Source organism: Campylobacter concisus (assembly GCF_003048445.1).
GTDB classification, from domain to species: Bacteria; Campylobacterota; Campylobacteria; order Campylobacterales; family Campylobacteraceae; genus Campylobacter_A; species Campylobacter_A concisus_BF.
Window position 1 is genome coordinate 1 of sequence record NZ_PIQW01000015.1, and the last position, 55,402, is coordinate 55,402.

Annotated in this window: 53 protein-coding genes, 1 other RNA gene and 1 pseudogene; 13 read left to right on the forward strand and 42 right to left on the reverse strand. The window is 40.4% G+C overall.

All coding sequences use genetic code 11. From position 1 onward, the window contains the following. The 7 genes and pseudogenes from CVT14_RS09225 to CVT14_RS09250 all read right to left on the reverse strand — a co-directional run. On the reverse strand, positions 1 to 992 hold a 992-nt coding region (locus CVT14_RS09225), incomplete at its 3' end, for a cache domain-containing protein (protein ID WP_159071752.1). A gap of 148 nt (positions 993 to 1,140) precedes the next feature. Continuing rightward, positions 1,141 to 1,959, reverse strand: a complete 819-nt coding sequence (locus CVT14_RS09230; RefSeq protein WP_107850179.1) for a pyridoxamine kinase — start codon at positions 1,957 to 1,959, stop codon at positions 1,141 to 1,143. 3 nt (positions 1,960 to 1,962) lie between these two features. Further along, positions 1,963 to 2,877, reverse strand: coding sequence for a radical SAM protein (locus CVT14_RS09235; protein WP_107850180.1), 915 nt, complete (start codon positions 2,875 to 2,877; stop codon positions 1,963 to 1,965). Next, positions 2,867 to 3,889 carry a uroporphyrinogen decarboxylase gene (gene hemE, locus CVT14_RS09240; protein WP_107850181.1) on the reverse strand — a complete coding sequence of 341 codons (1,023 nt, stop codon included), beginning with the start codon at positions 3,887 to 3,889 and terminating at the stop codon, positions 2,867 to 2,869. The genes CVT14_RS09235 and hemE overlap by 11 nt, the downstream gene beginning before the upstream one ends. A 93-nt stretch (positions 3,890 to 3,982) precedes the next feature. Beyond that, positions 3,983 to 4,489: a YqhA family protein gene (locus CVT14_RS09245; RefSeq protein WP_021087398.1), complete on the reverse strand. Its 507-nt coding sequence runs from the start codon at positions 4,487 to 4,489 to the stop codon at positions 3,983 to 3,985. 92 nt (positions 4,490 to 4,581) lie between these two features. Beyond that, positions 4,582 to 4,668, reverse strand: a pseudogene (locus CVT14_RS10870) (hypothetical protein); the annotation flags it as partial. A gap of 206 nt (positions 4,669 to 4,874) precedes the next feature. Further along, positions 4,875 to 5,804, reverse strand: coding sequence for a ribose-phosphate pyrophosphokinase (locus tag CVT14_RS09250; RefSeq protein ID WP_004317514.1), 930 nt, complete (start codon positions 5,802 to 5,804; stop codon positions 4,875 to 4,877). Positions 5,805 to 5,977: 173 nt separating this feature from the next. On the opposite strand from CVT14_RS09250, the gene CVT14_RS09255 reads away from it, so the two are divergent. Beyond that, complete coding sequence (locus CVT14_RS09255; RefSeq protein WP_021093570.1) at positions 5,978 to 6,340, forward strand: DUF488 domain-containing protein; 363 nt, start codon at positions 5,978 to 5,980, stop codon at positions 6,338 to 6,340. On the opposite strand, the gene mnmA is transcribed toward CVT14_RS09255, so the two are convergent. From mnmA to aroQ, 11 genes are read right to left on the reverse strand one after another with little or no spacing between them, the layout of a single operon-like run. Further along, the gene (mnmA, locus tag CVT14_RS09260) at positions 6,327 to 7,379 is read right to left on the reverse strand and encodes a tRNA 2-thiouridine(34) synthase MnmA (protein ID WP_265094443.1); all 1,053 of its coding nucleotides are present in this window, start codon (positions 7,377 to 7,379) and stop codon (positions 6,327 to 6,329) included. The two genes, CVT14_RS09255 and mnmA, sit on opposite strands and share 14 nt — an antisense overlap. Positions 7,380 to 7,395: 16 nt before the next feature. Further along, positions 7,396 to 7,986, reverse strand: coding sequence for a TIGR00730 family Rossman fold protein (locus CVT14_RS09265; protein WP_021090074.1), 591 nt, complete (start codon positions 7,984 to 7,986; stop codon positions 7,396 to 7,398). Then, the gene (gene fliY / locus CVT14_RS09270) at positions 7,986 to 8,840 is read right to left on the reverse strand and encodes a flagellar motor switch protein FliY (protein WP_021090090.1); all 855 of its coding nucleotides are present in this window, start codon (positions 8,838 to 8,840) and stop codon (positions 7,986 to 7,988) included. Before fliY ends, CVT14_RS09265 begins: the two co-directional genes overlap by 1 nt. Further along, positions 8,830 to 9,933, reverse strand: coding sequence for a flagellar motor switch protein FliM (gene fliM, locus CVT14_RS09275; protein ID WP_012140115.1), 1,104 nt, complete (start codon positions 9,931 to 9,933; stop codon positions 8,830 to 8,832). The genes fliY and fliM overlap by 11 nt, the downstream gene beginning before the upstream one ends. Then, a complete protein-coding gene (locus CVT14_RS09280; RefSeq protein WP_103596859.1) occupies positions 9,933 to 10,637 on the reverse strand; it encodes an RNA polymerase sigma factor FliA in 705 nt (234 codons plus the stop codon). Before CVT14_RS09280 ends, fliM begins: the two co-directional genes overlap by 1 nt. Next, positions 10,609 to 10,953, reverse strand: a complete 345-nt coding sequence (locus CVT14_RS09285) for a hypothetical protein (protein WP_012140116.1) — start codon at positions 10,951 to 10,953, stop codon at positions 10,609 to 10,611. The genes CVT14_RS09280 and CVT14_RS09285 overlap by 29 nt, the downstream gene beginning before the upstream one ends. Positions 10,954 to 10,966: 13 nt before the next feature. Continuing rightward, on the reverse strand, positions 10,967 to 11,833 hold the full coding sequence (locus tag CVT14_RS09290; protein WP_103599060.1) for a P-loop NTPase: 867 nt from the start codon (positions 11,831 to 11,833) through the stop codon (positions 10,967 to 10,969). Continuing rightward, the gene (gene flhF, locus CVT14_RS09295) at positions 11,826 to 13,184 is read right to left on the reverse strand and encodes a flagellar biosynthesis protein FlhF (protein ID WP_107850183.1); all 1,359 of its coding nucleotides are present in this window, start codon (positions 13,182 to 13,184) and stop codon (positions 11,826 to 11,828) included. The genes CVT14_RS09290 and flhF overlap by 8 nt, the downstream gene beginning before the upstream one ends. 10 nt (positions 13,185 to 13,194) lie before the next feature. Next, positions 13,195 to 13,671 (reverse strand): 2-amino-4-hydroxy-6-hydroxymethyldihydropteridine diphosphokinase, encoded by a 477-nt coding sequence (gene folK / locus CVT14_RS09300; RefSeq protein WP_021087347.1) that lies wholly within the window; start codon positions 13,669 to 13,671, stop codon positions 13,195 to 13,197. Further along, positions 13,668 to 14,693 (reverse strand): M24 family metallopeptidase, encoded by a 1,026-nt coding sequence (locus CVT14_RS09305; RefSeq protein ID WP_107850184.1) that lies wholly within the window; start codon positions 14,691 to 14,693, stop codon positions 13,668 to 13,670. The genes folK and CVT14_RS09305 overlap by 4 nt, the downstream gene beginning before the upstream one ends. Further along, positions 14,690 to 15,169, reverse strand: coding sequence for a type II 3-dehydroquinate dehydratase (gene aroQ / locus CVT14_RS09310; RefSeq protein WP_004317604.1), 480 nt, complete (start codon positions 15,167 to 15,169; stop codon positions 14,690 to 14,692). The genes CVT14_RS09305 and aroQ overlap by 4 nt, the downstream gene beginning before the upstream one ends. An 84-nt stretch (positions 15,170 to 15,253) precedes the next feature. Between aroQ and CVT14_RS09315 the strand changes: the two genes are divergently transcribed. Further along, positions 15,254 to 16,471, forward strand: a complete 1,218-nt coding sequence (locus CVT14_RS09315; protein ID WP_107850185.1) for a metal-dependent hydrolase — start codon at positions 15,254 to 15,256, stop codon at positions 16,469 to 16,471. After that, positions 16,459 to 17,322, forward strand: a complete 864-nt coding sequence (gene sppA, locus CVT14_RS09320; RefSeq protein WP_107850186.1) for a signal peptide peptidase SppA — start codon at positions 16,459 to 16,461, stop codon at positions 17,320 to 17,322. Before CVT14_RS09315 ends, sppA begins: the two co-directional genes overlap by 13 nt. 345 nt (positions 17,323 to 17,667) lie before the next feature. Here sppA and ssrA read toward each other — a convergent pair. Together ssrA and CVT14_RS09335 are read right to left on the reverse strand one after the other, a co-directional pair. Then, positions 17,668 to 18,026: a transfer-messenger RNA gene (gene ssrA / locus CVT14_RS09330) on the reverse strand. 30 nt (positions 18,027 to 18,056) lie between these two features. Then, on the reverse strand, positions 18,057 to 18,461 hold the full coding sequence (locus CVT14_RS09335; RefSeq protein ID WP_004317574.1) for a hypothetical protein: 405 nt from the start codon (positions 18,459 to 18,461) through the stop codon (positions 18,057 to 18,059). Positions 18,462 to 18,546: 85 nt separating this feature from the next. On the opposite strand from CVT14_RS09335, the gene panB reads away from it, so the two are divergent. Then, a complete protein-coding gene (gene panB, locus CVT14_RS09340; protein WP_107850187.1) occupies positions 18,547 to 19,362 on the forward strand; it encodes a 3-methyl-2-oxobutanoate hydroxymethyltransferase in 816 nt (271 codons plus the stop codon). Positions 19,363 to 19,448: 86 nt separating this feature from the next. On the opposite strand, the gene CVT14_RS09345 is transcribed toward panB, so the two are convergent. From CVT14_RS09345 to CVT14_RS09430, 18 genes are all read right to left on the reverse strand, one after another. Then, positions 19,449 to 20,336, reverse strand: coding sequence for a cache domain-containing protein (locus CVT14_RS09345; RefSeq protein ID WP_021093479.1), 888 nt, complete (start codon positions 20,334 to 20,336; stop codon positions 19,449 to 19,451). After that, positions 20,329 to 20,700: an HIT family protein gene (locus CVT14_RS09350; RefSeq protein WP_103578136.1), complete on the reverse strand. Its 372-nt coding sequence runs from the start codon at positions 20,698 to 20,700 to the stop codon at positions 20,329 to 20,331. Before CVT14_RS09350 ends, CVT14_RS09345 begins: the two co-directional genes overlap by 8 nt. A 14-nt stretch (positions 20,701 to 20,714) precedes the next feature. Then, positions 20,715 to 21,755: an AI-2E family transporter gene (locus CVT14_RS09355; protein WP_107850188.1), complete on the reverse strand. Its 1,041-nt coding sequence runs from the start codon at positions 21,753 to 21,755 to the stop codon at positions 20,715 to 20,717. A 201-nt stretch (positions 21,756 to 21,956) separates the two neighbouring features. Further along, positions 21,957 to 23,036, reverse strand: coding sequence for a cytochrome C (locus tag CVT14_RS09360; RefSeq protein ID WP_107850189.1), 1,080 nt, complete (start codon positions 23,034 to 23,036; stop codon positions 21,957 to 21,959). A 23-nt stretch (positions 23,037 to 23,059) separates the two neighbouring features. Beyond that, positions 23,060 to 24,070, reverse strand: coding sequence for a Holliday junction branch migration DNA helicase RuvB (gene ruvB / locus CVT14_RS09365; RefSeq protein ID WP_021086590.1), 1,011 nt, complete (start codon positions 24,068 to 24,070; stop codon positions 23,060 to 23,062). A gap of 49 nt (positions 24,071 to 24,119) precedes the next feature. Next, the gene (locus tag CVT14_RS09370) at positions 24,120 to 25,226 is read right to left on the reverse strand and encodes a sensor histidine kinase (protein WP_107850190.1); all 1,107 of its coding nucleotides are present in this window, start codon (positions 25,224 to 25,226) and stop codon (positions 24,120 to 24,122) included. After that, on the reverse strand, positions 25,210 to 25,878 hold the full coding sequence (locus CVT14_RS09375) for a response regulator transcription factor (protein ID WP_021087309.1): 669 nt from the start codon (positions 25,876 to 25,878) through the stop codon (positions 25,210 to 25,212). The genes CVT14_RS09370 and CVT14_RS09375 overlap by 17 nt, the downstream gene beginning before the upstream one ends. Positions 25,879 to 25,968: 90 nt before the next feature. After that, the gene (gene nrfD / locus CVT14_RS09380; RefSeq protein ID WP_107850191.1) at positions 25,969 to 26,904 is read right to left on the reverse strand and encodes an NrfD/PsrC family molybdoenzyme membrane anchor subunit; all 936 of its coding nucleotides are present in this window, start codon (positions 26,902 to 26,904) and stop codon (positions 25,969 to 25,971) included. Further along, positions 26,897 to 27,469, reverse strand: a complete 573-nt coding sequence (locus CVT14_RS09385; protein WP_107850192.1) for a 4Fe-4S dicluster domain-containing protein — start codon at positions 27,467 to 27,469, stop codon at positions 26,897 to 26,899. Before CVT14_RS09385 ends, nrfD begins: the two co-directional genes overlap by 8 nt. Before the next feature lie 9 nt (positions 27,470 to 27,478). Beyond that, positions 27,479 to 29,752 carry a thiosulfate reductase PhsA gene (gene phsA / locus CVT14_RS09390; RefSeq protein ID WP_107850193.1) on the reverse strand — a complete coding sequence of 758 codons (2,274 nt, stop codon included), beginning with the start codon at positions 29,750 to 29,752 and terminating at the stop codon, positions 27,479 to 27,481. 301 nt (positions 29,753 to 30,053) lie between these two features. After that, positions 30,054 to 31,397 carry an anaerobic C4-dicarboxylate transporter gene (locus CVT14_RS09395; protein ID WP_087583738.1) on the reverse strand — a complete coding sequence of 448 codons (1,344 nt, stop codon included), beginning with the start codon at positions 31,395 to 31,397 and terminating at the stop codon, positions 30,054 to 30,056. Between the two features lie 91 nt (positions 31,398 to 31,488). Then, the gene (locus tag CVT14_RS09400; RefSeq protein WP_103578073.1) at positions 31,489 to 32,889 is read right to left on the reverse strand and encodes an aspartate ammonia-lyase; all 1,401 of its coding nucleotides are present in this window, start codon (positions 32,887 to 32,889) and stop codon (positions 31,489 to 31,491) included. Between the two features lie 586 nt (positions 32,890 to 33,475). Then, positions 33,476 to 34,237, reverse strand: coding sequence for an energy transducer TonB (locus tag CVT14_RS09405; protein WP_234403124.1), 762 nt, complete (start codon positions 34,235 to 34,237; stop codon positions 33,476 to 33,478). Between the two features lie 43 nt (positions 34,238 to 34,280). After that, the gene (exbD, locus tag CVT14_RS09410; protein ID WP_021090079.1) at positions 34,281 to 34,664 is read right to left on the reverse strand and encodes a TonB system transport protein ExbD; all 384 of its coding nucleotides are present in this window, start codon (positions 34,662 to 34,664) and stop codon (positions 34,281 to 34,283) included. Further along, positions 34,651 to 35,079 carry a TonB-system energizer ExbB gene (gene exbB / locus CVT14_RS09415; RefSeq protein ID WP_002939864.1) on the reverse strand — a complete coding sequence of 143 codons (429 nt, stop codon included), beginning with the start codon at positions 35,077 to 35,079 and terminating at the stop codon, positions 34,651 to 34,653. The genes exbD and exbB overlap by 14 nt, the downstream gene beginning before the upstream one ends. A 219-nt stretch (positions 35,080 to 35,298) precedes the next feature. Next, positions 35,299 to 35,955, reverse strand: a complete 657-nt coding sequence (locus CVT14_RS09420; protein ID WP_021090086.1) for a cysteine hydrolase family protein — start codon at positions 35,953 to 35,955, stop codon at positions 35,299 to 35,301. Next, positions 35,955 to 36,887 carry a sensor histidine kinase gene (locus tag CVT14_RS09425; RefSeq protein WP_234403125.1) on the reverse strand — a complete coding sequence of 311 codons (933 nt, stop codon included), beginning with the start codon at positions 36,885 to 36,887 and terminating at the stop codon, positions 35,955 to 35,957. The genes CVT14_RS09420 and CVT14_RS09425 overlap by 1 nt, the downstream gene beginning before the upstream one ends. 50 nt (positions 36,888 to 36,937) lie before the next feature. Further along, on the reverse strand, positions 36,938 to 37,771 hold the full coding sequence (locus CVT14_RS09430; protein WP_103611592.1) for a DUF234 domain-containing protein: 834 nt from the start codon (positions 37,769 to 37,771) through the stop codon (positions 36,938 to 36,940). 110 nt (positions 37,772 to 37,881) lie between these two features. On the opposite strand from CVT14_RS09430, the gene CVT14_RS09435 reads away from it, so the two are divergent. The 6 genes from CVT14_RS09435 to CVT14_RS09460 all read left to right on the forward strand — a co-directional run bounded on the left by CVT14_RS09435 (position 37,882) and on the right by CVT14_RS09460 (position 45,703). Then, positions 37,882 to 39,210 (forward strand): aminotransferase class V-fold PLP-dependent enzyme, encoded by a 1,329-nt coding sequence (locus CVT14_RS09435; protein ID WP_107850201.1) that lies wholly within the window; start codon positions 37,882 to 37,884, stop codon positions 39,208 to 39,210. Then, positions 39,203 to 39,955 (forward strand): bifunctional hydroxymethylpyrimidine kinase/phosphomethylpyrimidine kinase, encoded by a 753-nt coding sequence (thiD, locus tag CVT14_RS09440; protein WP_413784381.1) that lies wholly within the window; start codon positions 39,203 to 39,205, stop codon positions 39,953 to 39,955. Before CVT14_RS09435 ends, thiD begins: the two co-directional genes overlap by 8 nt. Beyond that, complete coding sequence (gene thiE, locus CVT14_RS09445) at positions 39,948 to 40,562, forward strand: thiamine phosphate synthase (RefSeq protein ID WP_107850195.1); 615 nt, start codon at positions 39,948 to 39,950, stop codon at positions 40,560 to 40,562. The genes thiD and thiE overlap by 8 nt, the downstream gene beginning before the upstream one ends. A 222-nt stretch (positions 40,563 to 40,784) precedes the next feature. Beyond that, the gene (locus CVT14_RS09450; RefSeq protein WP_035170297.1) at positions 40,785 to 41,528 is read left to right on the forward strand and encodes a hypothetical protein; all 744 of its coding nucleotides are present in this window, start codon (positions 40,785 to 40,787) and stop codon (positions 41,526 to 41,528) included. Positions 41,529 to 41,796: 268 nt separating this feature from the next. Next, positions 41,797 to 43,878, forward strand: a complete 2,082-nt coding sequence (locus CVT14_RS09455) for a dynamin family protein (RefSeq protein ID WP_021090087.1) — start codon at positions 41,797 to 41,799, stop codon at positions 43,876 to 43,878. Continuing rightward, positions 43,871 to 45,703 (forward strand): dynamin family protein, encoded by a 1,833-nt coding sequence (locus CVT14_RS09460; protein WP_107850196.1) that lies wholly within the window; start codon positions 43,871 to 43,873, stop codon positions 45,701 to 45,703. Before CVT14_RS09455 ends, CVT14_RS09460 begins: the two co-directional genes overlap by 8 nt. Positions 45,704 to 46,021: 318 nt before the next feature. Here CVT14_RS09460 and CVT14_RS09465 read toward each other — a convergent pair whose 3' ends face one another. Next, positions 46,022 to 47,128, reverse strand: coding sequence for a D-TA family PLP-dependent enzyme (locus CVT14_RS09465; RefSeq protein ID WP_021090084.1), 1,107 nt, complete (start codon positions 47,126 to 47,128; stop codon positions 46,022 to 46,024). A gap of 88 nt (positions 47,129 to 47,216) precedes the next feature. After that, on the reverse strand, positions 47,217 to 49,670 hold the full coding sequence (locus CVT14_RS09470) for a molybdopterin-dependent oxidoreductase (RefSeq protein WP_107850197.1): 2,454 nt from the start codon (positions 49,668 to 49,670) through the stop codon (positions 47,217 to 47,219). Positions 49,671 to 49,831: 161 nt separating this feature from the next. On the opposite strand from CVT14_RS09470, the gene CVT14_RS09475 reads away from it, so the two are divergent. The 3 genes from CVT14_RS09475 to CVT14_RS09485 are packed head-to-tail and all read left to right on the forward strand — an operon-like array spanning position 49,832 to position 51,333. Then, positions 49,832 to 50,125 (forward strand): putative quinol monooxygenase, encoded by a 294-nt coding sequence (locus CVT14_RS09475; RefSeq protein ID WP_021084216.1) that lies wholly within the window; start codon positions 49,832 to 49,834, stop codon positions 50,123 to 50,125. 32 nt (positions 50,126 to 50,157) lie between these two features. Beyond that, the gene (locus tag CVT14_RS09480) at positions 50,158 to 50,379 is read left to right on the forward strand and encodes a nicotinate phosphoribosyltransferase (RefSeq protein WP_087581498.1); all 222 of its coding nucleotides are present in this window, start codon (positions 50,158 to 50,160) and stop codon (positions 50,377 to 50,379) included. Positions 50,380 to 50,430: 51 nt separating this feature from the next. Further along, positions 50,431 to 51,333, forward strand: a complete 903-nt coding sequence (locus tag CVT14_RS09485; RefSeq protein WP_107850198.1) for a hypothetical protein — start codon at positions 50,431 to 50,433, stop codon at positions 51,331 to 51,333. A gap of 129 nt (positions 51,334 to 51,462) precedes the next feature. On the opposite strand, the gene CVT14_RS09490 is transcribed toward CVT14_RS09485, so the two are convergent. Both CVT14_RS09490 and CVT14_RS09495 read right to left on the reverse strand, forming a co-directional pair. Further along, positions 51,463 to 54,201, reverse strand: a complete 2,739-nt coding sequence (locus CVT14_RS09490; protein WP_107850199.1) for a M16 family metallopeptidase — start codon at positions 54,199 to 54,201, stop codon at positions 51,463 to 51,465. A 100-nt stretch (positions 54,202 to 54,301) separates the two neighbouring features. Then, on the reverse strand, positions 54,302 to 55,018 hold the full coding sequence (locus CVT14_RS09495) for a basic amino acid ABC transporter substrate-binding protein (protein WP_021090100.1): 717 nt from the start codon (positions 55,016 to 55,018) through the stop codon (positions 54,302 to 54,304). Positions 55,019 to 55,402: the final 384 nt, after the last annotated feature.

The following is a 55,402-nucleotide window of genomic DNA, read 5'->3' on the forward strand; positions in this document are numbered from 1 at the left end:
GTCTTGTGATTTAGTAGATCAAAGAAAGATAGTAGGCCTGTTTTTAGTTTGAGGATGATTTTTAGGAGGTAAGACGACATTAGAAGTGAAACTATCACAGAGATGATGATCGCTGCTAAGATAACGCCGATAGCTGAGTAAAATAGCGTATGCAAATCTTTTAAAAGCACATCCTCGTCCATCTCACCAAATAGGTACCAATCAAGGCTTGGGATATATTTTGAGCCAATTATCAAATTTCTCGTGCCGTTAAAGTGACGGATGACGCCGCCATTTTTATTCATCAAGACATCAAATTTCTCTTTGCCAAGGATATCTTTTACATTTACTTTGCCGACCCTGTCGCTCTTTTCTATCTTTACGATACCGCTTGAATCAACCATTAGGAATTTACTGCCCTCGCCCATGGTTTTTGAAGTGACTAAATTTACGATGTCATCAAGGTTCATACCTATCGCGCTGACGCCATAAAATTTGCCGTCTTTTTCAACCTTGCTATTTACATAAAGTGTTAGCGAGCCAGTAGCTTCTGAGACTTGGATGTTTAGAGAATTTATCTCTTTGCCATTTTTAACGTCAAAGTACCAGCTATCACGTGGATTGTCCTTGCTAAGCTGTTTTAAAATTTTGTCGTTTGTGTAGTAGTTTAGAGTTCTATCAGAGACAAACATCGCCGTTGAGAGGTTAAACGCCTTCATAAGGTCGGTGTTGTAGTTAAAAAGCGTTGCTAATCCGTCTTTTGACTCGCCCTCGTCGATCCACTTGAGAAGATAGTCGTTTTTGGTCATCTGATAAGAGGTGTTGATGATCTTGTCTATGGCATAGCCGATCTCACCTGCAACGTTAGAGACAGCTAGAGGTAGCTCATCTTTCACAACTTTTTCTGTATATAGGTTGCGAGCTATGTTGTAACTAATGAGGCTAACGCCGATTAGTAGCAGCACGATCACAGCTGTCAAAATAACAGAAATTTTAATCCTTAAAGACTTCATAAATCACTCCTTGATCAATATTTGCGTAATTATTCAACTTTTTATATAAAAGTAAAATTAATTTAAATAAATATGAAATTTTGTTTTAACTATGTTACTTTGAGGGGTTATAATGACACAAATTTAAATCACTCTTTGCGCTAAAGTGCTAAAAATTTCTAAGCAACTTTTCAAACTGCACACCATATTTTGTACGATTATTATCTTTTAGCGTGATCTTGATGCTCTCAAGTACAAAATTTGCTGCCTTTTTGATAGCATTTTGCATGCTTTCTCCATTTATAAGCGAGCCAAAAAGCACTGAAGCGAAGATATCTCCGGTGCCGCTTGCGTGAAAGGGCAAATACTCGTGAAAATACTCCACTTTTTCTTTCGTTTTTGCATCGTAAGCTATGATACCACACTCATTTTGCTTGTATCTAATGCCCTTTAAAACGATCTTTTGCACGCCAAAACTAGCCAAACCCTCAAGCAGCTCCAAAATGTAATCCTCGCCGTATCCATCACTTAAAAATGGTTTAGCGCACATAAAACTTGCCTCAGTTATGTTTGGCGTGATGACGTGTGCCTTTGTGCAAAGCTCTCTCATCTTTGCCACAAATTTCTCATCAAAGCCGTGATAGAGCTTACCATTATCGCCCATGCAAGGATCCACAAGCCTTAGCAAAGAGCCACTATCAAACTCAGCAAAGACCCTCTCTATAAGCTCGAGCTGCCTAAAACTACCTAAAAATCCAGTGTAAATTCCATCAAAGCTAATGCCCTCTTTGTGCCAAACCTGCGTTATAGCGTCAAATTCATCAGTCAAATCACGAAAAGTGAAATTTTTAAAGCCAGTGTGAGTTGAGAGCAGTGCCGTTGGTAAGATGCACGCCTCGATGCCTTGGGCGCTGATTATGGGAAGTGCGACTGTGAGCGAGCATTTGCCCACGCACGAGATGTCTTGTACAGTTAAAATTCGCTTCATCTATCATCTCAATTTATAAAATTTAACGCCAGCAACATCAGTTTGATAAACCACGCCGTCTTGCAAAAGGCTATTTAAAATTTGCTTTGAGTGCTCTGAGAAATTTTCTTCTACATTTGCCATAGTTTGCGGACGGCGCTCTAGCATGGCTAAAATTTCACTCTTGCTAAATTCATACTTTTGCTCTATCTTGTGAGCCCTAGCTATGGTGACTGGCACGCCTTTTATCTTGCTTGCAAGCTCTTCAAGCCTACTAGCATCAACGCCTTTTACGTTGTAAGCTGGCGGGCGATCTATCGTGCCCACATCCACTCGGTGCGGAGCTATCTCATTTATAGCCTCATTAAGAGCTATAAATTCCTCTTCTTTGTCGTTAAATCCAGCCACGACCAAAATTTCAAGCACAAGCTCACCCTTAAATTCCTTGCGAAATTTAGCCATTGCTTTTACTAGCTCATTTACTTCTATGCCACTTTTGTTGCGGTCTATCTTTTTAAATGTGCTTTGCACGGCGCTATCAAGGCTAAATTTAACTATATCAAGCCCATATAACGCTTCACAAATTTTTTGATCCATCACGCCTGAACCGTTGCTTAAGATGAGAGTTTTTGCCTTGCCCTTTATCTCATTTACTTTTACGATCAGCTCTTTTAAGTATGGATAAAGAGTTGGCTCGCCATTTGCTGTAAGCGTGATGACATCGATGTTTTGATGAACTTTTAATGCTTCTTTTAAAGCGCTTATGATCTCATTAACGCTTGGTGGATTTTCTATCTCTTCAACAGGTTTTGCGCCCTTTAACTCACAATAAACACAGTCAAAATTGCATGATTTTTGCTTTGGACTTAGATCGATGCCAAGGCTCATGCCAAAACGGCGCGAATTTATCGGTCCAAAGACGATAGTGCTATCTTGCACTTTTTCTTTGAACCTCTTTTATGAAATATTTTGCGTTTTCAACTGGCACATCTGGCAAGATCCCATGACCAAGGTTGAAAATATGCGGTGCGCCTTTCATCGTACTTAAAATTTTATCAACTCCCTCGTCGATCGCCTTTTTGCTATATAGCCTTGTTGGCTCCATATTGCCTTGAAGGACGTATCTTGGGCTAAGTTTTTCTTTTGCAAGCTCGATCGGCGTGCTCCAATCAACTCCAAAAACGTCAAATTTACCTGAAATTTTATCCAGATAGCCGCTTATACCTTTTGGGAAAACTATGACTGGGATATCTGGAAATTCAGCCTTGACGCTATCAACTATCTTATTTATATAGTTAAATCCAAACTCAAAATATGCCTGCTCTTCAAGTGCAGCCGCCCAGCTGTCAAAAATTTGCACGGCATTTACGCCAGCTTTTATCTGCTCTTTAACGTAAAGAATGAGCGCTTGCGTCACTTTTTCTAAAATTTGATGCAAAAATTCTGGATTTTTATAGAGCATTTTTTTGCAGACCGCATAGTTTTTGCTGCCACCACCCTCAATCATATATGTAGCTATCGTCCACGGCGCACCACAAAAGCCAATGAGCGCTTTATCCTGCGCCAAATTTTCTCTTGTAAGCTTGATCGTGTCATAGACGTATGCTAAATTTTTAACCGATCTTTTGACGCTAAGTGCATCAAGAGCGGCCTCATCACGCAAAGGCTCGCTAAAAACTGGTCCCTCGCCCTTTTCAAAGCGCAGATCCATGCCCATTTCAAGTGGCACAACGAGAATGTCGCTAAACAAAATAGCCGCATCAACGCCCAGGATATCAACTGGCTGAAGCGTGACCTCGCTAGCCTTTTTATAGTCTTTGCAAAGTGACAAAAAATCCCCTGCTTGCGCGCGTACTCGCATATACTCAGGCAAGTATCTGCCAGCTTGCCGCATCATCCAAACAGGCGTGTATGGCGTAGGTTTTTTCAAACAAGCGTCTATGAATATCATAAAATTTCCTTTAAATTTTTAAAGGGATATTATCCAAAAATAGCTAAAAGAAAAGATGTAGAAGAAATTTTAAGCGTAAAAACGCTTAAAATTTTAGTGATCTCCCTTGTGAAGGAAATAAAGTCCAAGGCAAAGCGCTAGGATAGAAGCCGCAAGATAGGCCATCTCAAGCGGTGTTGTGAAGTTTGCGTGAAGCACTCTTTGGAAGAAATTTACGATTAAAACCATGACGATCACTTTGCCAAGCTTGTCTTTTAGCTCATCAAGCGAATGCACTTCAAGCACCTTGCTCTGCTTTGACTGCTTTAACTGTGTGATCTCTGAGATGAAAAGCTCGTAAATTCCGAAGCTAAATATATAAAGAACAAGCGCCATCAAGTAAAGATCGATCGCTCCAACTATCTCGCCAACGACCTCTGAGTGGAAATTTTCAACGTGAAAATCTGCAGCGAAGAAATATTTATAAACCTCTAAAAGCACCTTGCCGACATCATAACTTGCGATGATGAAAAGCACGATCGCACCTAAAAGTCCAAAGACTACCGGAAAAAGCGTGAAACTGTTGCTTGCAAGCAAAATTCTCTCAAATATTTTACGCAATAAAAACCCTTTTTGTGAAATTTAAAAAGGTCGTATTTTATAGTTTTTTCCTTAAAATTTAGGTGCAAAATCGCAATTAATTTTAGTGCAAACTACTCCTGCATCATGATCCATTTTTGTGCGATCCTAACGGCATTTGTCGCAGCTCCAACGCGGATCTGATCAGCACTGCATCTTAATTACGGCTTATTTAAATTTTAGTAGCTAGCGTGTAGAAATTTAGTGGCGAGATTTCATTGCGATTTGTATTTATTTGACTTTAAATTTAGGCTCGTCGCAAGTAGGCTTTTAAGTCTTTTTGGCTAGAAATTTAACCCAAAAGATAAATATCAATTAGCCAAAACGGATAAATTTAGCAGGCTAACGCTTTAGCCTGCAATGGTTACTAAAACAAGCTATTTACGCTTTCGTTGTGATAAACACGGCGTATCACTTCGCCAAATAGTGAAGCTGTGCTTAGCACTTTTATACAAGGAAGTTCTTCTTTTAATGGGATCGTATCAGTCACCACTAGCTCGTCTAAAAAGCCAAGTTTTAGCCTATCATAGGCTGGTCCGCTAAGCACTGGATGCGTGCAAAACGCCATTACGCTAGTTGCGCCGCGCTCTTTGAAAATCTCAGCCGCTTTTACGATGGTGCCAGCAGTGTCGATCATATCATCGACCAAGATCACATCTTTGCCTTTAACATCGCCGATCACGTTCATCACTTCGCTCTCGTTTGCTTTCTCGCGGCGTTTATCAACGATGACCATATCTAATAAATTTAGATTTTTTGCCAAGGCTCTAGCACGAGCCACGCCTCCTACATCTGGGCTTGCGACAACTGGATTTGGTAAATTTTTAGCTTTTACGTAGTCGTTAAAGATGATACTACCATAAAGGTTATCTACTGGGATATCGAAAAATCCTTGAATTTGTCCTGCGTGAAGGTCCATCGTCACGACCCTGTCGATGCCTGCTGTTTGCATCATATTTGCCACAAGTTTTGCAGTGATAGGCACTCTGGGAGCTGCTTTTCTGTCTTGTCTAGCGTAGCCAAAATACGGCACTATCGCTGTTATAGAGCTTGCACTGCTGCGTTTTAAAGCGTCAGTTAAGATAAGAAGCTCCATTAAATTTATATTTGCTGGGGCACATGTTGGCTGGATGACAAAAACATCTTTCCCACGCACGCTTTCGCCGATTTGCACGCTGATCTCACCATCGCTAAATCTTTTAATGCTAGCTTCACTCAGTGGAAGCGACAAATATTGCGAAATTTTCTTCGAAAGCTCGATGTTTGCGGTGCCTGAGAAAATTTTATAGCCTCTCATAATAGTAACCTTTTTTAGTGATTTTTATGTTGTGATTTTATCAAAATGAGCTTTAAATTTAAATTTATTTACCAACTATTTTTAGTCAAATTTTCTACTCCAAAAGCCAAAATTTACACTAAATTTTTATATCATTTTACATTTGTAAATTTATGAGGACTAAGATAACAAACATGTTTAAGATATGTAGAATTTACGACTTTATTAAAAGCGACGACGAGAAATTTAAAGGTGTCTTTATCGATAGACTTTATCCTAGAGGCGTGAAAAAAGAGATATTTTCTAGCTTCATCTGGCTAAAATCAGTCACTCCGTCAAACGAGCTAAGGTCATGGTTTCATGAAGATAAAGAGGCTAGGTTTGATGAATTTTGCAAAAAATTTAGGCAGGAGCTAAACGGCAAAGAGGAGCAAGAGGGACTAAAAGAGCTTAAAAAGCTAGAAAAAGAGTATAAAAACGTGGCGCTTCTGACCGCTGTCAAAGAGCCAGAATTTAGCCACGTTAAGGTGATAAAAGAGGCGCTTAGTTCTTTATAAAGCCACTTGCGATGACGCGATCACCATCATACATCACGCAAAGCTGACCTTGCGCTACGCCAAGTGCGTTTTGATTTAGCGTTAGCTTTGCGGTTTTGTTAGCTTTATCTACCTTTACAAAAGCCTCAAGTTTAGGGCTTCTATACCTTATCTTGGTTTCGCACTCAAATTTATCTTCATCGATAAATAAATTTACATTTTCAAGCTCAACCACCTTTTGAACAAGGTCGTCCTTTGTGCCGACAACAATCTCGTTTTTTTCGGCATTTATCTTGATGACAAAGTGTGGCTCGTGAGCGCCAAAAACCTCAAAGCCACGGCGTTTGCCAATAGTGTAGTGCATGTAGCCTTGGTGGCGGCCGATGATATTGCCGTCTTTATCGACCACGTTGCCTGGCAAATTTGTATTATAGTGCTTATTTAAAACCTCGATATATGTGTCCTCAACAAAGCAAATTTCGCTGCTTTCAGCCTGAGTAGCGAACTCTTCAAGCACTTTTACGCCTCTTGCTAGTTCTTTTATATCTTTTTTAAATTTATCTCCAAGTGGAAAAATGACATCTTTTAGCACCTCTTTTGGCACCTGAGCTAAAAAGTAGCTTTGATCCTTGCTAGGATCTTTGGCGCAGGTTATAAAACCATCAACCACCTGCACATAATGCCCAGTAGCAAGCTTCTCGCAGCCATTTGCCTTTGCAAAGTCAAGTAGCGCACCAAGCTTTATAAATTTATTACACAAGGCGCAAGGATTGGGCGTTTTGCCCTCTTTATAGAGCCTGACAAATGGATCATAGACATATTCGTTAAATTTATCCTGCAGATCTAGGATATGCACCTTGATACCAAGATATTCGCCCACTTTTTTGACTTTCCTGATGTTTTCTTCGTGGTATCCTGGCTTTTGATGAAGCATCATGTAGCAGCCTTGCACCTCATGTCCAGCCTCTTGCAGAAATTTAGCCGTCATCGTGCTATCTACGCCGCCGCTCATTGCAACCATTATTTTCATATTTTTACCTTTTTTAAATTTAAAGGCGATATTTTATATCTTATTTTTAAATAGCCAAAATTTCGCTTACGATAAGCTCCAGATCATCGGTGATTTTATATAAGCTTAAATCTTCTTCGTTTATCGTTTTTTGAGGGATCAGCGTCTTTCGTATAAACTCATCAAGCCCTTGCCAAAACTCGCATCCATAAAGAAAAATTTTCACTTTTTTGCTACCAACATGAGCTAGCACCAAAATTTCAAATAGCTCATCAAGTGTGCCAAAGCCGCCAGGAAAGACGACAAATGCGATAGAGCTATCAGTTAGGGCAAATTTTCTTGGGCTTAAATTTGAAAAGAGATATTTTGCGGTGACGTATGGATTTGTATTTTGCTCAAACGGAAGCCTCACGTTTAGTGCGACGCTAGGGGACTTTGCGCTGTCAAATGCACCCTTGTTTGCCGCTCTCATTATGCCATCTCCTCCGCCAGTTAAGATGGCAAAACCTAGCTCATTTAGCTTGTAAGCTAGCTCGTATGCCTTTTTGCAGTAGAAATTTTCTTCATCAAACCTAGCTGAGCCAAAGAAGGTTACATTTTTGTTTTTATACTTTAAAACGCTTGGAAATTTTAAGAGGTCATTTACTAATTCATTCATTATTTTAACTGCTGAAGCCTCTCGCGTTTTGAGCCTATCTGCGTGATCTGGATGCCAAAGTTGCCGTCTATTATAACCACTTCGCCAAGGGCTATCACCTTATCTCCTATCAAAATTTCAAGCGGGTCGTTTGCGAGTTGATTTAACTCGATGACTGAGCCTATATCCATAGTGAGCACATCTTTTAAGAGCATCCTTTTTGAGCCGATACGAACGCGCATTGGTAGTCTAACGTCCATGATAAGGCCGATATTTCTCATCTCTTCTGCGCTAAATTCGCCCTTTAGTGCATGGGGAGCGGCTGCAGCTTTTGCAGCATCTGCTGGCTCGCTTTTAGCAGGCTCAAAAAATCTCATAAGCGTGTGATCGCAGACAAAAGCCACATGCTCATTTAGATCCTCGATCTTTATGTTAAACAAAAAAAGCTTTTCAAAAACGCTAAAATCAAGCGATGAGTTTTCATCTAAGAAATTTACATTTATCACCTCAAAGCTGATCTTTGGCATACCTTTTTGTGCTCCAAGAGAGGTGCTAAATGCGCTAAAAAGGTTTGAAAATATCTCTTTTGCAGCGTCAAGCTCGTCGCTTCCGAGGTTTTCATTCTTTGAAATTTCTTCTTCGCCCATCATCCACTCGCTAACTGCGCTTATGAGCACTGGCGTGCAGGCGATCTCGGCTTTTGCATTGATGTCGCCACTTAATGTCACGCTAGCCATGACAACTGGCGGTTTTATACCATTTTGCGCTGGCGCGTCAAATTCATTTCTCTCGCCGATCTCTGGCGCTCTACCAGTTAGCCCTTCGATGGTCGCTTTTAGTTCATTTGAAAAGATGTTAAAAAATTCATTCGTCATTATCTTCGCTCTCTTCTTCGTTGTTGTGTTCGTTGGCCTCGTCGTATGCCATTAGTTTTGCTTTTCGCTCTTCTTCGTATTTTTCTAAGATGTGTTTGATCTCGTCTTTATCAGAGCGGATTAGCTGCTCGATCTTGATAGACTTTCTAAATCTATGAAGCCCAACTTCAGCCAAAAATACCTCTTTTTTGTCGATACAAACGATCGCCTTATCATCAGCTCCTCTATCAAGCCTTAAGATATCGCCCTCTTTTAAATTTAAAAACTCATTTACGCTAACGATTGATTTGCCAAGGATCGCCTCATAAAGCACCTCGGCGCGGCCTATTAGCGTTTTTAGCTCTTTGTTTCTACTCTTTTTAGCGCTAGTTTCGCCAAGCATGATGTCCCTGTTTGCAAGGCGCGATAGGATCGGCTCTAGGTAGATGACTGGATAGCATAAATTTATCATGCCGCTTGAGCCACCAACAATGATCTCCATGACGACCATGATGACGATCTCGTTTTGAGATACGATCTGAACGACGTTTGGGCTGCTCTCTTTTGCCTCGACGTTTGGATACATATCAGTTATCATCGACCAGCTCTCTTTTAGGCGCTGCATGATCATCCTAAGCACCGCATCAAGTAAATTTACCTCGATGTCAGTTAGCTCTCTGTTTGCCTCGAAATTTTCACCAGTTCCGCCAAGTAAGCGGTCTATCATAGGAAATGCTATGCTTGGATTTATCTCTAAGATGCAGTTTCCATCAAGTGGCTTGATAGAAAAGACGTTAAAGCTAGTTGGGCTTGGCAAACTCATCAAAAACTCGCCATATGTCATCTGATCTACGCTGTGAAGCCTAAGCTCGACGATACTTCTCATGACACTTGAAATTTGACTAGCTAAATTTCTAGCAAGCTTGTCGTGGATGCCTTTTATCGCGCGGAGTTGCTCTTTGCTGACGCGGTTTGGACGCTTGAAGTCATAGATAATGATCTGTTTTTGCTCGCCTTGTGGGCTCTCTTCTATCTCGATATTGCTCGTATCGCCGTCTTCGTCGACGACTTCAAGTAGCGCATCTATCTCTTCTTGACTTAAAATATCAGCCATTAAACCCCCAAGCTGCGTCTGATGCGATCAAGCAAACGTTTATGAATTTGTGAAATTCTACTCTCGCTGATGTTCATTATCTCGCTGATCTCTTTTAAATTTAGCTCTTCGTAGTAGTAAAGCTGAACTATCATCTGATCGCGCTCGTCAAAGTCTTTTAACGCACTTTCGATCTTTAAGATAAGATCCTCTTTTTCTACGCTTTTTTCAACATCGCTTTGACCGATTAGCTCCATTTGCTCGTCTATTGGCAAGATAGTGATGATGCCACTAACACCCCTTGCCTCTCTTATCTTTTCGATATCTTCATTTAGTTTTTCAGCCAGATACTCGTCGCTTGGCTCTTCTTCGTGAGTGTTAAAGTAGTTATCTATCTCGGTATTTATGCTCTTTACTAGCTTTCTATCGCTTCTACTAACGACGTCAAGCGCTCTTAGATAATCTAACATCGAGCCATAAATTCTTTTTTTGCCATATCCCCAAAATGAGTCGTTTTGCTCTTTGTCATACTTCCTGCTAAGCTTTATCATCTCTTCAACGCCAACGCTTATAAGGTCGTTTACGTCGATGCTTGAAGGCAAGCGCTCCTTTAGCCTAAACGCCATCGCGCGCAGAGCTGGTATGTATTTTAAGACGATCTCGTCTTGCTCTTTTTTAATGGTGCTTTTATAAGCGTTAAGCTGCTTTTGCTTTAGTTCGTACATTTTGCTTACCAGAGTCTAAATTTTCGGTGGTTACTTTTAGCATGATATTTTCCATCCGTTTTTCCCTAACGTTTAGCTCAGAGATGAGATAGTCTGCGATCTCCTCATGTCTTTGCTTGTCAAAAAATTTCTTCAAAGTCCTTTTTACATCGACGTAGTTCATTATCACGATGTGAATTATAAGGTAGAAAAATAAGGTAATAACTAGCGTATAAACGAGCATTTCGATAGGCTCGCTCACCTTTAGCAAGGTAAAAACTATGCCTATGAAAAATCCACAAACCGTAAAAAATGCTATAAAATTTTCTGCACGCAAAGCTCAATCTCCATTAAAATTGTTCTATCAAACGCTTAAAGAAGCCCCCAAAGCTCCTGCTTTGCTCATCTTTAAGCACTTTTCGTTCCAACCTATAAAGCAAATTCGAAGCTATCTGTTTGATCTGCACGCTAGCAGAGCCGTAAGCTTCGTCATCTGTAAAGAGCGTCCTTTGCTTTATGCTCCTTGCCACGCTCTTATCAGAAGCCACGTAGCCAATTAACTCTAAATTTAAGCTTGGTCCGATATTTGCATTTGCCACTCGCTTTACATTTTCATAAATTCTAGTGGCCTCAGCCTCGTTTTTTACCATATTTAAAAGCAAAAGCTCATTATTTTTAAACCTTGAAACGATCTTTATGACCGCATACGCATCAGTTATCGCCGCAGGATCAGGCACGGTTACTACAACAACCTCATCAGCCGCCTCTAAAAATAGCTGCGTACTGCCGCCTATGCCAGCACCGGTGTCAATGATCAAAAAGTCAAGCCCATCAAGCTCGCTCGCCTCATCTAAAAACCTCTCAAATAAAAATTGATTGTTAAATTTCAAAATTTCATCGCCGCTCTCGCCAGGGATGAGGATGAGATTTTTATTTATAGGTATCAAGATATCTTTTAAGCTACACTCGCCCTTTAGCACATGAAGCAGGTTTTTGCCCATTTTGACGTTTAAGATCACATCAAGGTTTGCAAGGCCGATATCAGCGTCAAAAAGCCCTACTTTATAGCCATTTTGCGACAAGACATTTGCCAAATTTGCGCTTATCGTGCTCTTGCCAACGCCACCTTTGCCACTTGTAATCGCTATAAAATGCGTATTTTTAGCTTTATTTTGAGACTGGACTAAATTTTGTAGTTTTTGCGCTTGGTTATTCATCGCTAGCCTTTTGCTTTGTAAAGCCGTCAAACACGCACTCTACTAAAAATTCGCTCCTTGCCTCCACAAGATCATCAGGCACCTCTTGACCCACGCTAAAGTAGCTAACTGGCGTGTTTGTCTCATATATCAGCGAAAAGACGTTGCCAAAAATTTTGGTCTCGTCAAATTTGGTGATTATTAAAGTGTCGATCTCTAAAAATGAAAATCCATTATAAATTTCTATCAGATCCTCGACCTTTGAGCCAGCTGAGAGGACTAAATTTACATCGATCTTTGCGCCGCTATGCTTTAAAAATTTATCAAGTCTTTCAAGCTTTTCTTTGTCATACTGCGAATTTCCAGTGGTGTCGATTAGTATCACGTCGCAGTAGCTAAGCTGCTTTATGGCGTTTTGAAAGTCCTCGACCTCTATGACATCAAGGATCGGCAGCTTCATCATCTTAGCGTATTGAAATAGCTGTTCAACCGCTCCGATACGATATGTATCAAGCGTGATGATGCCCGTTTTATAACGCTTTTCGTTGCCGTAAGCAAAACGAGCCGCGAGCTTTGCAAGAGTCGTCGTCTTGCCAACTCCGGTTGGGCCAACTAGCATCATTATGCGCTGTTTTTTATCACTTAGCTCTTTTCTGCAAGGTAGCATATTTCGTAAAAGTGAGTAGAAATACCTTTTTACCGCAGTTGGGTTGCTTTTCATAGAAACAGGCAAATTTTCAAGCGTCGTTTGCATGATCGCCTCTAAATGCTCCTCTTTCATACCACTTTGTTTTGCGAGCTTGTAGATGCTAGCAAACTCCGGCGGGATCAAGAGATTGTTTCGATTTGGGGCTTTTTCGTCCCAGATCATGTCAGTTATCAGCCCTATTTTCTCGCTTAGCACGCTTACTTGCTTCGCTACGTCGTCTATTTTTTTATTCATGCCATTTGTATTTGGCTCTTTTATCTCGTTCATATCGACATTTGCGATCGCACTTATCTCTTTTGCGACGTCTGAGATATTTAAAAGCACGCTCTCATTTGGGTCGTAAGGCTCAGGCGACGTCGTCTTTGCCTCAAATTTAGCAGGCTCCTCTTTTATCTCAAATTTTGGCTTTGGCGGCTCGTAGTTTTTGCTAAATTTAGAGTAGGCATTTTCATAATTTATTGCTTTTACATTTGGCTTTGGTGGCTGTTTTACCTCGTCCTCTTCGACGCTTACTAAAATTTCATAAAGCGGCTTTTTGTTTATCGTTTTGGCTTGAATTTGCTTTGTAGTAACGAGTATGGCCTTCTCGCCGCACGCTTCTTGAGCCTTTTTCAAAGCCTCGATGGTGCTCTCACCTGTAAAAGTATGAAATTTTGTAGCCATTTATATCCTTTTAACCTCTCATAAGCCCTAGTGGCACGATCACGCTAAGCCTCTTACTAGCCCCTGGGTGTGGCACGATAAGGCGCGGCGTCTTATAGACTTTTTTACTAAAATACAAAATATCCAGATCAAGCGTGCGTGGCGCATTTTTAAACGTCCTCACGCGCTTAAATTTACTCTCATAGTGCCCCAAAATTTTTAGCAAATTTCTAGGGCTCATAGATGTTTGTAAATTTATAACAGCGTTACTAAAATCATCCTGCGCTTCGTAGCCAAACGCCGCATTTATAAGGATCGGCGAGACTTCGACTACGTGAAAACGCCTATCTTCACTAATCGCTCTTATAAATTTATCAAACCTCTTTGCGCTATCGCCGATGTTGCCACCCATGCCAACTAGCGCCTCATACTTAAACTCATCTCTTTTATGAAAAAAACTAGGGCAAAAACGGCTTTTTACGATCTTTCTTGCTCCAGCTAGCCTCATAAAATTTCGCACCCACCTTCTCTTGCGACTACCACGTCCTCGATGCGCACGCCAAATTCATTTTCTAGATAAATTCCAGGCTCCACACTAAAAACCATGCCCTCTTTTATGAGCGTTTCACTTCTTGCTGAGATGACTGGAAGCTCGTGTATATCGACTCCCACGCCATGTCCTGTCGAGTGAAAAAAGGCCTTTTCATATCCAGCCTTTGCTATGACACTTCTTGCCGCAAGGTCTATCTCGCACGCCCTCACGCCAGCTCTAGCGACCTTTATCGCAGCAGCCTGAGCCTCTTTTACGATCTCGTAAATTTCTTGCATCTTGGCGTTTTTAAATTTTTGCTCCTTTGAAAAGTTAAAATTTTCATCAAAGCAAGCAGTTCTGGTGCGATCAGAGCAGTAACGCTTAAATTTAACCCCAGCGTCAAGTAGCAACAAATCGCCCTTTTTTAAAATTTTATCCCCAGGCAGCGCGTGCGCCTTTGCGGCATTTTCGTTTATCGCTACGATCGGATCAAAGCTAAGACCTAGCTCGTTTTTTTGCCTAAAGATGAGCGAGGCGTTGAAATGAAGCTCTTTTTCGCTCATCCCTTCGCCATTTTCACGCACAAATTTAGCAAATTCATCAAAGCATTTAGCTCCAAATTCGCTAGCCTTTTTTAAAATTTTTATCTCATCTTCGCTCTTGCAAATTCTCTTTAGTCTAGAGAAATTTGCCTTTGGCTTGAAATTTATCTTAAAACCCTTGCTAAGCGCGTTAAACTCGCTCAAATTTAGCTCGTCAGGGTTAAAAACAAGGCTTTTTGGCTTCATCTTTCTTAAAAATGCCCGCACCTCGCTTATTAAATTTCTCTGCGCCAAAAGAACGACTACGCCTGCATTTACGCAGCTTTTTGCCTCAAAATAATACCTCGCGTCCGTGAAAAAGTATTTCACGCCGTCAAGACACAGCAATAACTCATTGTCGCAGCTGTAACCGCACTCATAAAATACGGCGTTTTCGTCCTTTAAGATGAAATTCATTGTGCTTTTTGATTTGCTCTTACTGCTTTGATTTGCTCAAAAATTTGAAGCATGCCTATCATCGCCAAATGATAGCCAACTGGTCCAAAGCCCACGATCTGGCCTGCTGCAACTGGTGCGATGAGGCTTTTATGGCGGAACTCTTCTCTTCTATAAACGTTGCTGATATGCACCTCGATAACTGGCAGCGCAACCGCACTTAGCGCGTCACGGATAGCGATAGAGGTGTGAGTGTAAGCGGCTGGGTTTATGATGATGCCGTCAGCATCGCCCAAGCACTCTTGGATCTTATCGACTAGCTCGCCCTCAAGGTTGCTTTGAAAAAACTCGATCTCAACGTCATTTTGATCGGCAACGATCTTCATTTGAGAGTGGATATCCTCCATCTTCATAACGCCGTAAATTCCTGGCTCTCTAGCGCCAAGCATGTTGATATTTGGGCCTTGGATAACCATTATTTTTAGCTTCTTATCCATGTCACTCCTTTTTGATTAAATAGCCCAAATTATACATTTTCGTTCCTAAATTTTCGCTACAATAACAAAAATTTAAGGCTAGAAATGGAAATTTTAAAAGCAAAAAAGATCATCACTGGCGGAGAAAATCCAAAAATTTTAAGAAATTCTTGTGTTGTCATCGAGGGTGATAAAATTTTAGAAATTACAAGCGAAAAAGAGGCGCAAAAGAAATTTAAAGATGCGAAAATTTGCGACTTTGGTGAGAGCGTGATAGCCCCAGCCTTCGTAAATACACACGTTCATTTGGAGTTTAGCTCAAACGTCAGCACTCTAAAATATGGTGACTTTATAAAATGGCTTGGCTCTATCGTCGATAAAGGCGGCGAGCTAGCTAAAATGGACGCTAAAAAGGCGATGAATGAAGCCATAAATTCGCTGCTAAAAAGCGGAGTTTGTGCCATTGGCGAGATATCTAGCTTTGGCTCGGAGCTTGAAATTTTAGCCGCTAGTCCGCTAAAAGTCGTGCTTTTTAGTGAAATTTTAGGCTCAAATGAGCAGATGGTTCAGCAAAATTTGCAAAATTTCTTAGCTAAATTTGAAAAAACAAAGGGCTATAAAAGCCAAAATTTCACACCAGCTATCTCGCTGCACTCGCCCTACTCTGTGCATCCAAAGCTAGCCAAAGCCGCCCTTGAGATAGCTAAAAAGGATGGTCTTCTTGTAAGCACGCACTTTTTAGAGAGCAAGGCTGAAAAGCAGTGGCTAGAGGACGGCAGCGGTGGCTTTAAAAAGCATCTTTTAAGATTTAGCCAAGACCCAAAGCCGATGTATGACGCGAATAGCTATTTTGCGATGTTTCGTGAGATAAATACACTCTTTACGCACTGCGTTTATGTGAGCGATTTTACTAAATTTAAGCCTCATCACAGTGTGACACACTGCGCCGTTTCAAATAGGCTACTTGGCAAAAAGGCGCTAAATTTAAAAGAAATTTTCAAAAATAACGTCAGTCTAAACATCGGCACAGATGGCCTTAGCTCAAATATCAGCCTAAATTTCTGGCATGAACTACGAGCTGCACTTTTTACCCACGCTAGCCTTGATCTAAACGAGCTTGCCACCAGACTTTTTGTCGCTGCAACGCACGGGGGCGCAAAGGCGCTTAGGACAAATAACGGCGAGATAAAAGCAGGACGCGCAGCTGATATCGCAGTCTATAACGACCTAGAGTGCGATGATAGCGAGCTAATTTTGCAGCTCATACTTCACACAAACGAGGCTAAAAAACTATATATCGGAGGCAAAATTTGCAAATTTTAAGGCTTATTTTTAGAGGATTTTTGGGAATTTTTAAATTTATCAATAACTACTTTAAGGCGCTTATATTTTTGCTCATCTTATTTTTTATTTTCGCACCAGATGGCAAGATGAAAGAGCCAAATTTAGCCCGCATAGACATCACCGGCACGATAATGGACACAAGCGAAATTTTAGAAGCGCTAGAAAAAGCAAGGAGTGATAGCAACATCAAAGGCGTGCTACTCTACATCGACAGCCCAGGCGGTGCGCTAAGTCCTAGCGTGGAGCTAGCCATGGCGGTCAAGCGACTAAAAGAGAGCAAAAAAGTGCTCGCATACGCAGCTGGCAACATGGCAAGTGGCAGCTACTACGCTGGCGTAAACGCCGATACTATCGTCGCAAACCCAGGCGCTTTCATCGGCTCCATTGGCGTCATCATGCAAGGGGCAAACATCGAAAATTTAGCCAAAAATTTAGGCGTGAGCGAGCAGGTGGTGAAGGCTGGCGAGTTTAAAGAGGCTGGCACCTTTATGAGGAGCTGGAGCAAGCAGGAGCGTGAGAGCTTGCAAGGGCTCGTAAATGACGCTTACATGCTCTTTGTAAGCGACGTGGCGGAGGCTAGAAATTTAGATATCAAGAAAAAAGACGAGTGGGCAAACGCAAGGGTCTTTTTGGCGCACAATGCCCTAAAAATGGGGCTAATAGACAGCCTTGGTAGCTACATAGACGCTCAAAATGAGCTAGCTAAAATAAGCCTCGTAGATGAGCCCGTCTGGCAAGAAAAACCGCAGCTCGAAAAGATAATGGAGAAATTTACAAAGCAAGGCATAAACTCGCTTTTTAACGCATTTTTCGAGACAAAGCTTAGATAAAAAACCAGCCAAGTTAAATTTAACTGGCTGGCAAAGCTTTTTATGTCTAGCTTATTTTAAAATCCCCTCGCTATCCACAAAGAGTTCTCGCCCTGCTATTTTTATCAAAAAAGTAGTTTCATTTATCCTTTGAAGCACCTCAAATTTACCATAAATGCTATTTTTGATAATGACATTAAAGTTTTCATACAAAAGTCCAAATTTATCACCTAGTCGTGATAAAAAGAAAAAGTCGCTAGCAAAATCAAATTCATTTTACATATCATTTTTCTTTTTATAGGTCGTGGTTGTTTTTAATTTATGCTATTTAAAAAGTAAGTAAATTTGAGAGAAATTTAAAGTAGATGGTGGAAGCGAGGGGGATCGAACCCCTGTCCAAAAGCAAAATCCATACAGCCTCTACACGCTTAGCAAAAGTGAAAATTTCATCTAAAAAGGCTCACTTTCCAAAACCAAAATTTAGACTAAGACTAAAATTTCAGCTAGCAAGCAGTCACTTTGCTGGCCTACTCTAGCTAAATTACTCGCTTACATCCTAGCTAGAATGAGACAAAGCGAGGCTCAACTGAACTTACGCAGCTTTAGCGTAAGCAGGAGCGAAATTAACGTTGTTTGCGTTTAAATTTAATTTGAGCTTTTTACGCTTTGCTCAAAGCGACGTGCCACCGTACACACTCTGCTCCTGTCGAAGCCAAGTCGCTCCCATAAAAAATGAAATGGTTTAGTTGGATTGTTTAGTCAAGCTTTGCAGGTACGTCAATGATCTTTGGCTCAAGGACGCTAAAATACTCTAGGTCTTTCTCGACGTCGCCTTTGTATTTATGAAACTGATCGCTAATAAGCAGCAACCAATCTATAAATTTATCATTTGCTGGACCTTTTAAGCTTCTAGCCTCTTGAGTGACCTCTTCAGCCAAAGTCGTTAGTTTCAAGATCGGGTCAAGATGCATAAAACCTGCTGCTGATTTGATATTGTGAAAGATCCTAGAAAGCTCTAAAATGCTCTCCTTATACTTGTCAGCTCTTCCTAAATTTATTATCAAAGGCTCTAGTAAATCGCACATCAAAGTGTAGTGAGAGAGAAACTCCTCAACTATATCATAAGAATAATCGACTTCAAGCCTTTTTAATATACCCATTTTCATGTCCTTAAGAAATTGGCGTAATTGTAGCAAAATTTTGATAAAATTGTTAGCATTATCACAAAATTTACCGGACTTAGCCATGAAAGATGAAAAAACCGCAAAGAAAAAACTAACTATAAATGATATAAAAAACAAAAAAGGCGCCGAGCCTATCGTGATGATAACCGCCTACGATGCGCTTTTTGCGAAGATTTTTGATGATTATGCTGACATCATCTTGGTTGGCGATAGCTTAAATATGAGCTTTAACATGCAAGAGAGCACGCTAAGTGCTGATATGAGCACCATGCTTTATCACACAAAGGCCGTTTGCACTGGGGCTAAAAAGAGTTTTATCCTAGCTGATATGCCATTTGGCAGCTACACAAATGAAAAGCAAGCTATCAAAAATGCGATGAAATTTTTTAAGCAGACAAATGCCGATGCGGTGAAGCTTGAAGTTGGCATGCATCAGGTAAATTTAGTAAAGCGCCTCTGCGAAGAGGGCATAAACGTGATGGCTCACATCGGACTAAAACCGCAGTTTTTTAAATTTGAGGGCGGATATAAGATAAAAGGCAGAAGCGAGCTTGAGGCAAAAAGGCTGGTTGATGAGGCTTTGGCATTTGAGCAAGCTGGTGCGTTTGGCATACTGCTTGAAGGCACGCTTAGCAACGTGGCAAGCGAGATAACAAGGCAGGTTCGTGTGCCAGTTGTGGGCATAGGCTCTGGGTCAGACGTCGATGGGCAGGTGCTTGTCTGGTCTGATATGTTGGGATTTTTCGAGGACTTTAAACCTAAATTTGTCAAGCGCTATCTTGACGGAGCCACTCTTGTGCGAAAAGGCGTGCAAAGCTACGCTAACGAAGTAAAAAACAAAATTTTCCCAAGCGAAGAGTTTTCGTATCAGGGTTAAATTTATACTCCAAATTTAAAAGTAGCCCATAAAAACTCTGCAAAAAGCTCTATCAACACCAAAGCGCTAGAGCATACTTTTTAAATTTAAAAAAGCTCTTCTGATTCAAGATAGTTTTGCGAGATATTTCGCTCTTTTTCGTCGGCATTTACATGAAGGACGTAGTAGCCTATCTGCGTGTTGCTAGCATCAAGTAGCGGCACAACACAAAAATAGTGTGTCTTATATACGTAAAATTCATACTTTTTAAGGTCTATGTCACGCAAAATTCCAACTATATTTAAATTTGCACTGCTCAAATTTTCGATGTAATAATCCCTTAAAATTTGATCACTCGGCGCGCTTTTGTGTGCTGGCATCTTATCTTTTGATAGGAGCACGAAAAGGTCTATGCCTTGCGTTTTATAAAAATTTCCAAGTGAGTCGTAGTTTAGCAAAACCTCGATGCTACCGATGTTTTTACCCTCATGCATCACATTTGAAACAGCCCTTATATGCACTCCAGCATACCATGCCTCGATGCCAACCATGGGTCTATCTTGACGCCTTGACTCTTGGACTAAAAACCTACCACTAGCGATCATATCGCCATATCTGTTTAGATCCCAGCTTCTTACGTAGCTTTTTAGATCTTTGTCGTAAAGATGAAGCTTGATGTTGTTATACATCGACGCTGCGCCAAGAGTTTTGGTCAAATTTTCGATGTTTTTTACGCACTCATCGCGGTTTTGACCCAGCAAACACATCTGTATAGACTCATTTTGAGCAAGCAGGATCGAGATCGCCATTGATGAAAATTTCTCATCATCGATGCTTTTGTTTAGCTGCTTTACGTGGTAGTCAAAAAAGACGCGCATATTGTTTTGCTTTTTTTCAGCCATGTATGAGCTGTAAAGAAAGTAAAATAGGCTGCCAAGTAGCGCAAAAACGACTAAAACGATATAGATATTAAAATATTTTTTGTATTTACTCAAAACTAAGCCTTAGTTTTTTTTCTAAAAATTTAGCAAACTCATCAAATTTAGGCAGCTCAAGCTCGCTTTTTCTTTTGGGGCTAGCCCAAACGCTATCTGGGAAAAATGCATCATTTTCAAATCTCGCAATGACGTGAATATGCACGTGTGGCACGTAGTTTCCAAAGCTTGCGATGTTTATCTTAGTCGGTTTATAAAACTCAAGCATCGCCTTTTCAGCCACCAGCATCGCCTCAAAAAGCCTAGCCCTACTCGCCTCATCACACTCACTTAGCTCTCGGTATGGCTTAGCAGTAAAAATTTTCACCCACGGAAGCTCATTCTCTTCGCGCTCAACTCTTATAAATTTATCTTCATATATCATATTTTGCCCCTATTTTATACGAAATTTCTCTCTCGCAAAAGCGTGTAAAGCTTGATCGTTGAGATAAAAAATGTCACGATCGCAGGTCCAAGTATGACGCCCCAGAAGCCAAACGTCGTGATGCCAGCGATCATCGCAAAAAAGATGAGTAGCTCGTTTATCTTTGTTGGTATCTTGACTAGTTTTGAGTTTATAAATTTAATGACAAGCGGCTTTAGCAAGGTATCAGCGCCAAATGAGATCACAATGATGGTGTAAAGTGCGATCGTGATAGCGGCTGCTGTGTTGCCATTTGCAAACTCATAAATGCTAATAGGCGCCCACGCCAAAAAGCCACCAACGACTGGGATTAGTGAAGCGAAGCTAAAAAAGATGCCAGTTAGCACGCCGTCATAGCCGTAAAAACTGGTGACAATGGCAAATAAAAAGCCCTGGATGATCATATTTGCGATGGTTGAGTAAAAAACGACGCCCATCACGTTGCCAACCTCGCTAAGTATCGACTCAGTGTCCTCTTTTTTAAGCGGAAGCGCCTCTTTTAGGTAGCTTATAAGCTCGTTGCCATAAAGGTTACAAAAGAAGAAAAAGACTAGGATGATGATCATATCAACGCCAAATTTAAGGCTTAGTTTGCCTAAATTTGCAAGATTAGCAGCGACTTGCGAAAAGAGCATCTTGATATCAAGCCCGCCTATAAATTCCTTGATCTTTGGCTCTAAGAAATTTATCGATTCTGGCAGGCTAAAGTCGTAGTTTTTGATAAATTCGATAGTCTTTGTGACGTTGTTTATATCAAAGCCAGCTGCGTATTTTGCGATCTCTACGACTGCGTAAAGAAGCGGCGCGATAAATAGGCAAAGAAGCGCAAATGTCGTAAGACCTGACGAGAGCGTTTTGCGGTTTTTAGTAAGCGTTAAAAATGCGATCTGCACGTTCGCAACAGCCACAGCAAGCAGCGCTGCGATAAAAATGTCAAGTAAAAATGGTTTAAAAAGATAGACCACCAAAGCCAAAGCACAAAACGCAAAAATTCCAAAAAACAGCCTGTTATTCATCTCGCTCCCTTAAAATGGGGTAATTATAGCAGATTTATCAGAGCTACTCATTTGCTTGATAAATTTACTAAAACGCTTTGGCGCCAAATTTGCAAAGAGCAGGCTTTTGGCATTTTAGCGTGGGCTAGCACTTAGTAAATTTAGATAAATTTATGCCTTACGTAAATTTTCTAGCTCAAAAGCTCCTAAAAATTTAGCCTTTTACGTGCACTGAAAATTTGCTCCGACAACCTCACACTCATCACAAATTTGCATATAAATAGTGCCCTCGACATCCGCCAAAGCACCAAAAGGAATTTGCGCTAGATATTTCATCGTTTTACCGCATTTTGGGCAGGCTAAATGCTCGGTGTCTTGCAGCCACTGCGGATATCCGCCGAGCAAAATTTCGCTATCTATCATATATGAGTAGTGAGCGCAAACCTCGCTGGCGAGCTCGAAATTTTGCCCATCAAGCACCGCCACAGCCTCTCTTACATAGTCTTCGCTCTCACCATCACCAACGGTGTCAGTTTGCACACTACTGCCATCATTTTGGCAAAAGTACTGCACAAAACCAACACAGGTTGGACAAAATTTAAGCACAGCGTCATTTTTAAGCTCTAGCTCAAGTCGCTTTAGGCTCTCTTTTTTGATACTAAGCTCCACCATTTCGCCGCTACAAAATTTACACTTTTCATCATTTGCTGCTTTAAATTTAACGCTTGCGTCTGCGCTTTGACTTGGCTGGCAGGTAAAGCACTTATCAAAAACTAGGCTTCTTCTCTTGCCACTGCTATCAAAGCTCCAGCCAGCAGTCTGCGAGTATCCATCAGTGTCGGCATAAAGCTTCGTCTTCCAAGGCTTTGGCGCACCATAAAGCTTAAAAAATAGCTCCCTTACTACCTCATCGCCCTGCCAGGCAAGTGCCGAGAGGATGTGATTTAGCTTGACTATATTTTCTTCGTTTGAGAGCCTGCTTATAAGCTCATCTCTGATCTTTGTTGAAGCCTTTTTGTAAATTTCAGGTGGATAGTACTCGCCGTTTTTTGTCAGCTCATTAATGATCTGCTCATCGCAAATGTCATGCAGATAAAAAATATATGTGAGGTCGCTGTAAATTTCATCAAATTTATCTAGCTCGTCAATGTGAGCGAGGATATTTTTCTGCCTCTTTTTGATCTCGTCCTCGCTTAGGCCCTCGTAAAATTCCAGCTTCTCTTTTTGCCTGCACCAGTAGCAGATCCCGTCAAAGTAAATCGTCCTTTGCTTGCACTTAGGACAAAGATGTGGCTCGCTCATTTTTGCTCCAAATTTAAATTTCTCTACTCAAAAAGCCCTTTTTCGATATCGATCTTGACGTTAAAGGTCTCAAAGCACTTCGCACTTGCGATCCTGCCCTTTGCTGTGCGCTCGATAAAGCCATTTGCAAGTAGATATGGCTCGATGACGTCCTCAACCGTGCCCTCATCCTCGCTAAGTGCCGCTGCGATCGTGCTAAGCCCCATAGGACGGCGCCTTGCTTGCATCAAAATTTCTAAATACCTAATATCCATCTCGTCAAATCCAAGCGAATTTACACCAAGCGCGTTAAGCCCCTCTTTCGCACGCTCGTGGCTGATAATTAGCTCGTCATTTACCTCGGCAAAGTCGCGAATTCGCTTTAATAGTCTAAGAGCGATCCTTGGCGTGGCACGTGAGCGTTTGGCGATCTCAAGCGAGGCGTTTTTGTCGCACTCTTTGCCAAGCTTGGCAGAGGCTATCTGCACGATACGGCTTAGCTCGCTGCTTGTGTAAAACTGCAGCCTAAAGTCCATCCCAAAGCGGTCCCTTAAAGGCGCTGAGATCATGCCAGCACGCGTCGTTGCGCCTATTAGCGTAAATTTTGGCAGGTCTATCTTGATAGTTTGAGCAGCCGGCCCTGAGCCTATGATGATATCTAGCCTAAAATCCTCCATCGCAGGGTAAAGCACCTCTTCGATAGCTGGGCTTAGGCGGTGGATCTCGTCGATAAAAAGCACGTCGCCCTCTTGTAAATTTGTAAGGATCGCTGCAAGATCGCCACTCTTTTCTATCATGGGAGCCGCAGTCATTTTGATACTTACGCCCATTTCGTTTGCGATGATGTGAGCAAGGGTGGTTTTACCAAGCCCTGGAGGGCCGTAAAATAGCACGTGATCTAGGCACTCATTTCGCTTTTTGGCTGCTTTTATAAAGACGTCTAAATTTTGTTTTATCTTTTCTTGCCCGATATAGTCTTCAAATTTGCTAGGTCTTAGCGAGACTTCAAAGTCATTTTCAAAGCTTACTTTTTCGATTTCAACGATTCTATCCAAAGTTTTTCCTTCTAAATTTAAGGCTTCATTTTACGCTTTTATGCTTAATCTAAGCTCGTTTAAATTTATAGCAAAAGGTGCTGCCTTCACCATAAACGCTATCAACGCCATATAAAATGTCATGTTTTTGGCAAATTTCGCTGACGATATTTAGCCCAAGGCCAAAGCCGCCTTGGATTTCATCCTCTCTGACGTAGCGCTTCCAGACCCTTTTTACGTCCTTTATCCCCTTGCCAAAGTCCTGCACGCTAAGATTTATGCGATCTGCTTCAAGCTCTAAATTTACTATTATCTCGCTCTCTTTTGGGCTGTATTTTATGGCGTTTGTTATGGTGTTATCGATGATGCGCTGAGCTTCTACCTTGCTTAGCATAGTAAATGCCTCGCTTGCTAAATTTGTCTTTACTACGATGTGCTTGACATCAGCCACGCTTGAGAGAAATTTCACTCGCTCTTTAACATACTCGCCTAAATTTAGCCTCTCAAGTGGAAATTTGATGTAGCCTCGCTTTATGAAGTACTCAACATCTTCGTATGTTATTTGCATCTGTTTTAGTGCGTTTTTGATGCGGGTTATATACTTGTTTTCAAGCCCCAGCATCTCAAGGTTCATACCAGCCACGCCAAGGGGCGTCTTTAGCTCGTGCATGGCGTCGTTAAAGAAGTTGTTCATATACTTTTGAAACTCTTTGTAAGGTTTAACACTGCTTAAATATAAAAAATATACGATAAATAGCACCGCCACAAGTATAACAAGCAGCATGATAGCTGTTAAAAAGATGTTCTTTTTATTATCAAGCTCCTTTTCTACGACGATGTAGTATGGGGTCTTATCTTTTATAAAAAAGCTCTTGTAAAAAAGGTACCCGCCCTCTTCTAGAGTTACAAATTTAAAGCTGCTTGGCTCTTTGCTAAGTGTTGAGATGACTGGTTTAAAATTTACGTCGTAGATCGCAAATTTATATTTTAATGAGCTAGCTATATTTTCGTTTTTGAGAAATGAATTTTTGATGATGGTTTCATGCTTCATAGCACCAAAAAGGGCTTTTGAGCTGCTGTTTTTCTGGCTTAAATTTAAGATCACAAAGCTTTGAAAGCAAAAAAGCGACATTATGACAAATGTCGCTATGATCTGGATCTTAAAGCTCTTGTGCATCTATCTTGTAGCCTATGCGCCTCTTTGAGATGATAAAGTCGTTTGTTGTCTTATTTCTTATCTTTAAAACGTGCATTCTTATATCAGCGCCCTCGATATCTTTGTCATTCCAGACAAGATCTCTAAGCTCCTCCATACTGACGTAAGAATTTAGGTGCGAGACCAGGCACTCGACCAAAGCGACCTCTTTTGCACTAAGATCAACAGCTTTGTCGTTTTTATATAGCACACGCTTGTTTAGGTTGAAGCTAAACTCGTCATTTATCTTAACTATGTTTTTATCGTCAGTGCCATAGTATTTTCGCATAAGCTCAGCAACTCTAAATTTAAGCTCAGCTAGCTCAAATGGCTTTTTTAGATACTCATTACAGCCAAGTTCGTAGCCAATCGCCATATCGTCTATATCGACTAAAGATGTCGTTATCATGATAGGAGCGTTTGGATTTAGACTTCTTATATACTTGATGACTTCGTGACCATTTACTCCAGGCACTTTTATGTCAAGTATAAAAAGGTGATAGAAATTTTTCTCTATCAAGTCGCAAGCCTCTTGACCGTCGCTCACCGCTGTAACTTCATAACCAAGCGTCTGCAAAAACTCACAGACGCTCTCTTGAAACCCCAAATCATCTTCTAAAAGCAAAATCTTCAAAATGCTCTCCTAAAAAACAAACTTTAATAAGATTTTTATCTATTGTAATACTTAATAGGTAAATTTCAAATTAAAATTCTTTTTTAAGTATTAAATAAAAATTTGTCCTGCATAGACTATGTAATATCTTAGCAAAAAGACACCGCAAATGACTAAAATAGCGTTTAACACGGCAAATTCGCGTTTGAAATCATGCACCTTTAAAACGCTTAAGTCTAAAATGATAGGCACAGCCATACCAAGACCTATGACGCCGATATAAAACATCAGCCCAAGAGAATTTGCGCTAAGTGCGTTTGCTACGCTCTGCGCACCACTTGCACTTGCACCTTTTACGACCATGAAAAGAGCAACTATTAGCAAAAACTCGACTATTATCGCTAAAAAGTCAAATTTTAATAAAAAGTGTACAGTTTGGTTTTGCTCTCTCTTTTCATCTTTTAGCACGCCAAGAAGCAGCGTAAAAGCACCAGCACAGCTTAAGCCAGAAACTAAGAACAGTAGTGGCAAAACTGGTGTGTTCCAAAGAGCGATCTTGTGAGCTGCGCTTAGTAAAAAGCCCGTATATGCGCCAACGCCGATGCCTAAGATGAAAAGTAAAACTCCAAGCAAACCTGAAAGCTTGCTAACTAAATTTGTAAGCGCGTCAAAAAGTGAAATTTTAAGTGACGCGATCTCATTTTTAAACGCACCAATCGCGTATATAACACTAAGAGGCGTATAAACTAGAAGCAGTGCAACGCCTATTGACATAACTGAGTCAAAGTTGTAAAGCAAGAGTATCCAGTAAAAGCTAAGCGGCTTACCAAGATCAATCACCAAAAGAGCAAGTCCAAGGATGATCGCCACTGGAGCGATAAGAGCGGCTGCTTTAAAGTAGTAGTTATCCTTGCCAAATTTATTTGAGATAAGCACAGCAACGATGCTAGCACCTGCACTAAGTCCTGCTAAAAATAGATAAAAAGCTATCGGCCAGCCCCAGTAAATTTCTGTGTATTGAGCTAGGCTTCCTGACATGTTATTCATGGTGTGCTCCTTTTGTATTTGCGATCATCGCAAGTGAAGGTTTTGTGTTTAACTCCGCTTTTGGCAAGTAGTGTTTGCTCTCTTTTAGTTTCTTTGAAATTTTAGAGCTTTCATCATTTACGTCGCCAAAAGTTAGGGCATTTGTAGGGCAGACGCTAACACAAGCTGGGTCTTTGCCCTCTTCTAGCCTGCTCTCATAGCAAAATGTGCATTTGCCTATCTCGCCATCTGGCAAGACGTAGCGAGCATCATATGGACAGGCTAGGATGCAGTACTTGCAACTAACGCAAATTCTGTGATCAAGCAGCGTCACGCCATCAGCCGTTTTAAAGCTAGCACCAGTTGGGCAAACCTCGACACAAGGTGCATCTTCACACATAACGCAGCTTTGACGTAAAAAGTCAGTCTTTAAATTTGGAAATGTCCCACTCATCTTTGCATGCACCTGCAATCGGTAAAGTCCTATTGGCACGTTTGGCACGTTGTTTGCACTTCTGCAAGCTACCGAGCAGCCTTGACAGCCGATGCATAAATTTTCATCATGTATCATCATATATTTTTTCATTTTCTATCCTTACGCTTTACTTATGCTAACGCCAACATTTGTAACCATAGTCGCAGCCACCGGACCCTCAGCTGGATCAAGAAGCACGCTTGTGTTAAGCCCTACGTGATCTATACTCTTAAGGCCTGGCGTGATGTGTCCAAAGCCGTGATAGATAAAGAGTGTATCTTCTCTAATGCCCTCAGTCACCATAAGCTTGCCCTTTTGCTCGCCAAATTTATTTTTGACTAAAACCGTGTCGCCGTCACGTAAATTTTGCTTTTTAGCGGTGTTTGGATTGATCCAGATAGGGCTATCGCTCATAAGGTCATTTAAAAATGGCACTGCCTGAGTGTGGCCGTTGGTATGGATAGGCGTTTTGCCACAAGTTAAGCAAAGCTCGTGTCCGTCAAATGTGTCCATATCTTTGTCATTTAGCGCGCCATACCCTGCAAACTGTGCCTCGACATCAGGTAAAAATAGCTCTATCTTGCCGCTTTTTGTTTTAAGCTTAGCCATATCGTCCATCAAGCCATTTTCTCCTACAAATTTAGCAGCTGCTGGATATTTAGCGACAAATTTATCGATCAAACCTTTTTCTCTAAACAAAATTCCCGGCTCATCCCACGTGATAAAGCCATCTTTTTCTAGTGCGGCGAGTAAATTTACATCTCCACCAGCTTGTTGCATCCTAAACTCACGTATATCGTTCCAAGTGTAAAGCTCGTCTATCTTCATGCGGCGTGCTAGCTCTCTAAAGATAAACGCCCCGTCCTTCGTGTCGCCAACTGGATCAACGACTTTATTTCTTATCATATAAGCTGGTTTTAGACCTGACTTGTCCTCTATGCCCTCGTCGCGCTCAAGGTAGCTGCTCTCAGGTAAGATGACATCAGCAAAGGTCGCCATATCGTTTAGATAGACATCGCTTACTACGATGAGCTCAAGCTTCTTCATCGCCTCTATGCTCTTCATCGTCTCAGCCACATTTATGAGGTGGTTAAAGCGGATGTTAAACCAACCTTTTATGGCGTAAGGCTTCTCGTTTAAGATAGCGTTATCTATATCCATCAAAACGCCATGTTTTCTGCTTACAAATTTATGCGCTCCAGCCTCGCCAGCGAAGTCTAGTCTAGTGACTTTTGGCACTTTAAATTTCTCATCTGGGTTTTTAAGAACTGGGAATTTATCCTCGCCAACTAGCTTGTTAAAGGTCTTTGCGTTTTTGCCACCAAAAAGACCGCCCTTAACCTCCCAGTTGCCCATCATCGCATTTGCCACCATGATGGCTTTTGTCCTCATGTATTCAGCTCTTGTGGTAGTTGTCTTATGCCCAAAATCAAAAATAACTCTTGGAGCAGCTTTATAAATTTCATCAGCGATGCGTCTAACATCACTTGCTTTTATGCCAGTGATTGTCTCTTGCCATTCAGGCGTTTTGCCCTCTACGCTTTTAACAATCTCATCAAAGCCAGTTGTAAATTTTTCTATAAATTCTTTATCGTAAGTACCATTTTGTATCCAAGTGTTGATAAGCGCTAGCACAAAGGCAAGGTCGGTGCCAGGTTTAACTGGTAACCACTCATCGGCCTTTGAAGCCACAACGCTAAATCTTGGCTCAAGCACAAGTAGCTTTGTATCCTTGCTAGCTGCAAATTTAGCAAGCTTTTTAGCATCAGCTATGACGATACCCTCAAAGAGGTTGTGGCCAAAATTTACAACGTATTTTGCATTTGCAAAGTCTCTTTTTAGCTTAGCTATGCCATACATCTGCTCGCAGACCATTTGATAGGTGATCGGACAGCATGAAAAGTGTGAAAAGCAGTTTGGCGAGCCATAAGCTGAGGCAAAATTTACCATTAGCTTGTGCGTTTGCGAGCTTTTACAGGTAAAGACAAAGCTTTCAGGGCCATACTTTTGCTTGATCTCAAGCATCTTTGAGGCGACATAGTCAAGCGCCTCGTCCCAGCTAACCTCACGCCATTTATTTTCGCCTCTCTCACCAGCTCTAATTAACGGCTTTTTGATCCTATTTTCATCATAGAGCTGGCTAAGTCCTGAGCCGCCTCTTGCGCAAAGAGAGGTTGCTGTGCCGCCAGCTTTTGGATTGCCACTTAAAAAGCGAACTTTGCCATCAACGACTTTTGCTTCGATAGGACACCTTGAAGAGCACATCTCACAAAAGCTATGAACGTGCTTTTCGCCTTCATTTGCAGCACCTTGCAAAGCACCACCTGATAGAGATGATGCAGCTGCGCTAACTCCTGCACTGAATTTTAAAAATTCTCGTCTATTTAAGCTCATCTTTCTCCCTTTAAAAGAAATTTTACTTTTGTTATTTTATTATTTAAAGATAAAACTAAAATTAAATTTTATTTAATAATTTTTTTTAATTTTTATATTTTATAAAATGTGAGATTAAATATCAAAATAGAGCAAATTTTAAAAATGATAAATTAAGATGGATTAAATTTTAGCGCGATTTTTGTGTGATTTATAAAAGTGAAAAATTTAAATTTAAAAAGAGATATTATTTAAGGATTTGATATAAAAAATTGAAAATTTAAAGTGGATTAAAAAGCCGAGAGAGATCTCGGCTTAAGTTTTATATAAGAACTGGAGCTACTATAAATCCAAGGATAACTGATAATGCAACCATTATAGTTCCTGGGATGAAGAATGAGTGGTTAAATACAAATTTGCCAACTCTTGTAGTTCCTGTATCGTCCATCGCTATCGCACCTAGTGTTGTAGGATATGTTGGCAATACAAATAGACCAGAAACTGCAGCAAATGAAGCTACAAGGATCCAAATTTGACCTGAATTTTCAGGGCTAGTCATACCAAGAGCAGCAGCAACAGCAGGCATCATAACCTTTGTTGTAGCAGCTTGAGAGTATAGCAAGCAGCTTAAGAAATAAAGCGCAACAGCTAGGATAAATGGATACTGAGTAACGAAGTCTTTTGCAACCTCTTTGATAGCATCAAGGTGTCCATTAACAAATGTTGTACCAAGCCATGCGATACCAACAACGCAGATGCACGCATTCATACCGCTTTGGAAAGTGCTAGTTGATAGAAGTTTGCCTGTCTCAACCTTGCAAGCTACTGCTATCGTAAAGCCGATAGTTAGCATGAAGCTAATGATAGCTGCATCTCTTGAAAGGATAGGTTTTTCTACAAGACCTAAGCTCTTTGAGATACATAGCGCATAGCAAACAACGATCAAAACGCCAACCGCAAAGATAGCAACTGATCTTTTTGCGTATGGTTTTGGCTCGTGATACTCTACAGCCTTAACTTCTTCAACCAAACCTTTTGCAAGTCTATCTTGATAGATAGGATCTTTTGAAAGGTCAAGATCGTAAAATTTATTGATAATAAACGCAGTGATAATCATCGCTACAAATGTAGTTGATATACAAATAAATAGCAACACTGGATAGCTAACACCTAGCTTCTCACATAGACCACTCATAGCAACAAAAGCAGCTGAGATAGGGCTTGCAGTGATCGCTACTTGAGAAGAGACAACTGAAAGCGCAAGTGGAGCTGAAGGTTTGATGTTTTGAGTTTTTGCAACCTCAACGATAACAGGGATCATAGAAAACGCAGTGTGTCCAGTTCCTGCAAGGATAGTTAAAAAGTAAGTAACTATCGGAGCAAGAAAGTTGATTTGTTTTGGATTCTTGCGTAAAATTTTTGTTGCTACTTGAACTAAATAGTCAAGTCCGCCAGCAACTTGCAAAGCTGTGATCGCTGAGATAACTGAAGCGATGATCAAGATAACATCCATAGGGATATCTTTCATATCGACTTTCATACCAAGTAAAGCAAGTATCACAACGCCTAGACCACCTGCGTAGCCAACGCCCATACCACCTAGTTTGACACCAAGATAGATGCCGCCAAATAGGACTATAATCTGTAAAATCAGCATTATATCCATCGAAAACTCCTTTATTAAATTTTATTACTAAAATCACCACTTAAGCGTGCCAGAATTTTGGCACGCTTTTAATAATACTTTGCTTAAATTTTTACCTAACCATGCTCGGATTTAGCATATTTTTAGGCTCTAAAATCTTATCGATCTCTTCTTTGCTTAGATAGCCTCTCTCTAGGCAGATATCGCCAACTGCTTTACCTGTTTGAAGGGCTTCTTTAGCGATGCTTGCTGATTTTTCGTAACCGATATATGGGTTAAATGCTGTTACGATACCAACTGAGCCAAGAACTGATTTTAAGCAAGCCTCAGGGTTTGCAGTAAGTTTTTTGATAGCTTTTTCAGCTAATGTTTTCATCGCGTTTTCAAGGATAAATATAGAGTTAAATAGCGCATAAGCGATGCCTGGCTCAAACGCATTTAGCTCAAATTCGCCTCTTTCAGAGCAAAGCATGATAGTTACGTCGTTACCGATAACTTCATAGCAAGCCTCGCCTACAACCTCAGCGATAACTGGATTTACCTTACCTGGCATGATTGAGCTGCCTGGTTGCATTTGAGGTAAATTTATCTCGCCAAGGCCACATCTTGGACCTGAGTTCATTAGTCTTAAGTCATTTGCGATTTTTGAAAGTCTAACAGCAGCAGTTTTAAGCGCGCCACTTACATGGACAAAGTCTGCAGTATCTTGTGTAGCAGCGATGAAGTCATCAGCTTTTTTGAAATCAACGCCAGTGATCTCTTTTAGTTTTTTAACAACTACGTTTTTGTAGTCTGGGTGGCAGTTGATGCCTGTACCTATCGCAGTTGCGCCCATGTTTAGGTATGTCATTGACTCACGAGCTGCTGTGATCTTTTCGATGTCACTTTTTATATAGCTTGCAAATGCGTTAAAAGTGTTGCCAAGTGTTGTAGGGACAGCATCTTCAAGCTCTGTTCTACCCATTTTGATGATATCTTTAAAGTCTTTTGCTTTTTTCTCAAGCTCATCTTTTAGCAAATTCATAGCAGCAAGCAAGTCAGTAAGCTTTGCATAAGTTGCTACCTTAATAGAGCTTGGATAAGTGTCATTTGTGCTTTGTCCAAGGTTTGTGTGATCGTTTGGATGAATAAATTGATACTCGCCTTTTTTGTGACCCATGCTCTCAAGTGCGATGTTTGTGATGACCTCATTTGAGTTCATATTTGTACTTGTTCCTGCACCACCTTGAACCATATCAACGACAAATTGATCTAAAAACTCGCCAGCTATTACTCTATCAGCAGCTTTTGCCAAAGCATCAGCTATCTTTGGATCTAAAACGCCAACCTCTTTATTTGCAAGCGCAGCAGCTTTTTTGATCTGCGCAAATGCCTTTACAAAGTATGGATACTCTTTTAATGTTCTACCACTCATGTGAAAATTCTCAGTAGCCCTAAATGTTTGGACACCATAGTAAAAATCATCAGAAATTTCCAACTCGCCGATGAAATCATGTTCTTTTCTAGTTGCCATAACAGCTTCTCCTTAGTAAAAATTTGTTACCGAGTGAAATTATATAGGTATTTGAGGTTTTAAATATTAATGACTACTTATTTTTTTTAAGCTTTAAGATTTTTAGTTGATAAGACGACGTTTGGAGCAAAATTATATTTCATTTTTAAGCTAATTTTTAGGAATTTGCTTGTCTAAATTGTTATGTTACTAATAATATTACTTTTTTATTATATAAAAAGAGTCAAATTAGCTCAGATTTGTCCTACACTTTAAGTTTAAAAGCCATTTTTGAGAAAATTTAATATAAAATAAATATAAATTTACAAATTTAATAACAGCCAAGCTAAAATTTCATAGTTAAAAAATTTTATAATAATATTTTGTTTAGCAGCAAGTTAAGGTAAAAAATTAAATTTTATTAAATTTGCTATCACCTTTTAAAGCAGCTTCTAAAAAGGCAACCACAAGAATAATAATTGAATAAAAATTTATCATTTGTCCTTATTTATTTTAAATATAACTTAAACTAAGTTTTTATTAATATATAAAAACCTTTATTTTATACATTAATATATCTTGCAAAAAATAAGTCAAAAAACCAAAACTATCTTAACGTAAATGCTATAGGAAAGCGAAGATATCGAGCTTCTTTTGGTTTTGGAAATTCAGAGCTTGCTTTTTTGACATTTTCTAAAGCGCCGTTGTCAAGCGACTCAAAGCCTGAACTTTTAGTAACCTTTAGCTCGTCTATGCTGCCATCTGTTTTAAGCAAAAATCTAACTTCAACAACGCCTTGATGTTTCATCCTTCTAGCGTTGTTTGGGTAGCTTTTATGCTTTTTCACAGCTGCTATGACCTTGCTAAAGTCCTCATCGCTTTGCGCGTTTGATAAATTTAGCTCTTGCGCTACTTTTTGAGCTGGAGCTGAAGCAATTGATTTGTTATTTGCTGGTAAATTTGAATTTACAGCAGGTGCTGGGGTCGCGGTAGGAGCTGGCGCAGTGATAGCAGGTTTTGGCTCCACCTTTGGCTCGATTTTAGGTTCAGGGCGAGGCTCAGGCTTTGGCAGTGGCTTTTTCTCCACCTTTTTTGGCTCAGGTTTAGGCTTTTCTATCTTTTTAGGCTCTGGTTTTGGTAGTGGCTTTGGCTCAACCTTTAGCTCAGGCTTGGGTTCTGGTTTTGGTGGCTGGGGCGGTGGTGGTGGAGCTGGAGGTGTTGGCTCTGGTATCATCACTTGTTCGCTTATCTGCGGAGCTGAAGTTTGCGGCACCGGAGTAAAAGAATTTAGAGCTATTTTTATAGGTTTTTGCTCGCCTATCTTTATCTCACTAAAGTTATGTGAAAGCAAGAAATAAGCCGCTGCCACGTGCACTATTGCTGATACCGCTAGGCCACTATAGTTTGAAATTTTACTCAGAGATTGTTTGGATTGCAAAGTTTTCGTGACCTTTTTCTTTTAAGATATCAATTACTTTGACAAAGCTGTCAAATTTAGCGTTTTTGTCGCTTTTTAGCTCGATTAAGATTTTTATATCCACAGCATTTAGCTTATCTTTCAGCTCGTCTTCTGAAATTTCTGCATCATCTATGAAAAATTTATTATCTTTATCGATAACGACGCTCACTTTTTTCTCATCCTCTTTATCCTGCTGTGCGCTTTTGGCACTTGGTAGATCGACTGCGATCTTGCCCTGGGCGATGAAGGTCGAGATGCTTAGCACGATAGCTAGCAAAACGAGCATGATATCGATAAATGGGACGATATTTAGCCCATCTTTTTTATTTAGACGCATTTTCGGCCTTGTATCTGTTTATCATGACATCGACTTTTCTAACAAAGCCGTTATAGATCATAAGCGTTGGGATCGCCACAAGTAGGCCAAATGCAGTCGCTTTTAGCGCTAAAGATAGGCCGATCATGATACTTTTTGTATCGATGCCGCCAGCCATGCCCATGTCGTAAAATGTGATCATGATGCCAGCAACTGTGCCAAGAAGTCCGATATATGGGGCATTTGAGTAGATGATGTAAAGTGTGGTTAAATTTTTTGTTAGCGCCTCATCAAGCTCTTCGATGCTTTTGTAGCTATTTATATCGACGCGTGAGTAAAAAATGATACGCTCGATCGTATACCAAAGCACAAAAAAGCTCATGACGCCCAAAATACCGATGATTATATAGTCAATGTTGTGTTTTAAAAGTTCCATAATGCCTCTTATTTTTAAAATTTGAGCGTGATTATAACTATATTGATAGTTAATATCAAATACATTGTAAAAATGTAATCTAAAAATATTTTATAAGAAGAGAAATTTAAAGAGAACAGATCTGAAGATTAGCGCAAATCTGCGTTATTAATTATATTAATACGATAGATAAGCGCTAAATTTTATAATTTGATAATTGTTTTTAGTATAAATATATGGCTAAATTTCTAGCTCTTTTACCACACGTGCATTTAGTGCCATTTGCATGTGGTGTAAAAATACGTTTTGATAAAAATCACCACTATGCCCTGGTGCGTCGTAGGTTTGCACCAAATTTGCAGGCACGATGATCTCCCTTTTTAAATTTTGCTCATTTGCGCTAAGTCTTAGGTGAGAGACAAGCTGATAGATGCACATATCGGTGCAGTCGCCCATGATGACAAAGCTGTCAAATTTACTTATAAATTTATTAAACTCCTGCGAGTAAGCGATGCTAAGTGAGTTTTTATAAAAAATTTTCATCTCATCAAAAAAGTCTAAATTTCGTAGCTCATCAACTGCCTGTGCTTCATCTTGTCCTTTTAAAGCATGAGCTGGAAAGCTCGCAAACTCAGCTGAATTTGGTTCGTGAGCATCCTGAATGAGGATGTAGTTTTTAAGGTCAAATTTCTCTCTTGCTAGCTTAAAAGTATCTGCTATGCCTTTTGAGAGCTCACCCACACGCTTGCTAGCTAGTGCGCCTTCACAACAAAAGCCATTTATCATATCAACGCTTATAAAGGCCACTTTTTCGCTGCCATTTTTAAAAATTTCGCTAAATTTAAGCGCCTTTAGGCCATTTTGCCACGCATTTAGCTCATCTAAAATTTCACTCATCACTTCTCCTTTATAGGTAAATTTATACAAAATGTCTTTGGCTCAAGGGTTATCTCTATGCTGCCCTTGTGCGCCTCGATGATCTGCAGGCAAAGGTGCAGCCCCAGGCCATTGCCCTTTAGTTTGCTCGTCTTAAACGGCTCAAAGACGATATTTTCATTTTTTATAGAAACTCCGCTGTCATAGACTATAAATTTATGTTCATTTGGCGTCTTTTCGTAGCTTAGTCTCACCACGCCTTCGTCGTTTTCGTCCTCTTCGATAGCATCGATCGCGTTAAATAAAATGTTTTGAAAGACCATCGCGATGAGGTCAAAGTCGCCACTATAAAGGGCGTCAGGGAAATTTAGCTCAAAAGTTATATCTTTTGAATACTCATAAAATTTAAGCGCCTCTTCGCACTCGCTTTTGATATCTAAGAAGTTAAATTCTTTTGGCGTGATACTAAGCCCTTTTGTAAAAAGAAGTGTGGCTTTGATTATGCGCTCAACACGCCAAATTCCCTTTTGTATCTGCTCGACGATAGGCAAAATTTTTGGCTCAGCCCTTTTTAAAAGGGTGGAATTTAAAAGCGAGATAGAGCCTATGGGGTTTCTTATCTCGTGAGCTAGGTGCGCTGCTACTTGACCCATCGAGGCTAGGCGCTCTGTGCGTTTTTCCTGCGTTATGTCGGTAGCCGAGATGATCTTTTTATCATCTTTGACCACCTTTTTTACTAGATAAATTTGCGAGCCAAAGTTTAGCTCGCCCTCATCTTTTGGGACGAAATTTAGCGCTTTGCCAAGCTTTTGCGCCTCTGAGTTTTGCAAGAAAATTTCATCACTTTCATCAAGCACCCAAATGGCATTTGGCAAAATTTCCACGATATCTTTTATAAAACCTTGCAAGCTCATATAAGAAGCGGTCAAATTTTTATACTCACGCTCTATCATATAGGTCTGCTCTATCAGGCTTTTTAGGCCATTTTGTATATCGATATCACTCACAGCAACTCCTCATAATCTTTTATCTCATAAAGCCTAAGCCGCTCATCTTTTAAGCCCAAAAGCTCGTTGCTAAAGCCACTTTTTGAAAAAAGTGCGATGATATCTGGCTTTATGCCTAGTCTTTCGCACTTGTGAAGGACTAAATTTAAGACATTTTTGCAAATTTTTCGCTCTTTATATTTTGCTTCGCCGACTATTATCTTGCCATTTATGCTAAAAAGCATGTCTAGCTCTATATTTTTGCTCCAAAATGAGCTTAGTAAAATGCCGTTAAATCCAAGCTTTTTAGCCATTAGCTCGCCGCTTAAAAGCTCAAAGCCAAGGCTTGCATACTCGTCAAATTCTCTTCTTATAAGCTCTAAAATTTCCTCACTCCTACCCTCTTTTAAAAGGCTTAAATTTGGCTCGATAAATCTAAACCAAAACCTTGAAAAATGGCTGTTAAAGTGAATTTTATCCTCTATCTTATAAGCTCGCTCGCTCTTTTTTAAAATTTGGCGTTTATTTTTTACTCGTGGCTTTTCTTGGCTCTTTTCAAGCACTAAAAAATCCTTACTAAAAAGCTTTGCATAGACCCTATTTGTCATGCTTTGGGGCAAAATTTTATTTACGCTAAATTTCTTCCTGTCGCTTCTAGCAAGCTTAATAAGAGCCATTTTGATGGCCTCGTCGCTGTCCTCGTCAAAGTAAAACCTAGCCATCAAATTTTTATAATCATCTAAAATTTCAGCCCTGATCGCCTCAAAAACATCGTAGTATGAGCCCTTTAATAAAAAGTCATCAAAAACCAGATGAAATTTTATAACTTCAGCAATACCAAGGTGTTTCATCCGCTCAAATGTCGATTTTATGGCTAAAATTTCGTATCCTTTGTGTGGCGGATTGTAGCATATTTTTAGAAAATTTTAATTATAATCACGCAAAAACTAAAAGGCTAAAGTTGGTAAATTTAGAGCACATTAGAAGAGATATTATTTTAAAAAAAGGGATACATTACTTCGACTACACCGCCTCAGGACTTGCGTATAAGCCTATCGAGGACGAGGTCGCTGATATCTTAAAAACCTACGCCAACACCCACTCGCTAACATCCTCAAATGCCTATAAAACGCAGCTTTTGTATGATAGTGCTAGAAGCGAGCTAAAGCGCGCTCTTGGGCTTGATGATAGGTTTTATCTCATAGCCACAGGATATGGCGCCACTGGTGCGATCAAGAAATTTCAAGAGCTTTTGGGGCTTTACGTGCCTCCAGCTGCTAAAAGAAGGTTTGATCTAAAGCCAAACAACGACTCGCCCCTAGTCATACTTGGCCCATACGAGCACCACTCAAACGAGATCAGCTTTAAAGAGGCGCTTTGCGAGGTTGAGCGCATCAGACTTGCAAAAGATGGCAGCATCGACCTATCTCACTTGGAGCAAATTTTAAAGATAAACGCAGGGCGTGAGATCATCGCTAGCTTTAGCGCAGCCTCAAACGTCACAGGCGTCATAAGCGATTACAAGCAAATTTACACGCTTGTTAAGAAATTTGGCGGCATCGTGGCATTTGACGTGGCGAGCCTTAGTGCATATGCAAATTTAGACTGCGACTACTTTGACGCTCTTTTTATCTCGCCGCATAAGCTTCTTGGTGGAGTTGGTAGTTGTGGGCTACTGGCAATCAAAAAAGTGCTAGCAAATGACGATGTGCCAAGCTTTGCAGGTGGTGGCACGGTAAGCTATGTGAGCAAAAACTACCATATATTTTTAAAGGATCAAGAGGCACTTGAAGAGGCTGGCACACCGCCTATTTTGGGGCTTATAAGGGCAAATTTAGCTTACAAGCTAAGAGAAGAGATAGGGCTTGCTACCATTTACGAAAACGAGAGCGAGCTTAGTGAATACTTTTGTCAAAGACTAAGGGAAATTCCAGAGCTAGTTAGCTACTGCCCGGCAAATTTAAAGCGGCTTGCCATTTTTTCATTTAATGTAAAAAACGTAGCTCCATACGAGCTTTCAAAAATTTTAAGCAAAGAGTATGGCATACAAACGCGCGCTGGTTGCTCGTGCGCAGGCTCATATGGCCACGACCTTTTAGGGCTAAAAGAGGATCCAAGCTTCACCCACAAGCCAGGCTGGGTGAGGGTTAGCCTGCACTATACGCATACCTTTGAGGATATTGATTATTTGGTGAGTGCGATCAAGAAAAGTATCGAGAAATACGCACTTTCGTGGCAGGTCAAAGACCCTTTTGACGTAAAAGAGATAAGTGGGTGTGTGGGTGAGTAAAAAAAATGTTTTGATAGTTGCGGGAAGCGACAGCGTCGGCGGTGCAGGAGTGCAGGCGGATATAAAAAGTTGCGAGGCATTTGGCTGCTTTAGCGCAAGCGTCATCACAGCCGTGACCGCGCAAAATACAAATGGCGTTAGCAGCGTGCTTGCGATGCCAGCAAGTATAGTGAAAGCTCAGTTTGAGATGGTGCTAGCCGAGCTTGATATAGACGCTGTGAAGGTTGGCATGCTCTTTAACGAAGAGATAATAGCCGTTGTAAGCGCGTTTTTAAAAGAATTTAGGGCTAAAAATGTGCCAGTTGTGATTGATCCTGTTTGTGTGGCAAAGTCAGGGGCAAAACTACTTGAAGATGGGGCGATCGAGGCGCTAAAAGAGCTTTTAAATCTCGCAAGTGTCGCCACGCCAAATGTAGATGAGGCTAGGATTTTGGGTATTAATTTTACAAATTTGCCTTGCGATATGGTGCTAAAGCGAACGAAGGTTGATGAAATTTGCGAGGATACACTCTATCTAAAAAATGGTGGCGTGATGAAATTTAGCGAGGAGCTTTTTGAACCAAAGGTGATGCACGGGGCTGGTTGTAGCTTCTCAAGCTCGCTAGCGGCTATTTTAGCGCAGCAAAGTGATCTAGTAAGCGCCATAAAAATGGCTAAAAAATTTGTGGCAAATGGGATAAAAAATGCTCATAAAAGTAAATTTGGCGCACGGCTTATAGATCATAAATCGGGGCTTAATGGCTGAAATTTACGCTATTAGCGATGATATTTTAATGCCTGAAAATTTGGCTTTGGAGTACGCAAGAGAGATTTTGGAGTGTGGGGTTAAATTTTTTCAGTTTAGGTCAAAAAAAGCGGTCAAAAACGAGAATCTTGCAAGTGAAATTTTAAATTTATGCGAGAAATTTGGCGCGAAATTTATCGTAAATGACGATGTCAAATTTGCTAAAAAGATAGGCGCAAAGGCCGTTCATCTAGGCAAAGATGATGAGGGCATAAAAGAGGCGTTTGAGATTTTAGGCAAAGACGCATATGTTGGCGTTAGCTGCTATAACGATATAAATTTAGCCATCAATGCCGCTAAAAACGGCGCTAGCTACGTTGCATTTGGCTCTGTTTTTACAAGCCCCACAAAGCCAAATGCCCCAAAATGTGGGCTTGAAGTAGTTAAAGAGGCAAAGCAAATTTTAAACCTGCCTGTTTGCGTCATAGGTGGCATAAATGAGACAAATATCGGCTCGCTCTCTCACGCCAAACCCGATTTCATCGCAGTCATCTCAGCGATCTACAAAGATGGCAACATCAAAGAAAACATCAAAAATTTGCAAAAGATAATTGAGCTAAATTTCTAAGCCTAAGCTAGTTTTAGCAAAAATTTGTTTTGAATTATAATAAAACAAATTTTCAAATTCAATCAAGCTGTGTTTGCAAATTTTAAAACTTTCACTATTGGTAAGAATTGACTGCTATAATTATTTTAATAAATTATATTTATGTAATTTATTTCAATAAAATCATAATAATTTAAACTTTAGTTTGGTACTATTTTGTCAAATTTACAAAAAGGTAAAATGATGAAAAAGGCTCTATTTCTAGGATTTAGCGCACTTTTATTATTAGTGGGCTGCAAGGAAAGCAATATAGGCATTGTTAAAAACTATATTTTAAAAGGTAATAAATCAATAACAATAGGCTCAGCGATAGATAGCTTTAAAGGCTGTACAAGCACCCAGTGGCAAGACATCAGTAGCGACGATAAAAAAGTGGTTAAAGTAAGCTGCGTAGTAGGAAAAAATGTACTTGAAGATGAGTTTGAAAGAAAAAATAGCGGCTACGTAAAAGCTCTAAATAATGCAAAAGCTGCTCAGCAAAAAAGAGTTGATAACAGCCTTGAGCTAGCACTTGATAGCGCAAATAGCATATTAAAAAGTGGTAAAAGTATAGATAAAGAGACTATTTTATCCACCGCAAACAAGCACTGTAAATTTGATCCAATAAAAGAAAGCGCTGGCTACCTAGCCTCTGTTAGTTGTGACCTTGAGTTTAAAAATGAGCTTGCTCAAATTTTAGATATCAAGCAAAAATGGGTCTTTGACAACGTCGTAGCCCAAAGCAAATATGCCGCCTACTACTCGCAAAAAGAGCCAGAAGTGATCTATTTTGGTGAAAACGCTAGAAAGGTAAATGAGAGAGTTATTGAGCTTACTTTCACGATAAATAGCGATAAAAGTGTTAATATCTCAAAGGTTACAAAAATAGATGATGGCGACACAAAAGATATAAACCGCGGTTTGGTGGCGATGTTTTACGCAAGATAAATTTTACTACTAAAATAAATATCTTTAAGTTTAAAAATATTACATTTTAAAAGCATACTCTTGCTCATTTAGATAAGTGCAAATTAGCTATTTTAGAAATTAAAGTTGTATTTTACTTGTAACCAAAACTCGGTGCTTTTTTGATACTATTTTTTGTATCTGTGCGAAGTTCTCTTATATACTTTTGCTTGAGCGCCATCCTCATTTTTTGATACCTTCATAAGTAAAAATTTAATAAAATCCTAAAATATCAACAAAAAGAGTCTTTATGGATGAGTTTTTAAAACAGGCTTGGCGTGCAAATAAAATTTATACAAATGCTGCTGCTAGCGTGCCATTTTACCCAGATCTGCTAGCTCTTCTTTTAGTTTGCGACGAGAGAAATTTAGATCAGTTTATGGCGCTTGATGAGTTTAGAGCGGTGCTAAAAAGGCTTAAGGTTGAGCTAGATATATTTAGCATACAAAGTGCGCAGCTTGCGACTCTTAAAGCGCTAAATGAGGCTAAAATTTCAAGTGATGAGATAGTAAAATACCTAGAAATATTGCGTGATGAAAAGATCATAGATGATGAGAAATTTGCCTTTTTAGAAAAGATCATAAGCAAAAACAAAGGCGCTAATGAGGCTAAAATTTCTCACACCAAGCCAAAAGATCACTTCCATAAAAATCTAGACTTTTTAAATGAGATAAACGAAAAAGCAAGCTTGCTTGATAACGAAAAAACTTTTTTAGAGGCGCTTATGGCAGCCAAAAAAAGATCTAACGAAACGCTTTTTAACATAGCTGCAAGCGGCGTCATAAACTCTGGCAAATCAACCCTTTTAAACGCCCTTTTAAACAAATCCGTCCTTGGCGCTTCAAACGTGCCAGAAACGATAAATTTAACCATTTTAAAATACTCCAAAGATAGCTTTGCGAGGGTAAATTTTTATAGCATTGATGAACTTTTAGCACTTGACATACCAAGTGAAAATTTACCAAGCAAAAGCGTAGATATCGGCATAGACGAGATAAAAAACTACACCTCTTCAAGCTCAAAAACAGCAAATCTCGTAAAAAGTGTCGAGCTTTATGACGATTTGGAGCTTTTAAAGGACAACGTCTGCATCATAGATACGCCAGGCATCGATGATGCGGTGGTTTTAAGAGAGCAGATCACTACAAATTTTATGAGAGAGTGCGACCTTTTAGCTCACCTCATGAACGCCTCACAAAGTGCCACGCAAAAGGATGCGCTCTTTTTGAAAAAATGCCTTGAAAACTCGCATATCGTAAGGCTTGCTGTGGTGCTAACACACGCTGATGAGCTAAGTGCTAAAGAGCTAAATGAGACGCTAAACTACACTAAAAAAGCGATCGGCGAGCAGATAAATGGGGTGGAGATTGATTATTTTGCGCTTAGTGCAAAAAGCTACTTAGAAGGCGCTGTAAATAGCGGCGTAGAGGAGTTTAAAGACTATCTTTACGAGGTGCTCTTTGGCAAAAACTCTAAAAAATCAGCCCTTATCTTAAGCTCGTATCAAAAGGAGCTAAAAAATATCCTAAATAGCAAGCTTGAAGCCACTAAGGCTGAAATTTTGTCGCTCAAAGCTTATGAAGTGGAGCTTAAAAAGCTTCAAAATGAGCAGGCAAGCGTTAAAAACGCACTTAGTGAAAATTTCTCTAAACTTGAAAGTCTAACTCAAAATGAGCTTGCAAAACTTGAAAGTAGCAACACCAAAAACATCTATAAAATGGGGCTTGAGACGCTTTTACAAAACCTAAACGACAAGGTAAAAAGTGAAATAGCCTACTGCAAAAGCAAAAAGCAAAGCTTAAATTTAGAACGCCTAGAGCAAATCGCAAAAACTACGCTTCGTGACGGTGTGATGGCACTTATGAGAGAGGCTAGAAACGAGACTTTGGTGCAAACAAGATCGTGCGAGCAAAATATCGCTTTAAATTTTGATGATTATGTGATTAGCAAAGAAGAGGTTTTTAACATCAATGACTTTTTAGAGCAAATGGGCGTAAAGCTTGAATTTAAGGAGCTTTTAGCTGCATTTAGAGCGAAAATTTCAAATGACGCAAATGAAGCACTTTTAAGCTTAAAAGAGGGCTTGCTAAAAGATAAAAATATCTCTCAATTTTGTGAAATTTTAACTGATCATGAAAAAAATCGCCTTTTAAATCTCATAAAAACTTATGAAAGCACTCAAAAAGCCACGCTTGATAGGAGACTAAAAGAGCTAGATCGTGAGCTAGAAAAGCTTAGCTCGCAAAATCAAAACTCACTTTTAAAACTAAAAGAGCAAAACGCCTTGCAAGATGAAATTTGCTCGCTTTTAGGGGAGCTAGAAAATGTTTAATGAGTTCATAAATGCCTATAAGGCGAGATATTTTAAGGTTTTTACAAGCGACTTTAAAGGCGAGCTAGCAAGGCTAGTAAATGAGCTAAATGATCCAAGTCTGCACGCAAGCGATGAGATAAAAGAGAGCCTAAATTTACTAATCGACACGCTAAATGAGCCGCCTCTCATCGCCGTCATCGGTCAGTTTTCAAGTGGCAAATCAACATTTTTAAACGCTTTGCTTGGACAAAACATCTTGCCATCAGGTCTAACGCCTGTCACGGCAAAGGCTGTGCGGCTAAAATTTGCAAAAATGCCGCTTCTTAGCGTGAAATTTACAAATGGCAGCGAGAGCTTGCTAGCTAGCAGCGAGCTTGCAGAGCTAAATGCCATGAGCGAGCAGATAAAAAGCATGACACTTTATGCGCCAAGTGAAATTTTAAAAGAGGTAAATTTCATCGACACGCCAGGTCTAAACTCGCTAAGAGATGCCGACACAAAAGAGACCAAAAACACGCTAAAAAAGGTCTGTGGCGCGATCTGGCTAAGCCTTGCAAATAACGCAGCAAAGGCTAGCGAGCTTGAAAGTGTAGAAGAAATTTTAAAGACAAACGATCTAAAGGCGCTTTGCTTCATCAACCAAAAGGATAAGCTAAGCGAGGACGAGCTTGAAAGCTTGCTAAAGCACGCTAGGCAAACTTATGGCGAGCTTTTTGACGATATCATCGCCATCTCGTCAAAGCAAGCACTCCTTGGCATCACAAATGAAAACAAGAGCGAGCTAGAAAGCTCAAATTTCGCTAAAGCACTAAGTGCGGTAAAAGAGGCGTTTTTAAACGCGAGCTTTAAAGAAAATTTCATAAAAGCAAGGGCGAAAAAGATAGTAAATTTTTTAATCGCTGAGCAAGAAAATCGCCTAAAAGTTTATAGCGCAGCTGATGAAATTTTGGATAAATTTAATGCCACGCTTGAAGAAAAACTAGAGGCGATAAAAGAGGAGTTTAAGCCTAAAATCGCCCTGCGATACAGCGATATAAGCGAGGCCATAAAGCTTGCAAGCGATGAAGTTTTTAAGCTGCTTAAGCCATTTTCTAGGACAAAATTTAACCAAACAAAGACGCTTTTAAAAAAAGAAATTTATAAGCGCGAAAACTTTGAGATGATAAGCCTTGACACGGACGAGGTCTTTTCAAAGCTCATCTATGAAGACGTCGTCTTTTCTAAATTTTTTAAACGCTACAAAAGGGATCTAAAAGAGCTTGAAAATGAGATCTTATCGGCTTTTGACGAGCTTTATAAAAGCTTAGAAGATGAGCTTTTCGTTTATAAATCTCGCTATGAGAGCTTTAATCCACTTGATGAGTTTGCCTCAAACTACGAGACAAAATCGATAAACACCTACGCTGGCAGGACCTATGAGAATTTCTTAAGAGAGTATGAAAATGCCAAATTTAAGGCGACGCAAAAGATTTCGCTCTTTTTTGAAAAGCTTGACGTAAAGGTTGCGTCAAACTACGAAAATGCGCTTAAACTTGCGGTTTATTTTCTAAAGCAAAAGATCGAAAACTCGCTAAATTCGCACCTGCAAATGGGCACGCCACTCTACATCCCAAGCGCAAAAGAGGTTTATGAGCGCATGCTAAATGCCTTTAGCCTTTATGAATTTGACGATCTTATGTGCTCAAATAACTCTTTTTTAAATAAAACTTTGCTTGATATAAAGACCGAATTTAATGAAATTTACGCCCAAAAAATAGCGATGCTTGAGCGCCTAAAGGCAAAGCCAAAAGAGCAAATTTTAAAGCTAGAAAAACTGCAAGAGAGTTCGGTGGTGTTAAATTAACCACGCTAAGTGACTGTCTACCAAATTTTAAAATTTCATAAACGAGTAATTTCGGCTCTAAAATTTGAGCTAAGCGTTTAGCGAAGCCAAATTTTAGTAGTCAATTCTTAGGATTGAATGGAATTTTAAAATTTGATTTGAGATATAAATTTATAAGAAGGGAGACAATGGGACTTGAATTACGGTCTGCTTGCAGTTGCGAGCCTGCGAAGCAAAAGAGCTCCCTTCCCCCTTAACAATCCCCCAACCCCTACGACGTTAGAGGTGCATGCAATGGTGCTATCGCACTGCATGCGCAGATACATCAACTAAATTTACTTACTCTATCTTACCTCTTGCTAAAACTGGTACCTTTTCGCAGACCTCATCGCCGCTTACGAGATAGGCGTAGTCATACAAATTTACCACCGGACAGATGTGGTTTGGATAGATGCGCACGAGATCGCCCACACGCACGCTTTTTGCAAATTTCTCGTTTAAGATGATCGCATGCTCGTCAAATAGACTATCTATCCACACTTCATGCTCCGCGATGAGCCCCATGCCAGGCGTCGTGCAAAAGCCCTCGCTGCGCCTCTCTTTGGTTAGCGCCTTTGCCCCAGCATCAAGGATCGTGCGGGTCGCAGTCGGCCTTGAGATCACGACGCTAAGCACGCTAGCAGCGTTCATATCAAAGCTGCCATAAGCATTTGCCTGCGACGCATCCATAAATATATATGTGCCAGGGCGAAGCTCCGTAACGCCTTTTGGTATCTCAAAGTCGTTTATGAGTGAGGGCGTCGAGCCGATGCTAACGGTGAAATTTTCATATCCAAACTCACGCGCGATTTCAGCAAATTTTAGCGTTCTCTTGGTTGCCACCCTAAAAATTTGCTCGCACTCGCGCTTATCTTTTGCCTTGTACGAGTGACCATCATGCGAGAAAACGCCACAAAATTCCGCGTTTTTGCACTCTTTAAAAGCGCCCATCAAAGCTCTAAAATCGCCCTCTTCTATGACGCCTGAGCGATTTTCGCCAACCTCTATCTCGACAAGTAGCCTAGCTATCTCGCCAGCCTCGCCAAATACCTCATCAATAAGCCTTAAAACGCCCACGCTATCGACGCCAAAGCTCACTTTTGTGCCAGATCTTACAAGAGCTATGATGCGAGCAAATTTCTGCCTTGTGACGATCTCATTTGCGATGAAGATGTCGCTTAGCCCCTCTTTTGCCATCACTTCAGCTTCGCCTACCTTTGCAACCGTGATGCCCTTTGCGCCGCACTCTACTTGCAGTTTTGCAAAGTATGGCATCTTGTGCGTTTTGGTATGTGGTCTTAAGCTTACGTTAAATTTATCAGCATATTTTTGCATTTTATCTAAGTTTTTTAGCACTATCTCCCTATCTATGAGCAGTGCTGGAGTGTCTATTTCAGTGATTTTCATGAGCTATCCTTTCTTTTTTCTTAGATTTTAACTCTAATTATTTAAAAAAGGATAGCTTTTAGCACTTTAAATTTTCAAAGTGTTACTTTTAGGCCTTTCTTGCGCCGATCTTTGGTGCGTCAAACGCCCTGACACGTTTTGGCGTGCCCTTAAATTTCTCGACCTCTACAAGGCTCGTGTGAGCGGTGTTGCTCTGGCTCATCTTGCTTGATGGCACGTCTTTTGTGAGCACGTTTAAATTTCCGTGCAAGCAAAGGCTCTTCTCGCCTGGCACATCTGGGTCGTACCAAGCGCCCTCGCTCACTATGACGACGTTTTGTGGCACATCCTCGGTCACAAATGCACCGCACAAAATTTCGCCCCTGTCGTTGTAAATTTTCACCACATCGCCCATTTTTATCCCTCTAGCCTCGGCTGTTTTTGGGTTTATGAGCACTGGCTCGCGCTCTGCGATCTCATTAAAATGGCGAAGCACAGAGTTATTTAGCTGCGAGTGAAGTCTAAATTTAGAGTGCGCGCCGCTGATGGCGATAGGGTATTTTTTATTTTTTGCGCCCAGCCACTCAAAGGGCTCAAGCCACGTCGCATGCGGTGGGCAGTCATCATAGCCAAAGCCAGCGACCGTTTCAGAGTAAATTTCTATCTTACCAGATGGCGTTTTTAGCGGATTTGCCACTGGGTCGTCACGGAATTTCTTGTAGTTTGTAAAGTAGCGTTTTTTCTCATCGACCTTGTCAAATCTAAAATATCCCTTCTGCCAAAACTCATCAAAGCTTGGCATGCTCTCATACCCAAGCCCAGCAGCCTTTTTAACGGCATCTTCGTAAATTTCTTTGACCCATTCTAGCTCGCTTTTGCCCTCGCTAAATGCCTCTTCTCTTCCCCACTCTTTTGCGATGAGCCTTGCGATCTCGAAGTCGCTTTTACTCTCGCCAAATGGTGTGACAAGCGGCTTAATAGCAAAGAGATATTCGCTAGTTGAGTTTGCCATCTCGATGTCCGTTCGCTCGCACTCAAGCGCAGCTGGCAGGACGATGTCGCTAAATTTAGCCGTGCTCGTCCAAAATGGCTCGCAAGTGATGATCGCTTGCACTTTTTGCATCGCTTTTATCGCTCTATTTGTCTCTGGATGCCTTGTAAATGTCGAGCCATTGGCGTTAAACATCACTCTGATCTTTGGTAGCTTGTAGCTCTTGCCATTTCTAGTTATCTCCTTGCCAGGGCTTAAAAGCGCGTCTATGAGCCTTGAGTTTGGCAGCTCATAGCCCTTAGTCTTTGGCACCAGCCCGCTATCAATGAATTTTTGTGGCACCTTCGTCTCAAAAGCCGCTAGTTTAGGCGCTATGAAGCTTTCATCAGCGTTTTTGTGCATGCCGTCATTTGTGACAAAGCCACAACCCTCTTTGCCGATGTGTCCAAGCATCGCATTTAGCGTCACTAGCGCCCAGTAGGCCATCTCGCCGTGATCTTGCCTTTGGATGGCGTAGCCACTAACTATGACTGAGTCGTTTTTAGCTAGATCTTCGCTAAATTTCGCCAGCTCTTGCTCACTCACGCCACAAATTTTGCTTGCCCAAGTTAGGTTTTTATTGACCCCGTCTTTTGTGCCAAGCATATACTCTTTAAATTTATCAAAGCCAACGGTGTATTTTTCTATAAATTCTTTGCTGTAAAGCCCCTTTTCAAAAAGGTAGTTACACATACCTATCATCATCGCCGTATCGGTGCAAGGCACGACTTCAAGGTACTTTGCGCCAAAATATCTTGCGCTTTCGTTGTGATAAACATCGACGCTATAAATTTTCATCTCGCCGCTCTCGCCTTTTTTTCTGATCTCATCGTAGTATTTATATGAGTTGTGAAGCGGCACGCCAATGGCGATCTTGTTTGAAACGACTGGGTTTGTGCCCCAAAATACGATCGTTTTGGCATTTTTTAAGATAGCCTCCCACTTTGTTGGCGCGAGCGTTGGGTCGATCGAGCCTGTGATGTGAGGCATGATGACAGTCGCTGCGCCGTATGAGTAGCCACCAAGCTCATTTACATAGCCGCCAAGCACGTTGAGTAGCCTCTTTGCGGTCTTTTGGCTGTGGCCAACTTTGCCAAGGCTACCCCACTGATAAACCTGTCCGTAGATCGCTTCAGCGCCGTATTTATCAAAATTTTCTTTTAAAATTTTCGCACTTAGTTTTATCGCCTCATCCCAGCTAACGCGCACAAATTCCTCTTTGCCACGAAGCTCTGGCTTTGGGTTGTTTGGGTCAGCCAAAAAGCTCTTTCTAACAAATGGAAATTTTACACGGCTTTCGTTTTGGATGTGATCAAGAAGTGCGTTGTTTAGCTCATTTGGGCACGCATCGCCCTCAAATGGCTCAGTCTCTACAACGCGTCCTGCGATAGTTTTTACATAAAATGGGCCAAATTTGTTCGCACTTAGCCCGCTTTGCTTGTCAAAAAGCGCCTGAGCTGCTCCGTCAAGCTCTTTTGCTTGAAGGCTTGCTGCGCTTAAGGCACCAAGTCTCAAAAAGTCTCGTCTTTTCATTTTTTCTCCGATTTTGGTTAAATTTACTGTTTTTGGTTGGTTTTATGAGTTATAAATTTAGTATTTTGTATCATCTAGTCATGAAAAGGCCTTGTAATGTAATACGCAAACTTGCGTCTAAATTGCGTTATTTTAGCCAAAAAATATTAAAGGATAGACAAATGGTAGGATTTTATGTAAATGTAAAGTTAAAAGCTGGATGTGAGGCGAAATTTGAAGAAATTTTAAAAGAGATCGTACCAGCTTCAAGAAAAGATAAAGGCTGCATAAGCTACGAGTGTGGCGTAGTTGCGGGCTCTAAAAGCGAATACTGCTTTATGGAGAGCTGGGAAAATTTAGAGAGCCAAAAAGAGCACATGAAGAGCGCTCATATGGTGAAAAACGCAGCTGCACTGGAGGCTTGCAAAGAGAGCCAAGAGGTGAAAATAATAAATTTTGTAAGCGTAAAGGAATAATATTTGCTTAAAAAAGGACAAAAATTAGAAAAATGAGCGAAGAAAAGATGCTTGAGATGATAAACGCGACTGCCGATGTTATATTTATGGCTATACTTAGAGGACGTGTGAGCCTTGAAGCCTGCAAAAAGGATAAGGAGTTCATCGACGCTCTAAGAGAAGAGCTGCTTAGCAAAAACCCAAACAAGCTCAAAGTCGCGCAAGACTCGCACCAGATGATCGCCATTTTCGAAAAATACCGCAATAAAAAATAATCCAACTTAAAATTTAAATTTATTTGCCGATATAGTGTTAAAGGATTTGACATGATAACTGCGCTAAATGGACTTAATCAAAGCTTTAACTATAAAGACGCTTTTAATAAGCAGCCAACGACTATCGCAAATTTAGGCAAAGTAAAAATTTCTCCCAATACCCTAGACTTCAAGCATCTATCGCTCTCTGGTTACTCGTCAAATGATAAAATTTCTATCTGGGGCAAGATGAACGGGCTTGATAGCTCTATGGGCAAAGATGAAGTCGCTAGCCTTAAAAATTTCGTTGATAGCACGAAGCTTTGGAGGTTAAATTCTATTCTCACTAGCGAGAAAAATGGCTTTAGCGTAGATGAGTTTAACAAAACCTACAAAATATCTACTAATGTCACCAATACTCTTGGCGCTCTAATCAATCACGAAAATGGCGTACTTCATCTAAGCCGTGAAGCTAGAAATTTGCTAGACTCTGATCTAAGCATAGATGAATTTAAAGACAAATGGCTGGAATTTACCGCCGAAAGGATACTTGGCGAGCATGCAAATGTGAAAATTTCTTTTAAAGACGGGGCTTTGCAATACGAGCAAACATCGGCTAAGAAGCGCATAGAGATCTTAGGTCAAGCGATGGCGCAGCGTGTAAGCTACGCTGATAAAAACAGCAAAGATGAGTTTTTGAAATTTCTAAAAACAAGCTATGAAAAGGGCGAAAATATCGCTGATGTGCTGCAAAATATCGCGCTTGTGCCAGTTAGAGAAGATGGCGATGAAGAGATAGAAGAAGAGAAATTTAAGCCTATGCAAGTTACCAAAAAGAGCGTGACCTACACGGATAAGGATATAAAACGCGAATTTTTTGAAGAATTTATCAGGCGCGAGGTCGAAAATGGCGCAAGCTTTGATGATCTAGTGCAAAAGCTAAACAAGCTAAAGCCAAAGGATATACTGGCTTAGCTTTAGGGTTTAAATTTTGGGGCTGGCTTGGCGCGCTAAATTTATTTTGCTTAAATTTTGGAGGCTGGTCTTGCCCTCTAAATTTATTCATATTTAAATTTAAAGAACCAGCCTGACCTACCAAAATTTCTACTTTGGATTATTTATACTTATCACCATATTTTTCTCATCAAGATATAGCCTAGCAGCCTCTTTGATGTCGTCATTCGTGAGCGCTTTGACCGCATCTATATACTCATCAGCCGTGTAAAGTGGCGTGTTAAAAATTTTATTTGAGATGATGAGATTTTGCCAAAACTCAGGCTTTTCATAGTCTTTTTTTATAGAAATTTCACTCTGCGCCTTAAAATCCTCCAAATGTTTTGGCAAGAGCGCGCCACCGCGCTTGATGCTAGCTATTATCTCCTTTATCTCGGCGATGATCTTGTCCGTGTTTGCAGGGTCGCAAGTAAAGCCGATCACCGCCTTTGAGTGCTCATACGGATAGCGTGAGAGCTTGGCGTTTAGGCTAAAGCCGTATGTCTGCCCTTTCTCCTCTCTTATCTTTTCTCGAAGTGCTGTTTTTAAGACCGAGCTTAGCGCCCTTAGCTTGACCACCTCTTTAAAGCTATATTTTGTATCTAAATTTATTATATCCACGCTCACATCGCTTCTTTTTGAGGTCTGATACTCCCTTTTAAAGGTGTGCTCTCCCTTGATACTTCGCACGCCATCATCTTTAAAATTTTCAGCCTCGCCAAGCTTAGGCAAGGTGGCGATATACTTTTTAACAAGTGGCAAAAGCCTCTCCTCGTCGGTGTCGCCGATGATTACGAAGGTGTATGAGGCTGCGTTTGTAAATTTATCTTTGATGATTGCTTTTAGCTCATTTAGCTTTAGCGCGTCGATCTGAGCCATCTCAATGGGCGCTACACGCTTGTTGTTTTCGTAAAAAAACTTGCTAAATTCGGTGCTAAATTTATATTCAGGCAAATTTTGCTCTTTAGATAACTCATCTTTTGCTCTTTGTTTTATCCTCTCAAGCACGTTTGCATCGGCTCTTGGAGAGCTAAACTCTAAATTTATAACAGCTAGCAGTGAGCCAAGATCACCACTGCTTGAAGAGCCGTAAATGCCCTGTGTAAGCGCCTCTATGCTCTTTTCGTAGCTTACTATCTTGTCGTTTAGCACCTTTGAAAGCTCGTAGTTGTTAAATTTGCCAACGCCACTTTCATTTGTAAGCGCAACCGCAAAGCCGCCAAGCTTAGGATCAGCTAGATCTGAAGTGCCGCCCTTGCTAATGGCTGCAAACAAGATGCTATCTTTTTTGGTGGCTAGTGGCTTAAAAATGACTTGTGAGCCATTTGGCAGCTTATAAGTGTAGATGCCATGCTTTTGGTCAAATTCTTTAGAAAGGATATCTTTTGGCTCTAAATTTTCATTGCCAAGGCTCTTATTTAGGCTCTGGTTAGCTAAATTTGTATCGTAAGGTTTTGCCTCATCTTTTAGCTTCAAAAAGGCCTCTTTGCTAAGCTTAAAGCCATCTTTGCTAAAGACCCTCACGCGCTCATCAGGTATGGCTAAAATTTGCCTAAATCTCGCATTAACATCCTCTAGCGTGATCTCGTTTAAGAGCTTTAGGCTAAGGTTTTTGCTATCTTCATCGCTTAGCACAAAGCCTCCATTTTCGATCATATTTAAAATTTCGCTTGCATAAACGCTTGATTTTTTAGTTTTTGAGCGTTTAAATTTAGCCTCTACGTTTGCCACAAATGCCTTTTTCACATCACTAAAATCGCCTTTATTAAAGCCAAATTTCTCAATGCCCTTTAAAACGCTTAACATATCTTTAAGGCTAGCGTTAAAATCATCTCCGATCACATTTGCCTCAAAGCTATAAATTTTTTGCTTTGCTTGAAGCGTTTGCGCCATAAAATCAACGCTTAAATTTGATGAATTATTTGCATTTTTTTGCTCATAAAGCATATTTATAAGGCTAGCTATTAGCGCATCTTTTAAATTTCGCTTCACATCAGCCTCATCTGAAACTGGCTTAAATTTATCAAAAAAGCTAAGTCTTACAAACTGAGCCGCCGTCTCATTTGCGTCGTAGTTAAAGACATTTAGCCCATCTTTAAAAGCGATGCTTTTGTCTGGATGAACGTATGAGTTGCTGTTTTTTGCTGCGCTAAAGTTTTTCTCTATCAGAGCTTTTATCTCGTTTTTATCAAAGTCGCCAACTGCCACAAAGCTCATAAATCTTGGCTGATAGAGCCTCTCGTAAAACTCTTGCATGTGCTTAGCATCTACGCTTTTTATCACGTTCATATCGCCTATAGGCACCCTTTTTTGATAGATGCTGCCAGCAAAGATGTCCTTACTCTGGGCAAGATAGAGCCTATATGCTGGCGTGTTTCGCTGGCGCTCCTCCTCCATTATGACGCCTCGCTCCTTATCAAGCTCGCCTGCGTCGATCTTTACGCCATCGATCCAGTTTGAAAAGACCTTAAAAACATCCTTTAAATTTTTCTCATTTACACTTATGCTTAGCGTGTAGCTCGTCTGATCGTAGCTTGTTTGCGCGTTTAGATCAGCGCCAAATTTGACCCCAAGGCTCTCAAGCTGTTTAATGAGCTCATTTTTGCTAAAGTCACGGCTGCCATTAAACGCCATGTGCTCCAAAAAGTGCGCAAGCCCCTGCTCGCCGTCTTTCTCATCAGTCGAGCCTGAGTTTACGACTAGGTAAAAGATGGCTGTATTTTGCGGGAGTTTATTCTCTTTTATGTAGTATTTAAGCCCGTTTTTTAGCTCGCCACTTAGCATATCTTTGTCATTTTGCAAGGCAAAGAGGCTAAGTGCTAAGCACAAAAGTAGCAGAATTTTTCTCATAATCCGTCCTTTAAATTTCTATCTAAAAGCGGATTTTAGTATAAATTTTAAAATGCAAAATAAAGCTAGCCTGCTAAATTTGCAGGCTAGTTGGGAGGTGTTATTTTAGTTCGTATTTTTTAAGCAGTGCGTCGTAGCTGCCGTCTTTTTTCATCTCATCTAAAATTTGATTTATCTTAGCGATAAGCTCGCTCTCTTTGTTTTTGTCAAAAGCTATTGAAAAGCCCTCGCTACCATCAACCTCTTTGAAAAATGCCTCTACTTCAGGGTTTTTCTTGATAAAGCCATAGCCAATCGAGCTATCAAGGATGACCGCGTCAAATTTGCCAACTTTTAGACCCATGATGAGCGGCACAGTATCTTCTGAAGGCACCACTTTTGCGCCATTTATCGCATTTGCAGCTAGCTCTTGGATGGTGCCTTGTTGCACGCCTATTTTTTTGCCAGCTAGCTCTTCTTTAGCTTTTAAAGCGTCGTTGCCTTTTTTCTTTAGGTAGATGTTTTCAGTTAGGTAGTATGGCTTTGTGAAATCAATCGACTTTAGTCTATCAGGAGTCGCGCTCATCGCACTTATGATGCCATTTATCTTGCCAGCTTTAAGCGCTGGGATAAGGCCATCAAAGCTCATATTTATGATCTTGTATGAAAAGCCAGCACGCTTTGAAATTTCGTCTATCAAGTCGATGTCAAAGCCTGTTATTTTGTTGTTTTCATCGATGTATTCAAATGGCGGGTAGTTTGCCGCTGTACCAAATTTTAGCTCGTTTGCACAAAGAGCAACAAAAGCTGTCAGTAAAAGAGCAAAGATCTTTTTCATGTCTATCCTTTAAGGTGATTTAAAGCCCTAATTATCGGCATTTATCTATTAAAATTTGTTTAAATTTAGCGCAATGACAGAAATTTACACAAGCTTGTAAAGTGTATAGGTAAATATACTAGAAAGATTTCAATCAAATTTTAAAATTAGCTTAAAAATTATCTGAATATAAACCGCATGCAGTGCAAAGCACTGAGGCATGCCACTTCTAACGTGCGAGGGGATTAGGGGATTTAAAAAGGGAGATAAGGGGACGGCCTCGTAACTCGAGTCCCCTTGTCCCCCTTTGGATAAAAAAGCTAGAATTTCTTCTTCCTAACCTCTTCAACTATGGCTTTAGCCATCTCATCTACTTCTGATGTTACTTCGTTTGCTTGGTTTGCA

What these genes read in the sequence shown, in the direction of transcription:
- CVT14_RS09230 (WP_107850179.1), bottom strand. Translation starts at nt 1,959, where the DNA reads ATGAAGCGAATTTTAACTGTACAAGACATCTCGTGCGTGGGCAAATGC.
- hemE (WP_107850181.1), bottom strand. Translation starts at nt 3,889, where the DNA reads ATGATATTCATAGACGCTTGTTTGAAAAAACCTACGCCATACACGCCT.
- CVT14_RS09250 (WP_004317514.1), bottom strand. Translation starts at nt 5,804, where the DNA reads ATGAGAGGCTATAAAATTTTCTCAGGCACCGCAAACATCGAGCTTTCG.
- CVT14_RS09255 (WP_021093570.1), top strand. Translation starts at nt 5,978, where the DNA reads ATGTTTAAGATATGTAGAATTTACGACTTTATTAAAAGCGACGACGAG.
- CVT14_RS09265 (WP_021090074.1), bottom strand. Translation starts at nt 7,986, where the DNA reads ATGAATGAATTAGTAAATGACCTCTTAAAATTTCCAAGCGTTTTAAAG.
- fliY (WP_021090090.1), bottom strand. Translation starts at nt 8,840, where the DNA reads ATGACGAATGAATTTTTTAACATCTTTTCAAATGAACTAAAAGCGACC.
- fliM (WP_012140115.1), bottom strand. Translation starts at nt 9,933, where the DNA reads ATGGCTGATATTTTAAGTCAAGAAGAGATAGATGCGCTACTTGAAGTC.
- CVT14_RS09280 (WP_103596859.1), bottom strand. Translation starts at nt 10,637, where the DNA reads ATGTACGAACTAAAGCAAAAGCAGCTTAACGCTTATAAAAGCACCATT.
- CVT14_RS09290 (WP_103599060.1), bottom strand. Translation starts at nt 11,833, where the DNA reads ATGAATAACCAAGCGCAAAAACTACAAAATTTAGTCCAGTCTCAAAAT.
- flhF (WP_107850183.1), bottom strand. Translation starts at nt 13,184, where the DNA reads ATGGCTACAAAATTTCATACTTTTACAGGTGAGAGCACCATCGAGGCT.
- folK (WP_021087347.1), bottom strand. Translation starts at nt 13,671, where the DNA reads ATGAGGCTAGCTGGAGCAAGAAAGATCGTAAAAAGCCGTTTTTGCCCT.
- CVT14_RS09305 (WP_107850184.1), bottom strand. Translation starts at nt 14,693, where the DNA reads ATGAATTTCATCTTAAAGGACGAAAACGCCGTATTTTATGAGTGCGGT.
- aroQ (WP_004317604.1), bottom strand. Translation starts at nt 15,169, where the DNA reads ATGGATAAGAAGCTAAAAATAATGGTTATCCAAGGCCCAAATATCAAC.
- CVT14_RS09315 (WP_107850185.1), top strand. Translation starts at nt 15,254, where the DNA reads ATGGAAATTTTAAAAGCAAAAAAGATCATCACTGGCGGAGAAAATCCA.
- CVT14_RS09335 (WP_004317574.1), bottom strand. Translation starts at nt 18,461, where the DNA reads ATGGGTATATTAAAAAGGCTTGAAGTCGATTATTCTTATGATATAGTT.
- panB (WP_107850187.1), top strand. Translation starts at nt 18,547, where the DNA reads ATGAAAGATGAAAAAACCGCAAAGAAAAAACTAACTATAAATGATATA.
- CVT14_RS09350 (WP_103578136.1), bottom strand. Translation starts at nt 20,700, where the DNA reads ATGATATATGAAGATAAATTTATAAGAGTTGAGCGCGAAGAGAATGAG.
- CVT14_RS09355 (WP_107850188.1), bottom strand. Translation starts at nt 21,755, where the DNA reads ATGAATAACAGGCTGTTTTTTGGAATTTTTGCGTTTTGTGCTTTGGCT.
- CVT14_RS09360 (WP_107850189.1), bottom strand. Translation starts at nt 23,036, where the DNA reads ATGAGCGAGCCACATCTTTGTCCTAAGTGCAAGCAAAGGACGATTTAC.
- CVT14_RS09370 (WP_107850190.1), bottom strand. Translation starts at nt 25,226, where the DNA reads ATGCACAAGAGCTTTAAGATCCAGATCATAGCGACATTTGTCATAATG.
- nrfD (WP_107850191.1), bottom strand. Translation starts at nt 26,904, where the DNA reads ATGAATAACATGTCAGGAAGCCTAGCTCAATACACAGAAATTTACTGG.
- CVT14_RS09385 (WP_107850192.1), bottom strand. Translation starts at nt 27,469, where the DNA reads ATGAAAAAATATATGATGATACATGATGAAAATTTATGCATCGGCTGT.
- phsA (WP_107850193.1), bottom strand. Translation starts at nt 29,752, where the DNA reads ATGAGCTTAAATAGACGAGAATTTTTAAAATTCAGTGCAGGAGTTAGC.
- CVT14_RS09395 (WP_087583738.1), bottom strand. Translation starts at nt 31,397, where the DNA reads ATGGATATAATGCTGATTTTACAGATTATAGTCCTATTTGGCGGCATC.
- CVT14_RS09400 (WP_103578073.1), bottom strand. Translation starts at nt 32,889, where the DNA reads ATGGCAACTAGAAAAGAACATGATTTCATCGGCGAGTTGGAAATTTCT.
- exbD (WP_021090079.1), bottom strand. Translation starts at nt 34,664, where the DNA reads ATGCGTCTAAATAAAAAAGATGGGCTAAATATCGTCCCATTTATCGAT.
- exbB (WP_002939864.1), bottom strand. Translation starts at nt 35,079, where the DNA reads ATGGAACTTTTAAAACACAACATTGACTATATAATCATCGGTATTTTG.
- CVT14_RS09420 (WP_021090086.1), bottom strand. Translation starts at nt 35,955, where the DNA reads ATGAGTGAAATTTTAGATGAGCTAAATGCGTGGCAAAATGGCCTAAAG.
- CVT14_RS09425 (WP_234403125.1), bottom strand. Translation starts at nt 36,887, where the DNA reads ATGATAGAGCGTGAGTATAAAAATTTGACCGCTTCTTATATGAGCTTG.
- CVT14_RS09430 (WP_103611592.1), bottom strand. Translation starts at nt 37,771, where the DNA reads ATGAAACACCTTGGTATTGCTGAAGTTATAAAATTTCATCTGGTTTTT.
- thiE (WP_107850195.1), top strand. Translation starts at nt 39,948, where the DNA reads ATGGCTGAAATTTACGCTATTAGCGATGATATTTTAATGCCTGAAAAT.
- CVT14_RS09450 (WP_035170297.1), top strand. Translation starts at nt 40,785, where the DNA reads ATGAAAAAGGCTCTATTTCTAGGATTTAGCGCACTTTTATTATTAGTG.
- CVT14_RS09455 (WP_021090087.1), top strand. Translation starts at nt 41,797, where the DNA reads ATGGATGAGTTTTTAAAACAGGCTTGGCGTGCAAATAAAATTTATACA.
- CVT14_RS09460 (WP_107850196.1), top strand. Translation starts at nt 43,871, where the DNA reads ATGTTTAATGAGTTCATAAATGCCTATAAGGCGAGATATTTTAAGGTT.
- CVT14_RS09465 (WP_021090084.1), bottom strand. Translation starts at nt 47,128, where the DNA reads ATGAAAATCACTGAAATAGACACTCCAGCACTGCTCATAGATAGGGAG.
- CVT14_RS09470 (WP_107850197.1), bottom strand. Translation starts at nt 49,670, where the DNA reads ATGAAAAGACGAGACTTTTTGAGACTTGGTGCCTTAAGCGCAGCAAGC.
- CVT14_RS09475 (WP_021084216.1), top strand. Translation starts at nt 49,832, where the DNA reads ATGGTAGGATTTTATGTAAATGTAAAGTTAAAAGCTGGATGTGAGGCG.
- CVT14_RS09480 (WP_087581498.1), top strand. Translation starts at nt 50,158, where the DNA reads ATGAGCGAAGAAAAGATGCTTGAGATGATAAACGCGACTGCCGATGTT.
- CVT14_RS09485 (WP_107850198.1), top strand. Translation starts at nt 50,431, where the DNA reads ATGATAACTGCGCTAAATGGACTTAATCAAAGCTTTAACTATAAAGAC.
- CVT14_RS09490 (WP_107850199.1), bottom strand. Translation starts at nt 54,201, where the DNA reads ATGAGAAAAATTCTGCTACTTTTGTGCTTAGCACTTAGCCTCTTTGCC.
- CVT14_RS09495 (WP_021090100.1), bottom strand. Translation starts at nt 55,018, where the DNA reads ATGAAAAAGATCTTTGCTCTTTTACTGACAGCTTTTGTTGCTCTTTGT.